The organism is Lentisalinibacter orientalis, from assembly GCF_040706535.1.
In the GTDB taxonomy this organism is placed as follows: Bacteria; Pseudomonadota; Gammaproteobacteria; order Steroidobacterales; family Woeseiaceae; genus Lentisalinibacter; species Lentisalinibacter orientalis.
Genome location: NZ_JAPDRJ010000006.1, coordinates 115,344 through 173,014 on the forward strand (window position 1 = coordinate 115,344; position 57,671 = coordinate 173,014).

43 protein-coding genes (2 of these 43 cut by a window edge) are annotated in these 57,671 nt (G+C 67.5%); 20 read left to right on the top strand and 23 right to left on the bottom strand.

Annotation, left to right across the window (positions count from 1 at the left end; genetic code table 11):
* Positions 1 to 492, top strand: partial view of a tetratricopeptide repeat-containing sulfotransferase family protein gene (locus ACJMK0_RS18060; RefSeq protein ID WP_405240487.1) — the 3' end only. 1,527 nt of this gene lie to the left of the window's left edge; the window shows 492 of its 2,019 coding nt (coding positions 1,528–2,019); its start codon lies off the left edge, out of view; its stop codon occupies positions 490 to 492.
* A gap of 219 nt (positions 493 to 711) precedes the next feature.
* Positions 712 to 3,615: a TonB-dependent receptor plug domain-containing protein gene (locus tag ACJMK0_RS18065; protein ID WP_405240489.1), complete on the top strand. Its 2,904-nt coding sequence runs from the start codon at positions 712 to 714 to the stop codon at positions 3,613 to 3,615.
* A gap of 136 nt (positions 3,616 to 3,751) precedes the next feature.
* On the opposite strand, the gene ACJMK0_RS18070 is transcribed toward ACJMK0_RS18065, so the two are convergent.
* Entirely contained in the window at positions 3,752 to 5,698 is a 1,947-nt protein-coding gene (locus tag ACJMK0_RS18070) for a tetratricopeptide repeat-containing sulfotransferase family protein (protein ID WP_405240490.1), read from the bottom strand.
* Between the two features lie 790 nt (positions 5,699 to 6,488).
* Between ACJMK0_RS18070 and ACJMK0_RS18075 the strand changes: the two genes are divergently transcribed.
* The 3 genes from ACJMK0_RS18075 to ACJMK0_RS18085 all read left to right on the top strand — a co-directional run bounded on the left by ACJMK0_RS18075 (position 6,489) and on the right by ACJMK0_RS18085 (position 10,427).
* The gene (locus ACJMK0_RS18075; protein WP_405240736.1) at positions 6,489 to 6,821 is read left to right on the top strand and encodes a VOC family protein; all 333 of its coding nucleotides are present in this window, start codon (positions 6,489 to 6,491) and stop codon (positions 6,819 to 6,821) included.
* A 118-nt stretch (positions 6,822 to 6,939) separates the two neighbouring features.
* Positions 6,940 to 8,787 (top strand): tetratricopeptide repeat protein, encoded by a 1,848-nt coding sequence (locus tag ACJMK0_RS18080; RefSeq protein ID WP_405240492.1) that lies wholly within the window; start codon positions 6,940 to 6,942, stop codon positions 8,785 to 8,787.
* A complete protein-coding gene (locus tag ACJMK0_RS18085; RefSeq protein ID WP_405240494.1) occupies positions 8,787 to 10,427 on the top strand; it encodes a tetratricopeptide repeat-containing sulfotransferase family protein in 1,641 nt (546 codons plus the stop codon). The genes ACJMK0_RS18080 and ACJMK0_RS18085 overlap by 1 nt, the downstream gene beginning before the upstream one ends.
* Before the next feature lie 33 nt (positions 10,428 to 10,460).
* Here the strand turns inward: ACJMK0_RS18085 and ACJMK0_RS18090 are convergent, their stop codons facing one another.
* Entirely contained in the window at positions 10,461 to 11,459 is a 999-nt protein-coding gene (locus tag ACJMK0_RS18090) for a class I SAM-dependent methyltransferase (protein ID WP_405240496.1), read from the bottom strand.
* 101 nt (positions 11,460 to 11,560) lie between these two features.
* Here ACJMK0_RS18090 and ACJMK0_RS18095 point away from each other — a divergent pair, with 101 nt between their 5' ends.
* Positions 11,561 to 12,790 carry an MFS transporter gene (locus ACJMK0_RS18095; protein ID WP_405240498.1) on the top strand — a complete coding sequence of 410 codons (1,230 nt, stop codon included), beginning with the start codon at positions 11,561 to 11,563 and terminating at the stop codon, positions 12,788 to 12,790.
* Positions 12,791 to 12,799: 9 nt separating this feature from the next.
* Here ACJMK0_RS18095 and ACJMK0_RS18100 read toward each other — a convergent pair whose 3' ends face one another.
* Positions 12,800 to 13,564, bottom strand: a complete 765-nt coding sequence (locus ACJMK0_RS18100; RefSeq protein ID WP_405240500.1) for an RES family NAD+ phosphorylase — start codon at positions 13,562 to 13,564, stop codon at positions 12,800 to 12,802.
* The gene (locus ACJMK0_RS18105; RefSeq protein WP_405240502.1) at positions 13,542 to 13,913 is read right to left on the bottom strand and encodes an MbcA/ParS/Xre antitoxin family protein; all 372 of its coding nucleotides are present in this window, start codon (positions 13,911 to 13,913) and stop codon (positions 13,542 to 13,544) included. Before ACJMK0_RS18105 ends, ACJMK0_RS18100 begins: the two co-directional genes overlap by 23 nt.
* Before the next feature lie 144 nt (positions 13,914 to 14,057).
* Here ACJMK0_RS18105 and ACJMK0_RS18110 point away from each other — a divergent pair, with 144 nt between their 5' ends.
* From ACJMK0_RS18110 to ACJMK0_RS18120, 3 genes are read left to right on the top strand one after another with little or no spacing between them, the layout of a single operon-like run.
* Positions 14,058 to 14,519: a ZapG family protein gene (locus tag ACJMK0_RS18110; RefSeq protein WP_405240504.1), complete on the top strand. Its 462-nt coding sequence runs from the start codon at positions 14,058 to 14,060 to the stop codon at positions 14,517 to 14,519.
* Between the two features lie 15 nt (positions 14,520 to 14,534).
* Positions 14,535 to 15,119: a pyridoxamine 5'-phosphate oxidase gene (pdxH, locus tag ACJMK0_RS18115; RefSeq protein ID WP_405240505.1), complete on the top strand. Its 585-nt coding sequence runs from the start codon at positions 14,535 to 14,537 to the stop codon at positions 15,117 to 15,119.
* Complete coding sequence (locus ACJMK0_RS18120) at positions 15,119 to 17,083, top strand: tetratricopeptide repeat-containing sulfotransferase family protein (protein WP_405240506.1); 1,965 nt, start codon at positions 15,119 to 15,121, stop codon at positions 17,081 to 17,083. The genes pdxH and ACJMK0_RS18120 overlap by 1 nt, the downstream gene beginning before the upstream one ends.
* Positions 17,084 to 17,120: 37 nt before the next feature.
* Here the strand turns inward: ACJMK0_RS18120 and ACJMK0_RS18125 are convergent, their stop codons facing one another.
* From ACJMK0_RS18125 to ACJMK0_RS18155, 7 genes are all read right to left on the bottom strand, one after another.
* Complete coding sequence (locus tag ACJMK0_RS18125; RefSeq protein WP_405240508.1) at positions 17,121 to 17,597, bottom strand: hypothetical protein; 477 nt, start codon at positions 17,595 to 17,597, stop codon at positions 17,121 to 17,123.
* 42 nt (positions 17,598 to 17,639) lie between these two features.
* A complete protein-coding gene (locus tag ACJMK0_RS18130; RefSeq protein WP_405240510.1) occupies positions 17,640 to 17,876 on the bottom strand; it encodes an EF-hand domain-containing protein in 237 nt (78 codons plus the stop codon).
* A 442-nt stretch (positions 17,877 to 18,318) separates the two neighbouring features.
* A complete protein-coding gene (locus tag ACJMK0_RS18135) occupies positions 18,319 to 20,583 on the bottom strand; it encodes a copper-transporting P-type ATPase (RefSeq protein ID WP_405240512.1) in 2,265 nt (754 codons plus the stop codon).
* On the bottom strand, positions 20,580 to 21,806 hold the full coding sequence (locus ACJMK0_RS18140; RefSeq protein ID WP_405240513.1) for a permease: 1,227 nt from the start codon (positions 21,804 to 21,806) through the stop codon (positions 20,580 to 20,582). The genes ACJMK0_RS18135 and ACJMK0_RS18140 overlap by 4 nt, the downstream gene beginning before the upstream one ends.
* A gap of 31 nt (positions 21,807 to 21,837) precedes the next feature.
* Entirely contained in the window at positions 21,838 to 23,718 is a 1,881-nt protein-coding gene (locus tag ACJMK0_RS18145; protein WP_405240515.1) for a potassium transporter Kup, read from the bottom strand.
* A complete protein-coding gene (locus tag ACJMK0_RS18150; RefSeq protein WP_405240517.1) occupies positions 23,715 to 25,148 on the bottom strand; it encodes a Na+/H+ antiporter NhaC family protein in 1,434 nt (477 codons plus the stop codon). Before ACJMK0_RS18150 ends, ACJMK0_RS18145 begins: the two co-directional genes overlap by 4 nt.
* A 9-nt stretch (positions 25,149 to 25,157) precedes the next feature.
* On the bottom strand, positions 25,158 to 25,760 hold the full coding sequence (locus ACJMK0_RS18155) for a YceI family protein (RefSeq protein ID WP_405240519.1): 603 nt from the start codon (positions 25,758 to 25,760) through the stop codon (positions 25,158 to 25,160).
* A 195-nt stretch (positions 25,761 to 25,955) separates the two neighbouring features.
* Between ACJMK0_RS18155 and ACJMK0_RS18160 the strand changes: the two genes are divergently transcribed.
* Genes ACJMK0_RS18160 through ACJMK0_RS18170 form a run of 3 tightly spaced genes read left to right on the top strand, consistent with a single transcriptional unit; the run spans position 25,956 to position 35,057 of the window.
* Positions 25,956 to 30,137, top strand: a complete 4,182-nt coding sequence (locus ACJMK0_RS18160; RefSeq protein ID WP_405240520.1) for a pentapeptide repeat-containing protein — start codon at positions 25,956 to 25,958, stop codon at positions 30,135 to 30,137.
* Position 30,138: 1 nt separating this feature from the next.
* The gene (locus ACJMK0_RS18165) at positions 30,139 to 33,039 is read left to right on the top strand and encodes an AAA family ATPase (protein WP_405240521.1); all 2,901 of its coding nucleotides are present in this window, start codon (positions 30,139 to 30,141) and stop codon (positions 33,037 to 33,039) included.
* The gene (locus ACJMK0_RS18170; RefSeq protein ID WP_405240523.1) at positions 33,036 to 35,057 is read left to right on the top strand and encodes an AAA family ATPase; all 2,022 of its coding nucleotides are present in this window, start codon (positions 33,036 to 33,038) and stop codon (positions 35,055 to 35,057) included. Before ACJMK0_RS18165 ends, ACJMK0_RS18170 begins: the two co-directional genes overlap by 4 nt.
* 9 nt (positions 35,058 to 35,066) lie before the next feature.
* Here the strand turns inward: ACJMK0_RS18170 and ACJMK0_RS18175 are convergent, their stop codons facing one another.
* The 6 genes from ACJMK0_RS18175 to ACJMK0_RS18200 all read right to left on the bottom strand — a co-directional run bounded on the left by ACJMK0_RS18175 (position 35,067) and on the right by ACJMK0_RS18200 (position 41,541).
* The gene (locus tag ACJMK0_RS18175) at positions 35,067 to 35,306 is read right to left on the bottom strand and encodes a hypothetical protein (RefSeq protein WP_405240525.1); all 240 of its coding nucleotides are present in this window, start codon (positions 35,304 to 35,306) and stop codon (positions 35,067 to 35,069) included.
* Between the two features lie 144 nt (positions 35,307 to 35,450).
* Positions 35,451 to 36,623, bottom strand: a complete 1,173-nt coding sequence (locus ACJMK0_RS18180) for an NnrS family protein (RefSeq protein ID WP_405240527.1) — start codon at positions 36,621 to 36,623, stop codon at positions 35,451 to 35,453.
* Positions 36,624 to 36,631: 8 nt separating this feature from the next.
* Positions 36,632 to 37,033, bottom strand: coding sequence for a SirB2 family protein (locus ACJMK0_RS18185; RefSeq protein ID WP_405240529.1), 402 nt, complete (start codon positions 37,031 to 37,033; stop codon positions 36,632 to 36,634).
* Between the two features lie 4 nt (positions 37,034 to 37,037).
* Positions 37,038 to 39,323 carry a nitric-oxide reductase large subunit gene (locus ACJMK0_RS18190; protein ID WP_405240530.1) on the bottom strand — a complete coding sequence of 762 codons (2,286 nt, stop codon included), beginning with the start codon at positions 39,321 to 39,323 and terminating at the stop codon, positions 37,038 to 37,040.
* Positions 39,324 to 39,401: 78 nt separating this feature from the next.
* Positions 39,402 to 40,157, bottom strand: coding sequence for a helix-turn-helix domain-containing protein (locus ACJMK0_RS18195; protein ID WP_405240531.1), 756 nt, complete (start codon positions 40,155 to 40,157; stop codon positions 39,402 to 39,404).
* A 37-nt stretch (positions 40,158 to 40,194) separates the two neighbouring features.
* A complete protein-coding gene (locus ACJMK0_RS18200; protein WP_405240532.1) occupies positions 40,195 to 41,541 on the bottom strand; it encodes an oxygen-independent coproporphyrinogen III oxidase in 1,347 nt (448 codons plus the stop codon).
* Between the two features lie 61 nt (positions 41,542 to 41,602).
* Here ACJMK0_RS18200 and ACJMK0_RS18205 point away from each other — a divergent pair, with 61 nt between their 5' ends.
* On the top strand, positions 41,603 to 43,825 hold the full coding sequence (locus ACJMK0_RS18205; protein WP_405240534.1) for a TonB-dependent receptor domain-containing protein: 2,223 nt from the start codon (positions 41,603 to 41,605) through the stop codon (positions 43,823 to 43,825).
* Positions 43,826 to 43,986: 161 nt separating this feature from the next.
* Positions 43,987 to 46,065 carry a cytochrome D1 domain-containing protein gene (locus tag ACJMK0_RS18210; protein ID WP_405240738.1) on the top strand — a complete coding sequence of 693 codons (2,079 nt, stop codon included), beginning with the start codon at positions 43,987 to 43,989 and terminating at the stop codon, positions 46,063 to 46,065.
* Positions 46,066 to 46,113: 48 nt separating this feature from the next.
* Here the strand turns inward: ACJMK0_RS18210 and ACJMK0_RS18215 are convergent, their stop codons facing one another.
* The 3 genes from ACJMK0_RS18215 to hemP form a co-directional block, all read right to left on the bottom strand.
* Positions 46,114 to 47,160 carry a DUF6607 family protein gene (locus ACJMK0_RS18215; RefSeq protein ID WP_405240536.1) on the bottom strand — a complete coding sequence of 349 codons (1,047 nt, stop codon included), beginning with the start codon at positions 47,158 to 47,160 and terminating at the stop codon, positions 46,114 to 46,116.
* A gap of 18 nt (positions 47,161 to 47,178) precedes the next feature.
* Positions 47,179 to 49,377 carry a TonB-dependent hemoglobin/transferrin/lactoferrin family receptor gene (locus ACJMK0_RS18220; RefSeq protein ID WP_405240537.1) on the bottom strand — a complete coding sequence of 733 codons (2,199 nt, stop codon included), beginning with the start codon at positions 49,375 to 49,377 and terminating at the stop codon, positions 47,179 to 47,181.
* Positions 49,378 to 49,441: 64 nt separating this feature from the next.
* Entirely contained in the window at positions 49,442 to 49,702 is a 261-nt protein-coding gene (gene hemP, locus ACJMK0_RS18225; protein ID WP_405240539.1) for a hemin uptake protein HemP, read from the bottom strand.
* A 63-nt stretch (positions 49,703 to 49,765) separates the two neighbouring features.
* Here hemP and ACJMK0_RS18230 point away from each other — a divergent pair, with 63 nt between their 5' ends.
* From ACJMK0_RS18230 to ACJMK0_RS18240, 3 genes are read left to right on the top strand one after another with little or no spacing between them, the layout of a single operon-like run.
* A complete protein-coding gene (locus tag ACJMK0_RS18230; protein ID WP_405240540.1) occupies positions 49,766 to 51,013 on the top strand; it encodes an alginate export family protein in 1,248 nt (415 codons plus the stop codon).
* A 46-nt stretch (positions 51,014 to 51,059) separates the two neighbouring features.
* Positions 51,060 to 51,545 (top strand): cytochrome c nitrite reductase small subunit, encoded by a 486-nt coding sequence (gene nrfH / locus ACJMK0_RS18235; protein WP_405240542.1) that lies wholly within the window; start codon positions 51,060 to 51,062, stop codon positions 51,543 to 51,545.
* A 52-nt stretch (positions 51,546 to 51,597) separates the two neighbouring features.
* A complete protein-coding gene (locus ACJMK0_RS18240; protein ID WP_405240544.1) occupies positions 51,598 to 53,283 on the top strand; it encodes an ammonia-forming cytochrome c nitrite reductase subunit c552 in 1,686 nt (561 codons plus the stop codon).
* A 103-nt stretch (positions 53,284 to 53,386) separates the two neighbouring features.
* Here ACJMK0_RS18240 and ACJMK0_RS18245 read toward each other — a convergent pair whose 3' ends face one another.
* On the bottom strand, positions 53,387 to 54,781 hold the full coding sequence (locus ACJMK0_RS18245; RefSeq protein WP_405240546.1) for an L-serine ammonia-lyase: 1,395 nt from the start codon (positions 54,779 to 54,781) through the stop codon (positions 53,387 to 53,389).
* A gap of 67 nt (positions 54,782 to 54,848) precedes the next feature.
* Positions 54,849 to 55,460: a cation transporter gene (locus ACJMK0_RS18250; protein WP_405240548.1), complete on the bottom strand. Its 612-nt coding sequence runs from the start codon at positions 55,458 to 55,460 to the stop codon at positions 54,849 to 54,851.
* Between the two features lie 54 nt (positions 55,461 to 55,514).
* Here ACJMK0_RS18250 and ACJMK0_RS18255 point away from each other — a divergent pair, with 54 nt between their 5' ends.
* The 3 genes from ACJMK0_RS18255 (at position 55,515) to ACJMK0_RS18265 (ending at position 56,959) form a co-directional block, all read left to right on the top strand.
* Positions 55,515 to 56,075, top strand: coding sequence for a TMEM165/GDT1 family protein (locus tag ACJMK0_RS18255; RefSeq protein WP_405240550.1), 561 nt, complete (start codon positions 55,515 to 55,517; stop codon positions 56,073 to 56,075).
* A 73-nt stretch (positions 56,076 to 56,148) separates the two neighbouring features.
* Entirely contained in the window at positions 56,149 to 56,421 is a 273-nt protein-coding gene (locus ACJMK0_RS18260) for a PepSY domain-containing protein (protein ID WP_405240740.1), read from the top strand.
* Positions 56,422 to 56,446: 25 nt separating this feature from the next.
* Complete coding sequence (locus ACJMK0_RS18265; protein WP_405240552.1) at positions 56,447 to 56,959, top strand: cytochrome b/b6 domain-containing protein; 513 nt, start codon at positions 56,447 to 56,449, stop codon at positions 56,957 to 56,959.
* 381 nt (positions 56,960 to 57,340) lie between these two features.
* Here the strand turns inward: ACJMK0_RS18265 and ACJMK0_RS18270 are convergent, their stop codons facing one another.
* A protein-coding gene (locus ACJMK0_RS18270) for an EamA family transporter (RefSeq protein ID WP_405240555.1) crosses the window boundary here: on the bottom strand, positions 57,341 to 57,671 show its 3' portion. The gene runs 560 nt beyond the window's last position; 331 of the gene's 891 nt are visible here — the last part of the coding sequence; its start codon lies off the right edge, out of view; its stop codon occupies positions 57,341 to 57,343.

Here is a 57,671-nt window from a genome sequence, read left to right on the forward strand (position 1 = left end):
GACAAGATGCCGAATAATTTCGCCCACATCGGCCTGATCCACCTGATCCTGCCGAACGCCCGCATCATCGACGTGCGACGCCACCCGATGGCCTGCGGCCTGTCGCTGTTCAAGGAACACTTCGCCCGGGCGCAGCAGTTCAGCTACGACCTCGCGACCATCGGCCGCTATTACCGGCTGTATGCAGACCTGATGGCTCATTTCGATGCCGTCCTGCCCGGGCGCGTGCACCGGGTCGTCTACGAGCATCTCGTCGACGATACCGAGTCCGAGGTCCGCCGCCTGCTGGAATACTGCGGCCTGCCGTTCGAGGAAGGCTGTCTCGCATTCCACGAGAACCGCCGCGCGGTGAGCACGGCGAGCTCCGAGCAGGTCCGCCGGCCCATCTTCCGCTCCGGTCTGGACTATTGGCGGCACTATGAACCCTGGCTGGGGCCCCTGGAGGCCGAACTTGGCGATCTCGTCGACGATTGGGCGACTTTCGCCCGCTAGTGGCGGGCCCGCCCTGCTTTCGGCCCGCCGCTGTTGCAGTCGCACAACAGCGAAGATTCCCCGGAAAATCTGTTGCTTGAAAGTTACACCTTTTCTGTAACAGGCTATTGAAATGGTTCATTGCTGTGGCATACTCGCCTGCCATGGTCGTGGTTGTATCGAAAAGACAACGTCAGACACGACCAGCTCTTATCAATCAAACGGTCTGGGGAGAGTTCAATGTTGACTAAGAAACCTCTGACCTGTGCTGTACAGCGAGCGTTGTACGGGGCGGCCGCGGTTACCGCGGCGGCAACCGGTGCACCGATCGCTGCCCAGGCACAGGACGATGCCGAAGGCGTTCTCGAAGAGATCGTCGTCACCGGTTCGCGTATTGCGACCGATGCGAACCTGATCACGGCGAGCCCGGTCACGACCGTGCGGCCGGAGGATATCACCTCTCGCGGTATTACCCGCGTCGAGGACCTGCTGAACGACATGCCGCAGATCACGCCGGAGCTGACTTCCGGTGAAGCCAACGGCGCGACCGGTACGGCTACCCTCGACCTTCGCGGTCTGGGTTCCGACCGAACCCTGGTGCTGGTCAACGGCCATCGCATGGGCTTCGGCGATCCCTTCGCTCTTGCGCCCGACGTGAACCAGATCCCCGCCTCCATGATCGAGCGCGTCGAGCTTCTCACCGGCGGTGCGGCATCGGTATACGGTTCGGATGCCGTCGCGGGCGTGGTCAACTTCATCATGAAGGACGACTTCGAAGGCGTTCAGATCGACTACCAGTTCTCCGGTTACTCGCACAACAACGACAACAGTGCGGTCCGCGCGCAGCTGGCAGCCTCCGGTTTCGAGGTTCCGGAGGATGATGTACGCGACGGTTATCAGCGCAACCTGAACATCCTCATGGGCGTGAACTCACCGGATGGCAAGGGTAACGTCACCGGTTACCTCGGCTGGCGCGAAGTCGATTCGCTGACCCATTCCAAGCGGGACTACAGTGCCTGCGCGCTGAGCTCCTCCAATGGCGAAACCTGTGCCGGATCGGCGACCATCCCGACCGGCCTGTTCACGCCGTTCGACGGTACGTATTTCACCGTGGCCGGCGACGAGTTCGTGCCGTGGGATTACACGTATTACAACTACGGTCCCCTGAACCACTTCCAGCGTCCCGACGAACGCTACACCGGCGGCGTGTTCGGCCACTACGAGTTCGATGAGAAGCTCGAGGTGTACACGGAAGTCATGTTCATGGACGATCGCAGCCTGGCGCAGATCGCGCCCTCCGGTGCGTTCTTCGTTACCAGCCAGATCCCCTGCGAGAACCCGCTGCTGTCGGCTCAGCAGTTCAATACGCTGGGGTGCACGAGCACGGCGGACATCGCGCCTTACTACATCGGGCGCCGTAACGTGGAAGGCGGGGCGCGCGTCAGCGACCTCAAGCACACCAGTCTCCGTATGCTCGGCGGTGTGCGCGGCGACATCAACGACCAGTGGAGCTACGATGCGTTCTTCAACTCGTCGCGGCTGCGCTATTCCAACGTCTACCTGAACGATCTCTCCATCACGCGCATTCAGCGGGCGCTGGACGTCGTCACGGATCCGGGGACCGGTCAGCCGGTCTGCCGCACGGTACTGTCCGGCGCTGATCCCGCCTGCGTGCCCTACAACGTCTTCGAGACCGGAGGCGTTACCGATGCAGCAGTCAACTACCTGACTCTGCCGCTGTTCGCGACAGGTGATCTCGAGCAGGATCAGTTCGTGGCGTACGTGCAGGGCGACCTGACCGACTATGGTATCCAGCTGCCGAGCGCCGAGGACGGCGTCAAAGTGATCTTCGGTGTCGAGTATCGCGACGAGCTGATCGACTACCGCCCGGACAATGGCTTCACCAGCGGCGACGGCGCCGGCCAGGGTGGTGCCACCGCGGCTGTCTCTGGTGCCGTGTTGGTCAAGGAGTGGTTTACGGAAGCGCGTGTTCCGCTCGTCCAGGGCAAGCCCTTCGCCGAGGAAATCGCTCTCGACCTGCGTTACCGCTCTTCGGACTACGATATCCCGGACGAGACCACTGACACCTGGAACATCGGCGGCGAGTGGCGGCCTGTTGAGAGCCTCATGATCCGCGGTGGAATCTCCCAGGCGGTGCGTGCGCCGAACATCCGCGAGCTGTTCGAGCCTTCGAGCTTCGGCCTCTGGGCCGGTACCGATCCCTGCGGCGGACCGACCCCCGAGTTGTCCCAGGCGGCCTGTGCTAATACCGGCGTGACGGCTGCTCAGTACGGCAACGTGCCGCTCAGCCCGGCTGGTCAGTACAACGCCATCTTCGGCGGCAACCTCGACCTGGAGCCGGAAGAGTCGGATTCCTTCACCTTCGGTGCGGTCTTCACTCCCACCGGCGATATGTTCGGCGGTCTCCTCGACGGCCTGACGTTGAGTGTCGACTACTGGAGCATTGAGGTGGAGGACGCCATCGAGGCGGGTATCGGTGAGGAATTCACGATTCGCCAGTGCGCAGCGACGGGTAGTCCGGCTGCCTGCTCACTGATCAGTCGTGGGCCGAACGGTAACCTCTGGGTTGGATCGGCGAACGTCATTTCGCAGAATATCAACATCGGTTTCTTCGAGATCGCCGGCTGGGATATCACCGGTACCTACGGGATGGAGCTCGGCGACTGGGGTAGCCTGGACATTTCTCTGCGCGGAACGCTGCTGGACAAATTCGACCAGCAGCCCGTTGCTGGTGCCCCGGTGCAGGAATGTGCCGGCAAGATCGGCGGTGACTGCGAGCGTCCGCGGCCGGAGTGGAAGCACGTCCTGAACGCGACGTGGATGACGCCCTGGGACGTGCAGGTGACCGGTGGCTGGCGGTATGTCGGTGAGGTGGATCAGTTCGAAGGCTCGGCGTTCAAGGTCGATCCCGAGAACTACTTCGACCTCTCGGCCAACTACGCTGTGAGCTGGTTCGGCGGCGAGACGGTGCTGAACGCAGGTATTTCCAATATCTTCGATAACGCACCGCCGGTGAACGGCTTCATCAACAACATCTCGACCTACAGTAACGGCAACACGGTCCCGGGAACCTGGGATCACCTCGGCCGCTACTTCTTCCTGGGCGTGACTCAGAACTTCTGATCCCACCCAAGGTCGTAGCCGTCAAGGATGGCGGGCCCCCGGAAACGGGGGTCCGCCATTTTTTTTTCGGGATCAAGATGCCCGGCTGTTCGCCGATAAGTGCATGGCCGCCCACATCAGATGAGCGGCTGGATTGCTAGGGTTCGCCCTTTTCGAGCAGCGAAATGAGCGGCAATAGCTGATCTTCGTAGTGCCGCCAGCGATCGATCGATCGGCTGTGGATCGGCTCCCGCACCTGCATGCTGCTGGCCGTCTTCACGGCCCGCCGGTTCTCGTGGAAATTCAGGCAGGCGGGATCCCACTCGAGGCCCAGGTAATCGATCAGCCTGCGGCTGACGGCCTCCTGGTCGCGGACCAGGTCCTGATAATCCACCTCCAGAAAACCGGCATTGAATGTCTCGCGCCAGTGGGTCATCAGCCGCTCGTAGCCCCGGTAGTAGTGACCGAGTTCCTCGAGATCGTAGGAGAACTCGTTGCCGACCACGAAATAGTGGAAGTAATTGGACAGGCAGGTGTCGAGGGGATTGCGGCGGCAATGCACGATCCTCGCCCGGGGAAACAGGACCCGGATGAGGCCGATCCGCAGGAAGTTGCTGGGCGCCTTGTCCGTGATGCGGGCGGGCGAATCCGAGCGGCCTCGCAGGACTGCCAGGTAACGGTCGGACCAGTCGGCAGCCACGGCAGGGCCGCGCCGGCGTATCGACTCCGGGTATCCCGCCAGCTCCATTTCGAAATTGGCGAGCACCGGCAGTTCGCCGGCGCCATGCACCCGGGGATGGCTGGCCACAATCTGCTCCACCAGCGTGGTGCCGGAGCGGGGCATGCCGACAATGAACACCGGCAATTCGGAATCCGAGCCCCAGTCGCGTGCCGCTTCACGGAGTTCCGGCGAAAACGTCTCGATCAGTCGATCGATCAGGAGGGCATGCTCGTCGGGATCGTACTGGATCGCCCTCCGTCTGATCCGGTTCGCGGTTCGATAGTGCCGGAATGCCTCCGCGAACTTTCTGTTATGCTCGGCTATTCTGGCCAGCGCATAGTGGAAGTGCATCGTGTCTTCGGACGACAGGTCGGGGCGTTCGAGTTGCTCTCGTATCGCCGCGACCATCTCCGGGTCCGGGCGCACATTGGTGAGATGGCGATAGGCCTCGGCGTAGGACGGCCGGATCGCGATCACCTTCCGGTACTCGGTCGCCGCCTCGTCCGAACGGCCGAGCTGGAACAGGACATTGCCCAGGTTGTTCCTGGCATCGGCATAATCAGGGTCGATGGCGATGGCCCGCTGGTAGCAGGCCATCGCATCATGCGGTCGGCCGGTCTCGTCATAGACGAGACCCAGATTGTTATGTGCCATCGCGAACCCCGGGCGGAGCGCCAGAGCCTTCTCGTACTCCGCCGCGGCGGCGTCGAGACGACCGTCAGCCTTCAGGGCCGTGCCGAGATTGTTGTGCGCCTCGGCGAATCGGGGATCGAGCGCGATGGCGCGCCGGTAATGACCGATCGCCTCATCCGTCCGGCCGAGGTCTCGCAGCGTATTGCCCAGATTGTTGTGAGCCCCCGGATAGTCCGGAGCAATAGAGAGGGCACGATCGAAATGCTGCAGTGCCTCTTCCGGCCGGCCGAGCGCCTTCAGGGCGAGCCCGAGATTGTCGTGCGACATCACGAACTCCGGAGCGAGGGATATCGCGCGCTCATACTCGGCCGCTGCCTCCGCGTACCGGCCGAGCTCCATATACACGTTGCCGAGATTGTTGATGGCGCCAGCGAACCGCGGGTTGAGGCGCAGTGCTTCACGGTAATGACCGATTGCCTCGTCCGGGCGCCCGAGCGCCCGACAGGTTTCGCCGCACATATTATGAGCGTCCGCGTTGCCCGGGCTGACCACGATGGCCTTGTTCAGCAGATCGTGTGCCTCCTCGTTCCGGCCGACCTGAAGCGCCATCACGCCGAGCAGGTACAGGGCGTTCGGGTCCTGCGGCCGTTCCGAGAGGATGGAGCGGTAGATCGCCTCCGCCTCGCGCAGACGGCCCGCCTGATGATGGGCTATAGCGACCTGCAGCTGCTGTGCGACACTCGATGACATAAAATGGTCGGATCCAAGGTGGCTGTCAGTAATCTTATCGTCAATCCCGACACGATGCCGGGAAGCGCGACGATCGGATCGCCATGGAAGACCGGTCACGGTCAGCGGCGATCCTGACCGGCGCCCGGGCCTTGAAGAAAAGTGGGTACGGTGTTTGGCTGGCGACGGTCTGCCTGCTTCTGGCGGGCATCGCCATCAGGAAAGAAGAGGGGGAACCATGAACACTCGGTTAGTGTCCGTCCTGTTGATCGCGTTCGCGACGGTCCAGGCGTCGGAGGGAGAGTCCACGCAGGAGCCCGTTGGGGTCTGCGCCGGGGATGCAGTGTATCAGGCGTTCGACTTCTGGCTGGGTGAGTGGGAAATTTACAGTCCGGATGGTCGCTACGGAGGGACCAATCGCATTGTGAAGAAAGAGGCAGGATGCCTGGTCACCGAGCACTGGACGGGCCCGCGTGGCGGTACCGGCCAGAGTATGAACTTCTACGATCCGGTCGAGGATCGCTGGCGGCAGGTCTGGGTCAGCGATGGCTTCACAATCGACTATTCAGGAGGCCCGGAGGAATCGGGGGCGATGGTTCTGCAGGGTCATATCACCTACCTGAAGGCGAAGGAACGCCTGCCCTTCCGCGGCACCTGGACGCCGCTTCCCGGCGGCGAGGTGCGCCAGCACCTCGAGCAGCAGGATCCCGAAACCGGTGAATGGCGTACCTGGTTTCTCGCGGACTATCGACCGGCGACGACAGAGAAAGCGAACGAGGATACGGCGCACGACGATCATACGCACCATGCCATCGACTATATCGAATTCTCGGTGACGGATGTTTCGGCCGCGAAGGCGTTCTACGGCCAGGCGTTCGGCTGGAAGTTCACCGACTACGGTCCGGACTACGCGGGGATACGCTCCGCCCGCGGTGAGACGGGAGGTCTGCGCCGTACTCCCGGGATCGAGAAGGGCGGTCCGCTGGTGATTCTCTACTCGGCTGACCTGGAAGCGACGCTGAAGGGAGTGCGTGAAGCCGGGGGCAAGATCGTGAGGGAGCCATTGCCGTTTCCCGGGGGACGCAGGTTTCACTTCCTCGATCCGAGCGGCAACGAGCTGGCCGTCTGGTCGGAGTCGTCGTAATGCTTTTTGCTGGACAGGTCGGCGCCAACGGGAGCAGGAATCGGGCCTGAAGGCCCTCCTGCATGGGGAGGGGCGGAACCCCTATAATCGGGGTTCTTTCCGCGATCACGGGTATCGAATGTCCACCGAGAACTCCATCCGGCAGCAGGAGGAATTCTCCCGGCTGCCGCAGAAGCTGCGCGAGGCCGTATCTGCCCACCAGTCCGGCAAGCTGCAGGAGGCGTATCCCCTGTACCGGGAGTTCCTGCGGGCGAATCCGGAACACCCGATGGGGCTGCAACTCCTCGGCTTGATGCTTTCCCAGCTCGGCGATTATCCGCGGGCCATCGCCTTCATGCAGGAGTCGTTGCGGCTGTTCCCGAAGCAACCGGAAGTCCTGAACAATCTGGGCAACGCGCTGTCACGGGCCGAGAGGCGCGACGAGGCCATCGCCGCCTACCAGGAGGCCATCCGGCTCGAACCCCGCTACGTCGACGCCCATCGGAACCTGGGCCGCTGCTATCTGCGGCTCGGCAGGCTGGACGACGCCGAGACGAGTTTCCGGCGCTGCGTGGAGCTCGATCCGAACGACGCTCCCGGCTGGCTCGGCCTCGGCAACGTGTATCAGCGCCGGGAGAACTACGAGACGGCGATCCCCTGCTATGAGAAGGCGCTGGCTGCGCGCCCGGGCTATGCCCAGGCGCACCACAACAAGGGACTGTGTCTGCGTATGATGATCCGCCCGCAGGAGGCGCTGGAAGAGTACCGGCGTGCGACGGATCTTGGCCTGGATCGGGCGGAGCTGCATCTCAACACCGGTAATGCCCTGATTGACCTGCACGACGTGGAGGGCGCCATTGCCGCGTACCGGCGGGCGCTGGAACGTAACCCGCTGGATGTCGAGAGCCACCGCAACCTGAATACGCTCCTCTGGCAGCAGGAGCAGCTGGACGACTACCTGGGTTCGTATCGCCGTGTGCTGGCCGACTTCCCGACCGCGGAGCCGCTGCGTCAGGCCTACGCGATGGCTCTGGCCCAGCAGGCCGATTTCGCCGGCGCGGAGCAGGTCCTGCGCGAGGGTCTGGCCGAGACGCCGGATTCGGCGGAGCTGAAGAGTCTGCTCGCCTACAGCCTGGAGGGACAGGATCGCTGGGAGGAAGCGCTGGCGATGCACGCCGAGGCCGTGATCACGACGGCATCGGTCCCTAACCACCGCATCAGCTACGCCCGCGCGCTGCTGGCGTGCCGACGGCCGGAGGAGGCTCTGGAACAGGCGAAGCAGGGCGCGGCCCTGATGCCGTTCAACCAGCGGGCGCTGGCCTATCTGGGACTTTGCTGGCGGATGCTCGGCGACAGGCGCGATGCCTATCTGAACGATTACGAGAACCTGGTGGGCGTGTACGAGCTGCCGGTGCCGCCGGGTTACGCGAATATCGGCGAATTCAACGATCGGCTCGCCGAAGTGCTGAATCCGTTGCACATCGGCAAGCGCCATCCCGCGGAGCAGACGCTCCGGGGCGGCAGCCAGACCATGGGCGACCTGTTCAGCCGCACGGAGCCGGAGATAAGGGAGTTGGTCGCCTCGCTCCGGCAGTGTATTGCGGATTACATCGCACGTTTCCCGGACAACCCGGAGCACCCGCTGTTCTCCCGCCGCAGCGAGGGCTTCGACTTCGCCGCTTCCTGGTCCGTGCGGCTGGCGCGCGGCGGCTTCCATACCATGCACATGCATCCGCTCGGCTGGATCAGCTCGGCCTACTACGTGCAGGTGCCCGACGAGGTGGCCGAATCCGATGCCCACGGCGGCGGCATCAAGTTCGGCGAGCCGGACATCGACATCGGCGAGTACGGGCAGGCGCGGCGCCGGATCCAGCCCCAGGTGGGCCGGCTGGTACTGTTCCCGTCCTACATGTGGCACGGCACCGTGCCGTTCGAATCCGACGCGCCCCGCATGACGGTGGCCTTCGACGTCGTACCGGAGAACTGATGGACGTTTCAGCAGAATTTCGCAGCGCTTTTGAGCAGGCGCGCCGGCTGCACGCGGCCGGGCGGGTGGCCGAGGCCGAGCAGGCCTATCGCCGGCTGGCCGAGCGCGGCGAGCAGCGGCCGGTCGTCCTGGAGGCCCTGACCGATCTGTACGTGGCCTCGGGCCGGGCGGACGAGGCCGTCTCCACCATGAACGAGCTGGTGCGCGCGGAGCCGGACAGCCCCTATTACCGGGCCCGGCTCGCCGGCGTGCTGGATGCGACGGGACAGACGGATGCCGCCATCCGGCTCTACGAGCACCTGCTGGAGAAGCAGCCGGAGCTCGCGCCCGTGCACTTCAACCTGGCGCTGCTGTACAAGAAGCAGAAGCGATACGAGGACGCACTTGCCGCCTATCAGCGGGCCGCGGAACTCGGCATCGACCGGGTGCAGGAGGTCTGGTCGAACATGGGCGTGCTGTACTCTGACATGCGGCGCCCGGACCATGCCCGGGAGATGTACGAGCGGGCACTTGCGGCCGACCCGGCCTACGTGCCGGCGCTGTTCAACCTGGCCGGGCTGTACGAGGAGTCCGGCCAGCGGGAGGAGGCCCTCAGGCTGTACGAGCGCATCCTCGGCATCGAGCCCGGCCACGGGGAGTCGCTGGCCCGTATTGTTCATGCCCAGCGCGTGGCGAGCACCGACGATCCGCTGGTGGGCCGGCTGCGCGAGGCGCTGCAAGCCGGCGACACGGACCCGATCGGCCGCGAGGCCCTGCTGTTCGCACTCGGCAAGGCACTGGACGACGCCGGCAGCTACGACGAGGCCTTCGCCGCCTATCGTGAGGCCAACGAACTCGGCAAGCGCCGCATGCCGCCGTACGATCCCCGGGCCGCGGAGGAGGCGGTGGAGCACCTGGTCGGACTGTTCGACCGGGACTGGCTCGAGAAAGCGCAGACCGACGTCGAGGCCGAGCCCGTGTTCATCGTCGGCCTGTTCCGATCGGGCTCCACGCTGACGGAGCAGATCCTGGGCGCTCATCCGGCGGTCAGTGCAGGCGGCGAGCTGGACCTGGTGCCCTGGCTGATCGGCCGGCGGCTGGCGCCCTATCCGGACCGGTTGCAGACGATCACGCCGGAGGAGCTGGCCTCGGTTGCGGCGGAATACCGGGAGAAGCAGCGCGAGCTCTTCCCGGAAGGGGAGCGCATGACCGACAAGCGGCCGGAGAACTTCCTGCACCTCGGCGTCATCCGGGCCATGTTCCCGCGGGCACGCATCATCCATACCCGCCGTCATGCGCCGGACAACTGCCTGTCCATCTACTTCCAGCAGCTCGGCGGTAACCTGGGCTACTCGACCGACCTCGGCGACATCGCCCATTACTACCGCCAGCACGAGCGCATCATGGCCCACTGGCAATCCGTCTTCGGCGACGACATGCTCACGGTCGACTACGACGAGCTGGTGAGCGAGCCGGAGCCCGTGGTGCGCCGCCTGCTCGAGTTCGCGGGACTCGACTGGGATGATCGGGTGCTCGACTTCCAGAACGCCGATACCCGGGTGAAGACGGCCAGTGTCTGGCAGGTGCGTGAGGGGCTGCAGACCCGCTCCAGCGGGCGCTGGAAGAATTACGAGCAGTATCTGAAAGACCTGCGCTTCTAGGCGATGGCTAGCCCCGGGTTCGGTCGGGTGCCGTTAGCGCTCGCCGCGCGCTGCGACCAGCGCCCAGGCCAGTGGCACGCCGGTCTCGGGGACGGTCAGCTCGTCGTCCCGCAGCAGGGTGAAGCCCGACTCGCGGGCGCGGTCGCAGAGTCCGCGAAAAGCCTCCTCGTCGATCGCCGCCTCGCACATCGAGGCCATGCGCCCGGCATAGGCCTGCACCTCGGCGTCCATCCGCTGCAGCCAGCCGAGCACGTCGGCCGGCTCGTAGCGGGCCATGCGCTCGTGCATTGTGCGCACGTCCCGGTACAGGCGGATCACCGTGCCGTCGGCCACGTGCTGGCCGTGGCGGCGCATGAGTTCCTCCACGGAGCGTAGCGCCGGCGCGAAGGCCCGGCCGGCCCGGCGGAGCCGCTCCCGGTCGCCGCCGCGCATCGCCGCGAATCCCGCCTCGAACAGCTCGTGGGCCAGCGGCAGGAAACGCGCCCGGACGATTGCCTCCATCGCATCCCGGCTGGCCGCGCACTGGCGATGGATGCCGCCGCCCTCCCGGTGGACGAGCAGCGCGGCGCGGCCGCCGTCGGCCACCAGCCGCAGCAGTTCCGGGAACGCGTCCGGCCCCGCGTACTCGATGCCGAACTGGCTCACGGCAAGGGTCGCGCTGCCGCTCGCGAGCGGCATGGCGCGGGCGTCGGCCACGACGCCGCGTACGGCCGGGTAGCGCTCGCCGATGGCGCGCACCGCGGCGGCGGAGACGTCCACGCAGACGTAGCGGCCTGCCTCGCCGAATTCCGCCCGGGCGGCGGCGGTGACGGCGCCGTTGCCGCTGGCCACGTCCACGACGAGGGGCGCTTCATAAAGCGCCGCGGCCTCGCGGAAGAAGGCCTCCCAGAAACCGGTCACGGCCGGGTGGCTGCTGCCGCCGCCGGTGTAGGCGGCCGCATCCCGCGCGCCACGCCAGTAGGCGTCCCAGCTCGAGGTGATGTCGGCGTCCTGTTCGCTCATGTCGGGAGTCGGGGTGTTCTGTTCGCTCACGTCGGCAGTCGGGGTTCCGGGCGCGTCGGCGGGGCAGTATAACAACCGGCGAGCGGCCGACGGACCGGGCGGCGCCCTGCCGTATCCGGCATAATCTGCGCGTGCGCCTCTTCGCCGAAGATCTCCGTCCCGATCTGCCCTGGCTGTCCGGCGGCTTCCTGCTGACCTTCTTCTCCGGCTTCGGCCAGACCTACTACGTGGCGCTGTTCGCCGGTCATCTGAAGACCGACCTCGTCCTCACCGAGGGCGAGTTCGGCACCCTGTACACGATCGGCACGCTGGCCAGCGCGGCGCTGCTCACCTGGGCGGGCAAGCTGGCCGATACGGTCTCCGTACGACTGCTCGGCGCCGGCGTGATCGCCGGCCTGGCGGCGACCTGCGTCGGCATGTCGGCGGTCTCCTCCGCGTGGACGCTGGCGCTCGCCTTCTTCGGCCTGCGCTTCTTCGGTCAGGGCATGCTCACCCACGTGGCGATGACCGCCATGGGCCGCTGGTTCAATCGCAAGCGGGGCAGGGCGGTGTCCATCGCCGCCCTCGGGCTGCCGGCCAGCGAGGGCGTCCTGCCATTGCTCGCCGTCGCCGCCATCGGCCTGTTCGGCTGGCGCGGCGCATGGATCGCAGGGGCGGCCCTGCTGGTGATGGTGGCGCTGCCGGTCTTCGGCATGCTGCTGCGCCACGAGCGCCACCCCACCCGCGGCCCGGCGGCAGCCACCCACCCGGAGGAGGAAAGCGCGCGTCGGCACTGGACCCGCGGCGAGGTGCTGCGCGACCCGCTGTTCTACGCCCTCATGCCCGTACTCCTGGCCATCCCGTTCATCATCACCGCGTTGTTCATCAACCAGGTGCCGCTGGTGGAGCTGAAAGGCTGGGAGCTCGCCTGGTTTGCCGCCAATTTTCCGGTGCTGGCCGCCGCTCACGTGGTGGGCGCGCTGGCTGCGGGACGGCTCGCGGACCGGTTCGGCGCACGGCGGCTGCTCACCGTGTACCTGCTGCCCATGGGCGCCGGCATATTGCTGCTGGTGTTTGCAGAGAGCCGGTTCGTCCTGCCCGGCGCCATGGTGCTGCTGGGGGCGAGCCTCGGGTTCGCGTCCACCGCCCATGGCGCCGTCTGGCCGGAACTCTACGGCGCTCGCCATCTCGGCGCCATCCGGGCGGTCACCACGGCGCTGGCGGTCTTCGCGACGGCTTTGTCGCCGGGCCTGGTGGGCATCCTGATGGACCGCGGCGTGGGGCTGGAGCTGCAGCTCGGCGTGATGGGCGTGTACTGCTTCGCCGCGTCCCTGTGGACGGTGCTGCTGCAGGGCCGGCTCGCGCGCATCGCCGCCGGCTGACCGCGGCCCTCAGGCGGGCTGCGGCAGGCGGCCGTCCACCAGGAACTGCTCCCGGGGGAACCAGGTGCGCCGTTGGCCGAAGCGGAACTGCACGCCGTCCGGCCGGGTCTCGCACAGCCCGCTGACAGGGTTGCGGTGGCGGCGCGAGCGCAGGGCCTCGGGCCGGAGCAGTGCGATGTTGCACTCGCGCCCCGGCGCGCGCGCCGATAAATAGGTGAACGCCGCCGTGCCCGCGCCGCGCAGGACGGTGCCCAGCGCCTGGCAGGGGCCGTATTCGGCCGGGTGGCGCAGCACTTGCTCGTGGCGCGCGAACGGCAGCGTCTCGAGACGACGGCCGTGATCGGTCTGGTAGCGCGCCTCGAAGCGCGTGTGCTGGCTGATCACCCGGTCGGCGAACGGCGTCTTCATGCCCTCCAGGAAGACCAGCCGGTAGTAGGCGACCTCTGCGAGCAGCGCCGTCTCGCTCAAAGAGCCGTAGAAGATGCCCGGCTCGTAGCGGCGCCCGAAGCGCGAACCCCAGGGCAGAGGCGGGTAGCGCCAGGGCGCGCGCAGCAGATAATCGAAGCGCCCGGTGCCGTCGGCGGGCGACGGCTTGGAATTCTCCAGCAGGCCCTCGAGCACCTCGTGCTCGTCGAAGTCGTCCACCAGCGGGACGGTGACCTTCTGCTCCTGGTTCTCGACGATGCGCAGCAGTGTCCCCATGAGTGCCGTCTCGGGCGCGCGGGCCACGACCCGGCGCCAGAACGGCTCGTCATAGCTTGCCGCGGATGGCATCCAGGTAGCCGGTAACGGTGACCAGGCCGGCGACGTCGCGCAATTGCTCGCGGGGGACGCCACCCGTGTGCGTGTTGGCCGCAGCCAGCCACTCGCGAATCTGCCCCTCGTCGTCGTCCACCAGTACCGCCAGCGAGCGGTAGCAACGCAGCAGCAGCAGCGCGAGTTCACCGGGTTTGCTGTCCGGATCGATGCCGGAACGGGAGATACTGGAACGGTCGCGGCCGATGACGGCAGAGAGTTCGTCCCGGGACAGGCCCATGCGGGCGGCGGCGCGCAGCGTGGCCTTGCCGAGGACGGCGGCCGGATCGGGAGAGGACTTCGCGTGCGGGGTCTTCACGGGTTCCATGGTAGGTTCATCCGGCGGGAAATGCAATTGCAAGGAATAGCAAAAAAACGTGCAAATGCCGTCTCTTGAGCGCCGGATGCATTCCACGATGGGGGCCGGTGCGCTGTCGTGGTATGGTCGGCGCAGGCTTTGCAGGAGGAATCCATGGAGGAATTTTCACTCGTATCGTTGCTGATCGGCGCGGCCATAGGCGTCGCGCTGGGCGCGGGCGGCCTGTTCGTCTGGTTCCGCTACGGCGGCGGGGCTTCCGGCACGTCTTCCGCCCGTCGCCGGGAAGAGGCCTACCGCGAGGAGGTGGCCGACCATTTCGTGAAGACCGCCGAGCTCGTCAATCAGTTGACGGACAGTTACAAGGAAGTGTTCGACCACCTGCGCGAGGGTGCCGGCCACCTGGTGGACGAGGAGATACTGCGCCAGCGTCTCGACCATCGGGATGACGAGAAGGTGACGCTGCAGCGCATCGGTTATGCGGGGAGCGGTGATGGCCGCAAGACCGGCGCGAAGCGGGAATCGGGCGCGACCGACCAGCCCGGCGAGGCCGGCGAGAGCCGCAATGGCGGTGCGAGTGGCGACGGCGGCGAGGTCGTCGACAAACGACGATCGTGAAGTGAAGCGCCCCTCATGAAGCGTTACGGGGATCCGTACCAGCATTTCCGGGACTGGTTCGCGCAGGCCGAAGACGCCGAACCGGCATTCCCCGAAGCATTCGCTCTTGCCACCGCCGACCGCAACGGCGTGCCGTCGGTGCGCATCATGCTGCTGAAGGGCTACGACGAGCGGGGCTTCGTCTTCTTCACCAATCTGGAGAGCCGCAAGGGCGGTGAGATCGCAGAGAATCCCGTGGTCTCGATGTGCTTCCACTGGAAGACCCTGGAGAAGCAGGTGCGCATCGAGGGGCCGGTGGACCCGGTGAGTGCTGAGGAGGCCGATGCCTACTTCGCCACCCGCCCGCGCACCAGTCAGCTCGGTGCCTGGGCGTCGCGGCAATCGCGGCCGCTCTCGGGCCGCTTCGAGCTGGAGGCGGAGGTGGCCCGCTACACCGCGAAGTTCAATGTCGGCGAGGTGCCGCGGCCGCCCCACTGGTCGGGTTTCCGGCTGCGTCCGGAACGGGTGGAGTTCTGGCGTCAGTACGCCTTCCGCCTGCACGACCGGCTGGAGTACCGGCGCGGTGACGGCGACTGGGAATCCCGGTACCTTTTTCCCTGATGTCCACCTCCAGTGCCATGGAATTGCTCCGGCAGGGGCTCGAGCATCACCGTGCCGGGCGCTTCGGTGAAGCGGCCGAGCTGTATCGATCGGCGCTGGAGGCGCAGCCCGAACATCCGGACGCGCTGTATCTGCTCGGGGTCATCAACCTGCAGACCGGCGATCCGGGCGCCGCTCTGGCGTTGCTCGAACGTGCCGTAGCGGCCAGTCCGGCACAGCCCGAGTTTCGCAATACCTGCGGCGAGGCCTATCGTGCGCTGGGACGCACGGAGGCGGCCATGGAACAGTACCGGGAAGCGATCAGGCTCAACCCCGGACATGCCGGCGCGGAGAACAACCTCGGCAACGCGTGGCGGGACCGCCGCCGTCCGGACGAGGCGCTTACACACTACCGGCGCGCCGTCGAACTCGCGCCGGATTTCGCGATGGCGCGGAACAACCTCGGCGTCGCCCTGAAGGGGCAGGGGGCGAAGGAAGAGGCCATCGAGCAACTGGCGCGGGCCATCGAGCTCGCGCCGGACTATGCGGAGGCGCACAGCAATCTGGGCAATGCGCTCCAAGAGGTGGGCCGCCCGGAGGAGGCGGCAGCGAGCCACCGACGGGCGGTAGATCTGCAGCCCGGCTATGCCGAGGCGCATCTCAATCTCGGTAACGCGTTGCGTGCACTGCACCGAAGCGCAGATGCGCTGGCGGCATACGAGCGGGCGGCATCACTGCGCCCGGACCTGCCCGTCGTGCACTACAACCGTGGGATCGCGCTCGACGAACTCAGCCGACCGGGAGAGGCGGCCAGGGCCTACGAGCAGGCGATAGAACTGGATCCGGGCTATGCCGAGGCGCATCACAACCTCGGCAATGCGTACGACCAGCTGGGACGAAATGCCGATGCTGTCGCCTGCTTCCGTCGGGCGATCGAACTCAGGCCCGACTATGCGGAGGCCTATCGCAACCTCAGTCGGCTCGATCCCGAGGCCGATCTTGCCGGGCCCGTTGCTGCCCTGCTGAGCGAGGGCCGGATCTCGGAGGCCGACGCCGTCCACTGCCACTTCGCGCTCGGCAACGTGCACCAGGCCGCGGGTGATTTCGATATTGCTTTCGAGCATTTCGCGGCGGGCAACCAGCTGCGGCGCAAGGCGGTGACCTACGACTCCCGGCAGTACGGCGAATATGTCGACCGCCTGATCGCCAGCTATTCCGAATCGCTGTTCCGCCATCCTCCCGTGCCCGGGTCAGGATCGGAACGGCCCGTGTTCATCGTCGGCATGCCGCGCTCGGGGACGACGCTGGTGGAGCAGATCGTCTCCAGCCATCCGCAGGTGCATGGCGCCGGCGAACTGAGGACGCTGGCCGAAATCGAGGCGGCTTTGTCGGCGTCGGGACAGGGCGGAGACCCGTATCCGGAGTGCATCCTGACGATGGATGCCGCGCTCGCGCGAGAGCATGCCTCGCGGTATCTGGCCGAACTGCACCGCCACTCAGCAGACGCCGCGCGCGTGACGGACAAGCTGCCTGGCAACTTCGTGCGCATAGGTCTGATCCGGTTGCTGTTCCCGCGTGCGCGCATCGTCCATTGCCAGAGGAACGCCCTCGATACCTGCGTCTCCAACTTCGTGCATTTCTTCGCAACCGGAAACCAGTACTCGTTCGATCTGCGGGAGCTGGGGCTCTATTACCGTGACTACGAACGGCTGATGCAGCACTGGCACCGGCTGTTCGGCGACGACCTGCATACCGTCGAGTACGAGGCATTGCTCGCCGATCAGGAAGGCGAGAGCCGGCGGCTGATCCGCTATCTCGGGCTGGATTGGGACCCGCGTTGTCTGGCTTTCCACGAGAACGCGCGTCCGGTGCACGTCCTTTCGGGTCACCAGGTACGGCAGCCGATCTATACCGGTTCCGCCGGACGCTGGAAGAGGTATGAGCGCCAACTGGTGCCGCTGATCGAAGTCCTCGAGACGACCTGAGTCCGCCGGCGGTCGGGACTTTCGGTTTGCCGATGCGCTATCGGGATGCCAGGGCGGATTCGCCGAGGCTGTCCAGCCGGTACCAGATCTCCCCGCGCACGAGTTCGCGGGCGGCGCGGGTCTCGACGATCACCTCCTCGGCTGAGCGCTCCGGGTGCACGTCGGGGAAGAGCAGGGCGGGGTCGCGCTCGGCGTCCTCGAACGAGTCGTAGACGTTCACCGTCGCGTAGTCGTACGGTTTTGCCGTGCCGAGCGGATAGCGCACCTCGTACAGCCCCCAGCCGCGCATCAGCCCGCGCTCGATGCGCTCGGCGTGCACGGCCTTCCAGGTCTCGCGCTCGATGCGCTCGTAGGCGGCCTTGTCCGCCGGCTCGACCTTCATGAAATCCACGACGTAGATGAGCGGGTCGTCCCGCTCGGCGACCGCGACCGAGGTGGTCACCCCCGCCGCGAAACCCGTGCCCAGGAGCACGAGCGCGATGAGCAGACGCCGGGGCAATCGCTGGGTTTGCATAGGTTCCTCCTGAGTGGGCCTCCTGAATAGGCAGGCGTGGCGCTAGCGTTGCAGCCACCAGTCGACGAACTCGTCGAACGCGATGGATCCGTCCTGACGAGTGTCGATCTCGCGGAAGCCTATGCGGGCTTCCTCCTCGCTGGCGCCGGCCTCGAGCTCCTCCAGCATCTTCACGAACTCGTCGAACTCGATGCGGCCGTCGCCGTCCCGGTCGTTGTAATCGAAGCTCTCGCGGAGTTCCCGGGCTTCCTCCTCTCGGAGCGACTGGGGTTTGTCCATGCTCGACTCCTCCTCTGTGACGGTTCCTGCCCCCGATTCTCGCATGGAATGTGTGGGAGGGCCTTCAGGCCCGATGCGCGGTTCTATGGGCGTTGGCCCGCCATCGGCCGGGGCGGGCTACGGGGGACGCTCACTCGGACGTCCTGTCCTCGCTCGCTTCGGCCGGGCCTCCTTCCCGCCGTCATGGCTCCAGTCGGCCCGGACGACCCCCGCAGCCCGCCCCGGCCGCTGACGGGCCCGTAGCCGAGAGGATTGGCACCAGTCAGCACGCGCCGCTGACTGGCGCTTCCTTCACGTTACCGCGAGCACGGCCGTCATGCGGGGGTATCCATCGCCGCGACCTTTTGTCGGGAGCAAGATGGATACCCCCGCAGGGCGGCCAGGAAAGAAGGGGATCGGGCCTGAAGGCCCTCCTACAGCCGGGTCGGGCCTGAAGGCCCTCCTACAGGTTCAGGCGGCGGAGGCGGAGGGAGTTGCCTATTACCGAGACGGAGCTCAGGCTCATCGCGGCCGCGGCGATCATCGGGCTCAGCAGCAGGCCGAACCAGGGATAGAGCACGCCGGCGGCCACCGGCACGCCCAGGCTGTTGTAGACGAAGGCGAAGAACAGGTTCTGGCGGATGTTGCGCATGGTGGCGCGGGAGAGCGTCAGGGCCTTGGCAATGCCGCGCAGGTCGCCCTTCACCAGCGTCACGCCCGCGCTCTCCATGGCGACGTCGGTGCCGGTGCCCATGGCGATGCCGACGTGGGCCTTCGCGAGCGCGGGGGCGTCGTTGATGCCGTCGCCGGCCATGGCCACCATCGCGCCGCGCTCCTGCAGTTCGGTCACGATGCGGTTCTTGTCCTCGGGCAGCACCTCGGCGTGGATCTCGTCGATGCCGAGTTCCCGGCCCACGGCCTCGGCCGTCGCCCGGCTGTCGCCGGTGAGCATGACCACGCTGATGCCTGCCTCGTGCAGGGAACGGAGCGCCTCCGGCGTGGTTTCCTTGATCGGGTCGGACACCGCGACGAGGCCGGCCGGTGCGCCGTCGACGGCAACGAACATCACCGTGCTGCCTTCGCTGCGCAGTTCGTCGGCGCGGCCGGCGAGCCCGTCGTCGCCGGCCCCGACCTCGTCCATCATGGCCCGGTTGCCCACCGCGACGCGTTGTCCGTCGACCGTGCCGGACACGCCCTTGCCGGTCACCGAGCCGAAATCGCTGACGTCGGCGAGGCTGATGCCCCGGTCGCGGGCACCCTCGACAATCGCGGCCGCCAGCGGATGCTCGCTGGCCCGTTCCAGGGATGCCGCCAGGCGGAGCAGTTCCTCCTCGGCCAGGTCTCCGTCGGTCTCCACGGCGGTGAGGCGGGGGCGGCCCTCGGTCAGGGTGCCGGTCTTGTCCACCACCAGTGTGTCGATTTTCTCCAGCGTCTCCAGGGCCTCGGCGTTCTTCACCAGGATGCCGCTCTGCGCGCCCTTGCCGGTGCCCACCATGATGGCCATGGGCGTGGCCAGCCCGAGCGCGCAGGGGCAGGCGATGATCAGCACGGCCACAGCATTCACCAGCGCATAGGCCATGGCGGGCTCGGGTCCCCAGACGGACCAGGCGATGAAGGCGATGACGGCGACGCCGACCACGGTCGGCACGAACCAGCCGGCCACCACGTCGGCCAGCCGCTGGATGGGCGCGCGGCTGCGCTGGGCCTCGGCCACCATGTGGACGATGCGGGAGAGCAGGGTGTCTTCGCCCACCCGGGTGACTCGCATGACGAACCCGCCGGTCTGATTCACGGTGCCGCCGGTGACGGGGTCTTCGGCGTTCTTCTCCACCGGCAGCGGCTCGCCGGTGATCATGGACTCGTCGATGGTGCTGCGTCCCTCTTCGATGACGCCGTCCACCGGCACCTTCTCGCCCGGGCGGACGCGCAGGCGGTCGTCGACGGCCAGCTCGTCCAGCGGCACGTCTTCCTCCGTGCCGTCCTCGCGGATCCGCCGTGCGTCCGCCGGAGCCAGTTCCAGCAGCGACCGGATGGCTCCGGAGGTGGCCCGGCGGGCGCGGAGTTCGAGCACCTGGCCCAGCAGCACCAGCGTCGTGATCACGGCGGCGGCCTCGTAGTAGACGCCCACCCGGCCGCTCGCATCCCGGAACGAGGCAGGGAACAGGCCGGGCGCGACGGTGGCGACCACGCTGAAGCCGTAAGCGACGCTGACGCCGAGTCCGATCAGCGTGAACATGTTCAGGTTCATGGTGCGGACCGACTGCACGCCGCGCACCAGGAACGGCCAGCCGCCCCAGAGCACCACCGGCGTGGCGAGCGCCAGCTGCAGCCACTGGGAGAGGCCGGCCGGCACGAGGCCGTGGAACGGCTGTCCGGGCAGCATCTCGCCCATGGCGTAGACGAACAGGGGCAGGGTGAAGGCGGCGCTGATCCAGAAGCGGCGGGTCATGTCCCGGAGTTCGCTCTGGTCCTCCTCGCCCGTCACCACGCCCTCGGGTTCGAGCGCCATGCCGCAGATCGGGCAGGAGCCCGGCTCGGTCTGACGGACCTGCGGGTCCATGGGGCAGGTATATACCGTGCCCTCGTAGCCGGCGGGGACCTTGTCGTAGCGGCCGTCGTCGGGCGCGCTGCTCCGGTCATGGTCGTGGCCGCAGTGGTGACCGTGTTTGTGCTCGCCCGACGAAGCGGCGGGCTCGTCACGGTCGTGGTGATGGCATTTGTCGTTCATGCGATGACTCCGCTAACGAACAGGGCGACGCCGCCGCCCAGCAACAGCAGGATAAAAAGACCGGTGACGACGTCCTGCACGCCGATGCCGCCGTCTCCGTGGTCGTGTTCGTGACCGTCGGCGCCGGCCATCTGCCGGTGCCGCCGCCGCAACCACAGCATCACCCCGGTCAGGGCCACGGCGGTCAGATTCATGTAGAACGTGTAGTCCAGCTTGAACTGTGCCACGTCGCCGGCCTCGCGGCTGCTCTCCGGCATCATGCCGAGCCAGAGGAAACCATAGTGCAGGATGATTGCCGTCACAATAATGCTCACGTACATAATGCCCGCGATGTAAAGGGCCACGCGCCAGCCGTAGTACTTGGCGTTCACCTTCACCAGCGGCGGCACCATGAGGTCGGAGTAGATGAAGCCCATGATGCCGGCGAACAGCACGCCGCCCGAGTTCAGCACCGTGGCGAGCGGGATGTTGCCCATGGAGCCGATGAACGTTGCCGCGGCCACGAACGGCGCCACCGCCGCGTTCTGCAGCACGATCCAGAAGTTGTCCGGGTTGGCTGCCGCCGCCTCGGCGAGGAACAGGGCCTGCCAGAAGCTGTCCGGCACGTAGACGGCGATGAAGCCGGCCAGCGTGAAGCCGACCAGGATTTCCTGCCACACCATGCCCCACTCGTTGGCGAAATTATTGCCCACGCGGCACCAGCCCTCGAAGCTGGTCATGCGCTGCTTCCAGTCGAAATCCTCTTCGTCGGTGTCGGTTTCCTCCTTCACCTTCTCCCGGGCGGCGTCCAGCCAGCGGCGCGGGTAGGTGAGCCGGATCAGCATCGAGCTGATCGCGATCAGCACGACGCCGCCCACGACCTCGGCGGCCAGGAACTGCCAGCCCAGGAAGATCAGGATCAGGATGCCGAGCTCGATGACGAGGTTGGTCGACGCGAACATGAAGGCCACGGCCGCGACGAAATGCGCGCCTTTCTGCACCAGCGCCCGGGCGGCCGAGAGGGCGGCGAACGAGCAGGAGCTCGAGATGGCGCCGAAGAGGGTCGCCAGGCTGACGCTGCCGGCATCCGCCGCGCCCATGTGGGCCGTCAGGCGCTTCTTCGGCACGAAGGCCTGAATGGCGGCGCTGATCGTGTAGCCGAGCACGAAGGCCCAGCCGGACTTCCAGAAGAAACCCGCGGCGGTCCTGGCCGCCTCGCCGTACGTGGCCCAGAAATCACCCATGCCCTCTACCCTATACCCCGATGCGGCGAGGTCAAATGCGCATGCGCACGCCCACCTCGAACACCTGGTCCGGTGGCAGGTCGAAATACAGCGTCGTGCGGCGCGTGTTACGCCGGATGAGCACGTACAGCCAGGACCGCCACCAGGCCATGCCGGTCGTGCCCACCGGGTACTCCGTCTCCTGTTCCAGGAAATAGGTGGCCCGCTCCGGATCCAGGCCGATGCCGTGCTCGTCGTTCGCCTGTTCCAGGTCTTCCCGGGGCCTCGGTTTTTCCATGTAGCCGTAGTAGGCGACGATACGGTGGATATCGTCGCGCAGCTTCGTCACCTTCAGCCGCTCGCGGCGCCCGATGCGGGGGCGGCGCAGGGTCTTGGCCGTGTAGATCACCACCAGATCGTGCAGCGCCCGGTTGTGGTGGAGATTGTGGATCAGCCCGTGGGGCGTGCCGCGCTCGTTGGCGGCGAGATAGACCGCGTGCCCCGGCACCCGGCGGTAGTAGCCGCCGCCCAGATGCGCCAGAAATTCCCGCACCGGCGTGGCTTCGTTGCGCATGTGCCGCTGTTCGGTGGCGCGGCCCCGGCGCCAGGTGGCCATCACCAGGTAGACGCCCGCCGCGACGCCCACGGGCAGCCAGCCGCCGTCCATGAACTTGCCGGCGTTGGCCGCGAAGTAGGCGATGTCGGGGATGATGAACAGGACGGTGACAGCGAGCGAGACCGGCAGGGCCCAGCGGAAGATCCGTCGCTCCGCGAAGTACAGCAGGATGGTGGTCACCAGCATGGTGGCGCTGATGGCGATGCCGTAGGCGGCGGCCAGGTTGCCCGAGCGCTGGAAGCCGGCCACCAGCGCGACGGCGGCCACGAGCAGCAGCCAGTTCACGGACGGCACGTAGATCCGGCCTCGCTGCCGCGACGAGGTGTGGACTATCTTCACCGTCGGCAGGTAGCCCAGGTTCTGGCCCTGGAAGGTGAGTGAGAACGCCCCCGAGATGATGGCCTGCGAGGCGATGATGGTGGCGAAAGTCGCAAGACCGACCATCGGATACAGCGCCCAGCCCGGCACGAGCTCGTAGAAGGGGTTCACCAGCGCGTCGCCCTCGCGCAGGATGAGCGCGCCCTGGCCGAAGTAGTTCAGCAGCAGCCCGGGGAGCACCACCAGGTACCAGCCGAGGCGTATCGGCGCCCGGCCGAAGTGGCCGAGATCCGCATACAGCGCCTCGCCGCCGGTGACGACGAGGAAGACGATGCCGAGGATGGCGAACGCATGCAGCCCGTCGTCGCCGAAGAAGGCGACGGCATACCCAGGGTTCACGGCGGTGAGCACAGAGGGGTTGGCGACGATGCCGGGCAGCCCGGCGAGCCCGATGCAGGCGAACCAGACCAGCATCACCGGGCCGAAGATGGTGCCGATCCCGCCGGTGCCCAGGCGCTGCACGGCGAACAGCCCGCACAGGATGGCGATCGTGATCGGCACGACATAGTGCTCGAATACCGGTGTGGCCACCTCCAGGCCTTCGATGGCGCTCAGCACCGAGATGGCCGGCGTGATCATGCCGTCGCCGTAGAGCAGGGCGGCGCCGAAGAGACCGAGCGCCATCACGGTCGTGCGGGACCGGCCCTTGAGCGGCCGGCGCACCAGTTCCATCAGTGCCAGGATGCCGCCCTCGCCGTAGTGATCGGCGCGCAGCACGAACACCAGATACTTCACGGAGATGACGAGGATGAGCGACCAGAACACCAGCGAGAGTACGCCGAGGACGTTGGCCGCGGTCGGGGCCACCCCGTAGTCGCTGTAGAAGCACTCGCGCACGGCGTACAGCGGGCTGGTGCCGATGTCGCCGTAGACGACACCGAGCGCCGCCAGGGTCAGCGGCGCGAGCCGCTTGCGGTTCTCGCCGTCCCCGGCATTCACGGCGGCGGATGCCGCGTCTCGGACCCGTCGTCGGCTTCGTACGTGCGACCGAAGCCGGTGATGGCCGCCATCAGCATCACGGCCGCCAGGAACCAGCCGTGCAGGACGTAGGCCCACACGTCGGTGGGCGCCACCGCCTCGACGAAGTCGTACTGCTCTTCCAGCGTGCGCAGGGTCTGGTAGCCGATCAGCACGCCGCCGCCCCAGGGGAAGATGTAGCCGATGGCAGACGTCACCGCGTCCAGCATGTTGGCGCGCCGGTAGGGATGCAGGCGGAAGCGCTTGCCCAGCCGGGAGATCACCGGGCCGGCGGCGATCTCGGCGGCCGTATTGATGGTGATGAACGCATTCAGCGAGAACACAATGGCCCACATGGCCGTCTCCGCCCGGGCGACGGAGTCCCGGGCGAAGCGGCGCAGCCGGTCGATCAGCGCCTCCAGCGCGCCGCCCAGGCGCATGATGTGGCCGCCGGCCACGATCAGCAGGATCAGGATGGCCAGGCCGACGTAGCCGGCGATCCCGTCCACGAGCGCTCCGCCGACCTGATCCCGGTCGGGATCGATGAACAGGACGTCGGCCGGCGCCGCCAGTCCCAGCGCCAATTCCAGCACGACGGCGCCGAGGATGCCCCAGGTGAGTGCCACCAGGATGTGGTGACCGCGCAGCGCGAGGAAGATCACCAGCGCGAACGGCGCGAGCAGCACGAGGCCCTGCGGCGAGGCGGTCTCCGCGAACAGGGCATTCGCCCGCGCCGCATTTACCGGATCGCCGTCGCCGCCGAGCAGCGTGAACAGCACCAGCGCCGGCAGCGCCGCGATCAGCGCGTACTTGACCCGCGAACGCACGACGCCCGGTATGTCCGTCTCCTGGGTGGTGGCCGAGACCACCGTGGTGTCCGACACCGGCGCCAGGTTATCGCCGAAGGCGGCACCGGACAGGATGGCGGCGAACAGCCACACCGGATCGGCGCCCAGTGTCACGCCGGCCGGGAACATGAGCGTGCAGAACGCGACGGCGGTGCCGTAGCCGGTGCCCACCGCGGTGCCGAAGGTGGCGGCCAGCAGGAAGGTCGCGCCGACGAACAGCCCGCCCGTGGCGCCGGACTGGGCGCCCACCCAGACGAGCCCGTCCACCAGCCCGCCGACCCGCAGCACCTGAGCGAACATGCCGGCCCAGAACCAGGCGACGATGGTGACCGCGGCCACCGGGTTGGCCATGCCCTCGAAGACCGCGTTGGCGTAATCCGCCCAGCGGCTGCGGCAGAGCAGCATGCCCAGCGTCAGGCCGCCGATCATGCCGAGGATGAGGCCCTGCTCGTCGGGGGCGCCGGCCACCGAGATGGCGACGGCCCAGACCACGAAGAAGAGCAGGGGGACGGCGGCGCTGAGGCGCCCGCCGCGGAAGACGAGTGAATCGGCGCCGTCGGTCATGCGGCCGGCCTATTGCGCGCCGTCGTGGACCAGCTCGACCTCGATGGTCAGCGTCACCTCGTCGCTCACCGCGGGCACGTACTGGTCCAGGCCCCAGGCGGAGCGCATGACCGTGCCGGTGGCCGAGATACCCACTGCCGGGACCTTCTTCAGCGGATGCTCGCCGGCGCCGTTGATCGTGGCGGCGAGCGTGACCGGTACCGTCTTGCCCTTGATCGTGAGTCCGCCGGATATGTCGTAGGTGTTCTCGCCCGTCTTCTCCACGCTCGCGGACTCGAAGGTGATGGCGGGATGGTTCTCCAGATCGAAGTACTCCGCGCCCATCAGGTGGCCGTCGAAGACCTCCACGCCACTGTCCACACTGGAGACGTCGATGCTGACGTCGATCTCGCTCGCCTCGGGGTCCTCGGTGTCGAGCTTCAGCGTGACGTCGAAGTCGTCGAAGCGCACCTTCGGGTTGGAGAAGCCGAGGTGCGTGTAGGAGAAGATCACGTAGGCGTGCTGGTCGTCTTCCTGGTAGGTACCGGAGGGCACGCCGGACAGGTCGGCGGCCGCGGCGGGTGTCTGGGTAAGCAGCAGGGCTGCGGCGGTGATGAAAGACGTACGTCGCATGGGAACCTCCGTGTTTGTGACTGTCCGCATGCTAGCACGGGGCTCGGCGGCGGAGCGCGGCGCCGACTCCACGCCCGCTGCGCTTCGGCCTCAGGGGGCGGACCTTGCCCGGCGCCGATTATGGGTTACCATCGACCGTGCGACCGGCGATAACAAGAACGAATAGCGGCTGCGGCCGAACCTTGCGGGCGTGTGATGGCGGGAACAGCGAGCGGGCGTCCGTCCGCGATCAGTGACTACGAGATCGACCTCGATCCGGGGGAGGCCGAGCGGTGGATTGCCCTGGCGGCTGAAGCCTCCGGATGCCGGCCGGAGGAGTTGGCCATCGAGTGCGCCGCCCGGCCCGCTTTCCTGGAGGGGGATGCCCTGCTGCTGTTGCTCCGTTATCGGGGCCATGGCCCGATTGTCGAACAGACTTGGTGGTGGACCGAAGGCGAGCAGCAGGAAGACCGCGATATCCTCCTCTGGTGTCTTGCAGGTCACGACGACCAGCCGCGGCGGCGGATTCTGCCACTGCGCGATACCAATGATTTCCTTGCGACTCTGAGCTGGACGGACGTCTACCGAATCGACGCCGATACGGCGCTCGACTACCTGCGCGTATTCGCGGATTTTGCGAGGACGGGAGATGCCGTCCTGGCCGGCGCCCGTGTGCTGTTTATCGAGCGGCTCGACGACGTCGAATTCTGGGTCGCGCTGAACGACTTCGAGCGCGAGCGAGTGGCTGCCGCCCTCGCGTCAGATCCGCTGACCGGTTCGGACAGCATCCGCCATGGCTACCGCGCGATGTGCCTCGCTCTCGTGGACGACGGACTCCGCCGCTTAATCTGCACGGTGTACGACCGGCCGGTGCCGGGTCTTGGGGAGGTGGCGGCCCTGCGCGGCGAGATTCGCGTCGAACTCGCGGAGGACGAGCCCCTGTTGACCGGACTGCCGGAGGGCTATCTGCGCTCGCTGCTCGCGCGTCCGGGCAGTATTTATGGGCGGAAGGGCTATCAGGAGAGTCCGGATGGCTGGCGGCGTCTGGCGAAAGTCGATGCGAACACGCTCATCGACGACGTCAACCGACGCGTCCTGCCGCTGGTTGCCGGCGACGGCCTGACCCGGGTCGCGCTCAAGCGCCTGCCGTTCTACCCGCTGGACCTGGTCCGGGTCAGCGACTGTATCCACAACGGCGACCGTACCGATCGTTTCCTACTCTGGCGGCCGGGTCTTGCCGTCTCCCTGGACACGCGCAGCGACTGGATCAACACCCTGAACGAGTACCTCGCCCGTCACGAGCAGTGGTCGCTGCTGACGGCGGACGACGTGGCCGCGTACCTCAAGTTCTTCGGCGGCTTCGTCTGGGGGGATGAAGGGCCATTCCACATCGTCACCGGTGCCGGCGACTTGGTCCCCGAAGATACCGATCCGGGCTCAGGGACGATCCTGCCGGGGGTCCGGGAGACGCTTGGCCTCGGTGAAGCGGCTTCCGTGGACGATGTCACCGCGTCGGTCGGAGACCCGGACGTCGGGGAGCCCGACGGGGAGGGCTGGTGGCCCGTGGTCGCCTTTGTCCGCTATGGCGCGGGCCTGTTCGCGGCGAAATTCCGGGTCAGTCCACATGGACTGGTGGAGATGCTCGACGATACACCGCTGGTCAGCTGGGAGCTCGCAGAGGAGCCCGACCAAATGCCCGAGTCGCCGGCGCGTGGCTTGCAGCCGCCCATCGCGTCGCAGACGGAACCGACCCTGAAGAGCGTGACCGGCGAGCACTTCGCGGCCGAGCTGCGCACCGCCCGGGATTCGGGCAGCCGCCGGCCGGCGGAGATCCGGGATCGCATTGTCTGCGGTCGCGTAGATCTGCGGGGAGAGTCAATCGGCTCCGTCGTGATCACGAACTGCCGCTTCCGCGGCACGGTCAACCTCGATCATTTGGAGTGCTCCAGGGATCTGGTGTTCCGGCATTGCGTCTTCGAGAACGGGTTGCGGCTGGCCGAGGCAACCATCCGTGGCCGTCTGCACCTGCGCGACGTCATCGTCAGGGGCCATGTCACCCTGACCGACCAGGAAGCAATCGTCCATAGCGGCGGCGTATCGCTGACCTGTCACGAGAGCAGAGCGGCCTATGTGACCCTGGTCCGGGTAAACGTGGGGGGCACCCTGCTGGCCGAGCGGCTGCGAGTCCAGGGCAACCTGGAGTTTCTGTCGGTGCAGACGCTGCGAAGTACGGACCTGATGTCCTCACAGATCGGCCAGGGCCTGATCATCGCCTCGGAATCGGCTGCATCTCCAACGTGCATTTACGGCGATCTCAACCTTGACCAGGTCGTCGCCCACAGCATCCTGCTGCGCGGCTTGTTCGTGCTCCTGGATCTCAATCTCCAGTATGCATTCGCCGAACAGTGGATATCCCTGGAAGGACTGAATCCGGGCGGGAGCGGAGCGCTGCCCCTGCGGGTGGGACATTATCCGTCGGGTGGCGGCGATTCCGGCCCTGCCGGGGGAATCAGCGTCTATGGGACGGTTGTCGAGAGGAATTTCCTGATACTCACGAACGTGGATGTTGCGGGCGGCGTAAAGGCCGCCTTCGTACGCGTAGGTACCGGCCTGTGGCTCGAGCCCGACAGGGATCATCCCGGACGCAACCGCATCGGGGCCGACGTCGAACTGGATGGCGCCGTCGTACCTCAGATACTGCGTATCCGGCGCACGGACATCGGCGGCGATCTTTCCGGCCGCGCGCTGCAGACAGGGGAACTGCGCTTGGTCGGCCGCATGAAGCCGGCTGTCACTGATGATGACGGGAACGAGATAGTGGCGCCGGAATACGAGCCGATCGCAGTCGCCGGCAAGGTCAACCTGCAGGACGCGATGCTCGAGGGTGAGGCGTACATCGTCGGCGTCCGCATCGGCGAATCGCTGAATCTCAGACATGCCTCCGTCGACGGCGATCTAACGCTGTCGATCGGCTGCGCGCAGGGCCGTGAGCGCGGCCTCACGGAAGAGCAGGATGCCGACGTCGGCTATCTTCTGGCGGAGACGGGTGGTGGCATCAATCTGCGCAAGGCGATGATCAGCGGCGACGTGGTGCTCTCCGGCGCGGATTGCGCCGCCGCGACGATCGACATGGGCGATGCGGAGATCAATCGCGACGTCGAGATCGTGCAGGGTCCCGGCCGTGCCCGCGCGAAGGCGCTGATCCTCGATGGGTTGCGCTGCGATGGCAACCTCGACCTCTCCGGCCTCAGCCTGTCCGCGGCATGCGCAGCGCAGTCGTGCCCCGGCCATGGATGCAATGCACCGGGGTGCGAGGAGCGACGGACCGGAGGCCATGTTCTGGCCCGCGGTGCCACGGTAGCCGGATTGTTGCGAACGGCCACGGAGAATGAAACGGCCGAGATCCCCGGCTGCCTGGATCTGTCCTTCAGTGATATCGGAACGCTGGAGATCTCTGTCGATACTTTCCCGTTGGCGCAGGAGACAGACCGGAGTAGTGACTGTGAACGGGCAACGGAGGCCTGCGGCGTAATCCTGCGCCGGGCGACAGTGGGTATGCTGTCACTGACCGTCGATGAGCGCGGCTATCCCCGTCCGGTGGACCTGGGGTACACGGAGATCAAGTGGTGGCAATTCAATCACCGCGTCGCCGGCGGTGACCGAGCGGGTCGAACTGGAGAATCGCCCGGTCCCGGTACGGAAGGCAGCGCAGATACGATCCGCATCCGCCAGGCGAGCGACGAAGCAGGCGACTACATCGACCTGTTGTTCGCGAACGAGAAAGACCTGCAGCGCCATACCTGGCGGTCCATTGAGAACAACCTCTTCAACTGGGGCCATGAGACCGCCGCGGACGACGTACACCGGGCCATGCGCCGTTGGCTGCGCGCGAAGATGCGACGGGAGGGGCCCCCACCGGGCATCTGGAATCGCCTGACCTGGCTGCCGAAACGGATAGGACGCCGCCTTTTCGATCTGCTCACCCGCGAGGTGACCGAGCCGGTCCCCGCCGTCCTCATCATGCTGGTGTGGACCCTGGTGAGCACCTGGCTGTTCTCGCTGCCGGTCAACATCGGGCTGTCGGAGCCCGGCTATCTCACGCTGCCCGAGGGGCAGCGCTATGAGACGGAGCACCCTGACCCCGAGAGCTGGGGTCTCGGGGCCGGCTTCTGGACGGCGCTGCATTTCCACGTGCCGGTCGCGCTGTTCACGGCGCGCGACGAGTGGGAGCCGGCCAGCGACCGGCCGCTGGCGGTGTACGGCAGGGACGGGCGCTACGTGATCCCCGGCGTGACGCCGGAGGACTACGCCAACATCGTGCTGATCGCGCACTGGTTCATGTGGCCGGTGGTCCTGGTTCTCTATTCCCGTCGCTATTTGCGGCGGGCGCAGCAGTAGCATGGCGGAGATGCGGCAGGGCGCCTTCTTCCCCCAGCCGTTGCGCGACGGCTGGCTGGATCCGGAGGAACTCCCGGCGAACGAACTCGCAGGTCTCTGGCATTACGGACCGGTGCTGGAGGTGGCGGAAGCGTGGGGTATCCGGCTGCGAGTGCGGGCGCTGACGAGCCTGCCGGGGGCCTGGCTGGTCCAGGGCCGGACCGAGGACGAATCCGCCGGTTTCGGATTCGGCCTGTGGACGGCGCGCAGCTTCACCGAACTCGACGGCACCGGCGTGTCACTCTACGAGGTTTGCGAAGAGCAGGGGCTGGAGCTGGCGGACGATACCATCCTGGAATACTCGGCGCTGTTCAGCCGCTTCGTACACGCCGAAGAGGGACCGTTCTGGCTGGTGTTTTCCGCCGCCGATCTGAATGCCGCAGTGTCGCCCGGGAGTAGCGATGGCCACCCCGAGTCGGAACAGCCGCCGCTGGCCTACGATGCGATCAGCGACGCGGATCTGCGCGGACTCATCGACCCACCGGTCATCGAATCGGGGGATGCCGGCTGGACCGTGGAATGCTGCCTGCAATACGGCGGCGACCTCGCCCGCGGCCGTTTCCGGGTGCAGGCGGACGGCGCCATGGAGATGCTGGAGGACCGGCCCCTCGTTACCGGCATCCCGGCCATCGCCGCCAATAATGCGCCGCCGCGCAGTCTCGGACTCGGCTCCCGCCGTGCGCGCGGTCTGAAGCCTCTGGTAGACAAGCCGCTGCCGGAGATGGACGAGACCACCCGCCGGATGCTGGAAGGGGTGGGGATCTCCACGACACCGCCCGGCCGGGCGCCCAACGAGCGGGGCCGCGAGCGCTCGATCCTGTGGGAATGCCTGCGCCTGCAGCTGCTCGATTCGCTGCGCCGTGGCGATGCCGCGCCGCTCTATGCCGTCGACGCCACGCTGGGCGACGACGAGCTGCTGGCCGATTTCGCGGGCTTCCTCGCGCGGAGCTGGCCGGCGCTGGTGCTGGAGACGCCCCACTACGGCGGCGAAGTCACCGTGGCGTCGATGCTGGCGGAGCTGATGGATCCCGCGCCGGGCAAACGCTATATCCAGCAGGAGGTGCCGGGCGAACCGGACGTCATCGGTATTCCGCCGGTGGACAGCGGCGATCTCCTGACACTGTCCTTTCACGACGTGCGCAAGATGGTGCGCCCGGAGGCCGCCGCGTTCCACCTGGCCGCTACCGAGAACCTCACCGTGATCGGCTGCCACAAGCTCGGGGATCTGCCGCCGGCATTGCAGCGCCTGGCCGACATCGTGCTGCCGCTGGGCTCGCCGGAGCCGGCGCTGCTGCGTGCGCTGTTCCGCCGGGTGTTCGGCTGCGACTGGCCGGAGGAGGGCGATGGGGACCCGATGTGGCTGCGCTATGTCGAGCCCCGCGACCTGGAGCGGCCGCTGCGCGACCGCCAGGACCGTGGCGAGGACTGGCGGCCCGAGGAAGCGGTGGCCTCGATCCGCGAGCGGGTGGAGCGCCGGCTGGCGAGCGTCGGCGCCGGCGAGGCGCCGGCACTGGAGGAGCTGCACGGCATGGACGCGGCCAGGGCGGTCGTCCGCGACGTCATCGAGGACTTCCGCGATGCCGTCGCCGGCGAACTCGACTGGGACCAGGTGGACCGGGGCATGCTGCTGGTCGGCGAGCCCGGCACCGGCAAGACGCTGCTCGCCCGTGCCGCCGCGAAGGCGGCCGGCGTGCATTTCATCAGCACCAGCGCCGGGCGCTGGGGCGCCGACGCTACGGAGTTCTATGACGTCATTCGCGCCATCCGCGATGTCTTCGACGAGGCGGAACGCTACGCACCGAGCATCCTGTTCATCGACGAGATCGATTCGCTCGGTCGCCGGGACCAGATGGTGGACCGTAACCGTCAGCTGGAGATGGAGGAGCTGAACACCGTCCTGCAGGAACTGCAGGGTTTCCGCGAACGCCAGGGGGTGTTCGTGATCGCCGCCACCAATCACCTGGACCGGATCGATCCGGCGCTCACCCGCGCGGGGCGCCTGGACCAGGTCGTGTCCATCCCGCGTCCGAACCGCGCGGCACTGGCGGCCATCCTGGACTTCCACCTCGGCCCCTACCGGCAACAGGGCCGGGTGGCACCGGACCTGGACCTGGACCCGCTGGCGGCGCTGGCCGTCGGCTGCACCGGCGCCGATATCGAGGCATTCGTTCGTGACGCTGCCCGCCGCGCCCGCAAGGCCGCAGGGGCGATCGATGCACAGCACCTGGCCGCGGCGATCACCCGGGCGCCGCGGGAAGGGCAGGGAACCCGGCCATTGTCCGTGGCCGAGCAGGAACGGGTGGCCTGGCACGAGGCCGGGCACGCACTGGCCGCACTGCTCGCCGGGCATTTCCCGATCGAGTTGACCCTGGTGTCCATCGTGCCGCGCAGCGACGGCTCGCTGGGCTTCGCCGGGTTCCACAGCGAGCGTCATCCCGGCCTGACCCGTGCCGCCCACTACGAGTACCTGGAGATCCTGCTCGCCGGCCGCGCCGCGGAGGAGATCCGCTATGGGGCGGACGGTGTCTCCTCCGGTGCCGGCGGCGAGTCCGGCGCGAGCGATCTGGCGCTGGCAACGGGCCACGTCCTGCGTCTCGTCACGTCGCTGGGGCTGCACGACGGCGATTCGCTGCGCCGGCGCGGCGTGCACGAACGGCGCGCCGACATCGCCCTGATAAACGATCTGCTGGACCAGGCCTATCGACGGGTGCGCGAGCGCCTTGCGGCCCACCGGGCCCTGCTCCAGGCCATCGCCGAACGATTGCTGGCGGACTCCGAGGTGCTGGCCGACGAACTCCGGGCTCTGGCCACCAGACACGGTATCGAGCCCCCTGCAACGGCTCGCGAGGCGCCCTCTCCGTGACCGGGCCACGGCACAACGTCGACTATCAGGTGAAGCTTGCCTGGACCCGCATCGCGCTCGCGCGGGCGCTGGAGGCGGCGGCCGCCGCCGGCGTCCTCCGGCTGCACGATGGCGAGAACGCGGCGGCCGCGTTCATCCGCTACGTCGAGCGGCAGCGGCCGGTGATCCTGATCGAGACGCCGATGCCGTTCGCGGAGGTGCTGGTCGCCGATATCGTCCACGAGTTGGGCAGCCTTCCCCGGGCGAGGCCGCTGATATCACTGCTGACAGGGCAGCCAGAGGCGGCGCCGGAGATTTTCGGCAACACCGAACCGGTGGTGGTCTCGCTGCACGAGGCGGGCGTCCAGATCGGCCAGTCGGAGCTGGCGCGGGAGCTGCCGGGTGCGCGGTGTCCGGTATTCCTCGGTTGCGCCAGCCGCCACGATGTCGCGGAAGGGCTGCGTCGGTCCGTCGACCTCACGATTACCCTGCCGACTGCGGACGAGGCCCACTTCCTGCGGGTGTTCGAGACCCTGTTCGGCGGCCCGTTCCCCGACGGGGCGCAGGACGAGATCTGGCGGGACTTCGTACTGCCCACCGATCTGCAGCAGCCGCTGAGGCTCGGCCACGACCGGAGCGCCGCCGCCGACTACATCCGCACGCGGGTCCGGGAACGGCTGGCGCGCCAGTCGCCGGAGTCGGGCCCGTCGCTGGCGGATCTGCACGGCCTCGGCGAGGCACGCGCGATTGCTACCGACCTGGTGGCCGACTTGCGCCTCGCCCTGGACGGCGAACTGGACTGGGACGAGGTGGACCGGGGTATGCTGATGAGCGGTCCGCCGGGCACGGGCAAAACGACGCTGGCCCGGGCCATCGCCCGGGACGCCGGCGTGAAGTTCGTGGTGGCGAGCGCCACGGACTGGCAGGCGGCGGGGCATCTGTACCTGCATCTCGACGCCATCCGGGCGAGCTTCGACGAGGCCCGGCGCTACCCGGCGGCCATCCTGTTCATCGACGAGATCGATGCCGTGGGCAGCCGGGAGCAGCTGGGCGCCCACGGCCGCGGCTACCAGACCCAGGTGATCAACTATCTGCTGGAGCTGCTGGACGGGTTCCAGCGCCGCAGCCGCCTGGTGGTGATCGGCGCGACCAATTACGAAGAGTCGGTGGACCCGGCGCTGCGTCGAGCCGGCCGCCTGGACCGCACCGTTCGCGTCTCCTACCCGACCATCGCCGCCCTCGGCCACATCTACGACTACCACCTTGGTGATCACCGCGCCGCGGGCCGCGTGCGCCGCGACGTGGACGTGGCCGAACTCGCGGGACTGTCCTTCGGGCTGACCGGAGCGGACGTCGAGCTGTTCGTCCGCGGCGCGGCCCGGCGCGCGCGCAAGCGGCGCGAGCCCATCGCCCAGCAGGACCTGGTGGCGGAGATCCTGCGCCGGCCCCGCAGCGGTGTGCCCCGACAGCCGATCCCGGCGACGCTGCTCCGACGCTATGCCGTACACGAGGCCGGTCACACGCTGGCGCGGCTGCGCAGCCGCACCGCTGGCGCCGACATCGCCTATGTCTCGGTGGCGCCGCGCAGTGACGGGCGCATCGGCTTCCTGGCCGCGATGCCGGATCAGCGAGCCTCACTGACCCGGGAGGACATCCTGGAACAACTCGGCATCATCCTGGCCGGCCGCGCGGCCGAGGAGATCGTCTACGGCGCGGACGGCGTCTCGGATCTCGCCGGCTGCTACGAGCCGTTCAGCGACCTGGCCCGCGCGACCCGACTCGCGACACTGCTGGTGGGCAGCACAGGACTGGGGGCCGGGCGCGGGCTGACCTGGTGGCCCGCCCTCGAAGGTGCCGACGACGAGACCCTGGATCGGGAAGTGGACGCGGAGCTGTCCCGGGTGTACGCGCAGTCAGTGCGACGACTGCGCGCCGAGGCCCGCCTGCTGCAGGCGATCGCCGATGCGCTCGCGCGCGAGCAGGAACTGACCGGAGACGAGCTGCGGCAGCTGATGCGCGCGGCCGCCGTCCGGGACTGATACTGCCGCTCAGGGATTGTCGGGATCGCCCGGCCCGGACGGTACCCAGATGCCGTAGTCGCAGCGCAGGTAGGTCGTGCCGCTCCTGACCTCGGTCCCGTGGGCGTAGGGCGTGCCGTTGAAGTAGCAGAAGTCCTCGCCGGGTATGCTCTCGCGCAGCGTCTCCGTATCCTCGTCGCTCTCGTCCGCGATGGGGGAGTTCCGGTGTTCCGGATCCTGTGCGCCTACGTCGATGACACCGTCGCTCATAGAGGGACCTCCTGTTGCTGTCGCCTGCATCGGTCGAGCCGGTCCCGGCCGACCGCTCGCATTTCCATGATACGCACGGACGCCGCCGTCAGGGGTAAGGGGTTGCGCGTACTTTTGGCCACGTCCGGGCGCCGCCGGGCGCCGTCAGCCCGGCTTGCCGTCGGCCCGGGGCTGCAGGAGTACGGGCGCATAGGCGACGGAATAGACCAGGAAGGCCAGGAGCCACAGGGCGCCAGCGATCGAGACGGTGGTGACGTAGCCGAATGGCAACCAGGCTGCACCGAAGACGCGCACTACGACCGCCGCGAGCAGCAGCAGATAGGCGGCCGTGACCGGCGGCGAGACTCGCAGTTCGCGGCCCGTGTGGCCGAGCGACGCTCGGGTCATGACCGCCAGGATCATGGTGGCGGCGGCACCGGCGCCGAGGGCGTGCAGCCAGTAGGCAGCCCATGGCAGGCCGCCGAGGAACCAGCCGGCCTTCAGCAGCAGGCCGATCGGCAGCCACAGATAGGCGGCATGCAGTACCCAGACGATTGGCTCGCCGAGGGTGCGCCAGCCCTGCCAGCCGGCCAGACGCACGGCCTGGCCGAGGCCGGCCGCGAGCGCGACCAGGCCTGCTGCGCTGCCGCCGGGCCAGACGATATCCGCCGGGATCGCGAGCACCATGGCGCCGATGACGAAGCGGTCCAGGTGGCGCGATGCGCGCAGCCCCGGCGTCTCCCCGCGGCCACGCAGCGCATTGGCGGTGAAGGCGGGCACGATGCGCCCGCCGATGACGGTGACCAGCAGCAGGACCAGGTTGAGCGCCGCGCGCACGGCGGTGTTGGCGAGGCCGGGGTCGCCCTGCGCCAGCGCATAGACGAAGACGGCGTCGGCCGACCAGAGGAACAGCAGCACGAACAGCAGCGGCGTGTTGCGGTTGGTGGCGCGTAGCAGCGGCGGGGCGAGCAGCAGTGCCAGCATCGGCAGGAAGGCGAGTTCGGCCAGCCCGAGGAGCCAGAACGGGATGGCATCGCCCGCGAACAGCGCGACGCGCCCGGCGAGCCAGAGCAGGGTCAGCGCGATCAAAGGCAGGCCCGCGAAGCCGCGGCTGCCCGTCCAGCTGGGCACCGCCGTCAGCATGAATCCCGCGATGGCGGCACCGACGAAGCCGAACAGCATCTCGTGGCCGTGCCAGAGCTGCGCGGGCAGGGTCGCGAACGGCCCCGGCGCCGCGGGGTAGAGCCACAGCCAGAGGCCGATGGCGATGACGGCGTACCAGCCCGCGAGCAGGAAGAAGGGGCGGAAGCCGTAGGCGAAGGGAACCAGCTTGCGCACGGATCGGGTCAGGTTAACACGGCGTGCAGTGCGCCGAGGGGATGGTGGGTACGGGCGATCGTGATCATCGCCGCATAGACGCACACGGCGGCGATCAGGAAGGCCAGGCGCTCGCGCCGGCTGTGGCCCCGCTTCAGCGCATAGCTGCCGAGCACGACGTAGGCGACCAGGAACGAGACCTTGGTCGTCAGCCAGCCATTGGCGAAGACCGCGCCCGGCAGGATGGTGAGCAGCATGAAGGCCGCGGTCAGCAGCACGGTGTCGATGGTGTAGCTCGCGTAGCGCAGCGGTGCCGCCATGGCCCAGCGGCTCCCGCCCTGCAACGCAACTCCGCGGAGCAGGAACAGGGAGCCGCTGGCGATCACCGCGGCCACGTGCAGCCATTTGATTTCGGCGTAGAACTCGATCATGGCTTCAACCGCGTGCAGCTCCGGAGCCCGCCGGCAGGCTCTCGCGCGCCTTGCGGGGCGCGATCCAGAGCCGGGCGACGAACCAGGCCAGCGTGATGCCGCCGATGCTGAAGATGATGTCACCGGGGACACGCATCCAGACCAGCATATCGACCACGGGCTGCTGCATGAACTCCGCGGAGCGCGCGTACCAGTAGCCGTTGTCGATGGCGGCCACCAGCTGCATCACGCCGAGCGGCAGCAGCGTCATCAGCGACATGCCGACCAGGCCGATGTTGAACGACCAGAACGCGGTCTTCAGCACCGACTCGTTCCACTGTGCCGCAGGCTTCATGCCGCGCAGGCAGAACAGCATCAGGCCGATGCCGAGCATGCCGTACACACCGAACAGCGCGGTGTGGCCGTGCAGAGGCGTGAGGTTCAGGCCCTGCATGAAGAACAGCGGCAGCGGCGGGTTGATCAGGAAGCCGAACAGCCCGGCGCCCACCACGTTCCAGAAGGCCACCGCCGTGAAGAACATGACCGGCCAGTGGTAGCGTGCCATCCACGGTGTCGCCTTGCCCAGCTTGTAGGTCTGATAGGCCTCGAAGCCGATGTAGGCCAGCGGCACGACCTCCAGCGCCGAGAAGGAGGCGCCGACGGCGATGACCGCCGTCGGGGTGCCCGCGAAGTACAGGTGATGGAGCGTGCCCAGCACGCCGCCGGCGAGGAAGACGATGGTGGCGAACAGGACGGCCACCGTCGCCGTGCTGACCTTCAGCAGGCCGAGGCGCGTGAACAGGAAAGCAATCACGGCAGTCGCGAAGACCTCGAAGAAGCCTTCCACCCACAGATGCACCACCCACCAGCGCCAGTACTCGACCATCGACAGGTGCGTGTGCTCGCCCCACATCAGGCCGGCGCCGTAGAACAGGCCGATGGCCACCGTGGAGAGGAACAGCAGCGTCACGATGGGCCGCGACTCGTTGCGCTGGCGGATGGCCGGCCACAGCGCGCGGCCGACCAGCGTCAGCCAGAGGCCGAGACCGATGAACAGGAACCACTGCCAGAAGCGGCCGAGGTCCACGTATTCCCAGCCCTGATGGCCGAACCAGAAGTTGTTCTCGAGGCCCAGGGTCTGCATGACGGCGAACCACTGGCCGGCGAAGGCACCGACCACGATCACCAGCAGGCACACCCACAGCAGGTTGACGCCCAGGCGCTGGAACTTCGGCTCGTGGCCCGAGATGGCCGGCGCGATGTACAGGCCGGTGCCGAGCCAGGCGGTGGCGATCCACAGCACGGCCAGCTGGGTGTGCCAGGTGCGGGTCAGGGAATAGGGCAGGATCTCGCTCAGAGCGAAACCATAGAACTCCTGGCCTTCCACCTGGTAGTGGGCGGTGATGCCGCCGAGTACGATCTGCACCAGGAACAGCGCGAGCACCACCCAGAAATATTTCGCCGTGGCCCGCATCGACGGGGTCACCTTCACCATCGCCAGCGGATCGGAATCCGGCAGCTTGTCGACCCGTTCCTCCTTGCCATGAGTGACGGCGTAGTACCAGCCGAGCAGTGCGATGCCGGCGATCAGGAAGAGCACGCTGAATACCGTCCAGATGTAGGCATTCGCCGGCGGCACGTTGCCCACCAGTTCCTCGGCGGGCCAGTTGCTGGTGTAGGTGATGTCCTTGCCGGGGCGCTCCGTCACGGCGGCCCAGGCGGTCCACCAGTAGAACGCCGACAGCGCACGCCGGTGGTCCGCATCCGGCACCGTGTCGTTCTTCATCGCGTAGGCTTCGCGCAGCCAGGCCGTCTCCGGCTCGTTCGCGAACAGGCTGTCGTAATGCGCCGAAACCGTGCCAATTGCAGCGGCGCGGTCGGCGTCGATGGTGATCGAGCCCCGCTCCGCGTTCCAGGTATTACGGCGGATGCGCTCCTCGAGGCGGGCCTGCAGTGCGGCCTGCTGGGGAGCGGGCAGATCCGCGTAGCCGTCCACGACGTAATCCCGCCGCGCCCAGATATCGAGCGTGGCGATGGCCTCGCGGTGCAGCCAGTCGGCCGTCCAGTCCGGCGCCACGTAGCCGCCGTGGCCCCAGATGGAGCCGAGCTGATGGCCGCCTATCGATTGCCAGACCTGTCGGCCCGTCTCGATGTCCGAGCGCGTGAAGACGAGCTCGCCGTCGACGGTGACGACGCGTTCCGGCATGGGAGGGGCCTGGCGGTGGATCTCGCCGCCCATCCACAACAAGACACCGAACGACACGGCGAGCAGCGCCGCCAGTCCGGTCCAGAGTTTCTGTGTGGTAGTCATTTCCAATCTCCTCCAGGGATCGGGGGAGATGGTGCGCCGGGCGCAGGGGCCGCGCCCTGATCCAGGTCAAGTGAGCGGTCAGTTTCTGAGGACGTTCTGCGCCAGCTCGTTCAGGCCGGGCATGTCCAGCAGTTCGACCTCGCGGCGATCCACGCGGATGAGGCCGTTCTCCTGGAAGCGCTTCAGGATGCGGCTCACGGTCTCGGCGGCCAGACGCAGGTAGTTGGCGATGTCCGTACGCGCCATCGTGAGGCGCATGCGGGTGGGGGACAGGCCGCGGGCGGCATAGCGGCGGGACAGCACCAGCAGGAACGCCGCCATGCGCTCCTCCGCGGTGAAATCGCCCGCCAGCAGCGTGGCCTTGCCGATGTCCTCGCTCAGCAGCCGGAAGAGCTGCTGCTGCAGCCCCGGCATGCGGGTGGCCAGCGTGGCCATGCGCGGGAAGGAGAAGCGGCAGAGCAGCACCGTGTCCAGTGCGACGGCGTTACAGGGGTAGCGCGACTGCGAGATGGCGTTCAGGCCGATGACCTCGCCGGGCAGGAAGAAGCCCTGGATCTGCTCGCGTCCGGCCAGGTCCGTCACGTAGGTCTTCACGGTGCCGGCACGCACGGCTGCAATCGCGTTGAATTCGTCGCCCTCGCGGAAGATGTGCTCGCCCTCCCGGTAGGGTCCGACGTGCTCGACCAGCACGTGGAGCTCCTGCAGCCGCGACTTGTCGTAGCCGCTCTCCAGGCAGGCGGAGGAGAAGGCGCAGGTGCTGCAGAAGTGCAGCTCGTCGCCGTCGTCCGCGAGGATGCCGGCGCTGCGTTCCAGCGCGCCCGCCTCACCGGTCATGGTGCGGCTCCACCGCGGCGCCGGACAGCAACCGGGGTCAGTGCCGGCCTGAAGGGACAGGATGTCGTCCGGCGGCGCCGGGCTCCTGGCCGGGTTTCTGGTAATCGGGCGTGAAGCACAGCGCGATTATACGGATAGCCTCGCCTTCCCGCGCAAGGATCCGCAGCTCGTCGCGCCCGGTCTCGAGCCAGCCCAGCTCCTCGTGGCGCCGCAGCCTCGCCAGCGCCCCGGCGAAGTGCTCGGCGAAGTCCACCTGCCAGCGGCGTTCGATGGCCCGGATGTCGAGGCGCCGGCGGCACAGCAGGTCGCGGACGATGTCGGCCCGCAGGCGTTCGTCCGCATCGAGAGCGTGGCCGCAGCACAGCGGCAGCCGCTCGGCGTCGATCGCGCTCTCCCAGGCGCCCACGTCCGAGAGATTGCGGCACCACACGTCGCCGATGCGGCTGAGTGCGCCCGCGCCGAAACCGAGCACGTCGCAGTCGCCCGCCGCGCAGTAGCCGCTTGGGCCGATGCCGAGCGTGCCCGCTGCGGCCGCGATGGCCAGAGCGTCGTCGGGCAGGGCGTACTCGTCCGGGCCGATCAGCCGGTAGCCGCAGTCGGTGAGCGTGCGGTGACCGGCTGCAGCGACGGCGGCCAGCGAGCGGCCGGTCAGCGCGATGCGTTCCGGCCGGTCGGCAACGAGTGTGGCGATGGCATCCGCCGCCGTTTGCTCGTCGTAGGCGGCGTAGTCGAAGCGCAGCGTGAGCGCGGTGCTGGAGAGGCCTGCTTCCCGGCACGCCGACACCGCCTGGAGCACCGGATCGATACTGCGGGAGCGTAACGCCGCAGAGCGCCGGCCCGGCACCGTCACCGAGAGCGAAGCCCGGTTCAGCCCTGCCGCGGCGAAGCGCCGGATCTCGGCGGCGCCCGGCGGCGCACCGCCGAATGCCACCCGGAACTCCCGGTCGGGGTCCGGCGAGAAATGGAACTGGCGGCCGAGGCTCTCGACCACCTGCAGCACGTGGCCGACGTCGAGCAGGCCGCTGAAGTGCTCCAGCACCAGTTGCACCACGTCCCGGTCCCGGTCGAACAGGGGCGCGATACGTTCGATCTGACGCAGCAGGCGCTCCACATACATCTCGCCGGCAGCTCTCGAATACGCCGCGGGCACGCCGTGGATCAGCCGCAGGCCGCGGGGCGCACAGACCTCCAGCGCCAGCGGGTGGGGGATGGGCACGGCGTTGCTGCGTCGGGCGGCGTCGACGAACTCGGCTTCCCCGAACGGCTTGCGGAACGTGGTCGGCGCGGGGAAGACGTGACACTCCTGCACGCCGGTGGACGGCCCGGGCCGGGGACAGCATTCGATGAGGGTCTCTCCGTGCATGGGCGCACTATGCGCGGTCATACGCACATCCGCCTTGACCTGGGTCAAGGAGGCGGCGGCGCAACGGGTCTAGTCTGCCGCCATGGACGATCGACGCACTGCACTGATACTCATCGCCGTTACCACGCGGCTGCTGTTGGCGATGGCATTCGCATCGACCGGCACGGCGATGGCTGCGGAACCCGCCGACGGCTCCGGCGCCGACACCACGGCGCTCGAGGAGATCGTGGTGGTTGCCACGAAGTACCGCACGCCGCTGCGGGACGTCGCGGCGGATGTCACGGCGCTGACCCGTGAGGACCTCGAGGAGACACTGACCGCCTCGCTGCCCGATCTGTTCCGTTTCGTGCCCGGCGTGAGCCACGAGGGCGCGGGGTCGCGCTTCGGTGCCGAAGGCGTAACGATACGCGGCATCGGCGGCAACCGGGTCGCGCTGGAGATCGACGGCGTGCCGGTGTCCGAGCAGTTCGCCATCGGCAACTTCTCGCACGCGACGCGGGACTTCATCGACCCGGCACTCATCGGGCGTGTGGAGATCCTGCGCGGCCCCGCCTCGGCGCTCTACGGCAGCTCCGCGCTGGGCGGCGTGGTGGCGGTGCGGACCCGCGGCGCGCTCGCGGCCGATCTCGACGCCGTCACGGCGGGTGATGCCGGCCTCGTACGCCACGGCCGCGACGACAGCTCCCATCTCACCGGCGGGATGCACTGGGCGCGCGCCGACGGCGGTCTCGCCCTGTCGGTGGCCGGAGCTCACCGCGAGGGCGGCGCGATGGAGTCGGCCGCGGCCGAGGGCTCCGCCGACGAGCGGGACTGGCGCCGCGATGCCGGGCTGATCGGCCTGGCCGGCAGCAACGATGACGGCCACGAATGGCGCGTGACGCTGCTCCGGCAGAGCGCGGACGTGGCCAGCGACATCCGCTCGGTGTTGGGTGGCGGACGCTTCGCCACGACGACCTCGCTCACGGGCGACGACCGTTCGGCGTTTTCCCTTGCGAGCGCGGAGTACCGCGTGCCACAGCCGCTGCCCTGGCTGGACGAGGCACTGCTGCGGGTGTTCCACGCGGCGGCCGACGTGCATCAGGAGACCGTCGACGAACGGGCCGCCGCCGCTGCGCCGGTGCAGCTGACGCGCGAGTTCGACTATGAGCAGAAGCTCCTCGGCGGCGAACTCAATCTGTGGCGAGAGCTGGACGCGGGCGGCTGGTCTCATCGCCTCGGTTTCGGCGCGGAGTGGACCGAGCGCGAGACGGCCGAGATGCGCGACGGCGTCTCGCAGAGCCTGCTGGACGGATCGATCAGCCGACGCATACTCGGCGAGGAATTCCCGCTGCGGGACTTCCCGGTGACCGTCACCCGGGAGCTGGGGCTGTGGCTGTCGGATCAGTTCACGAAGGGCCCGCTCACGCTGTCCGCCGCCCTGCGCTACGACGAGAACCGGCTCGATCCGGAGCCGGATGCCGTCTACCGGGAAGACAATCCCGCGGTCGAGCCGGTGGCCGTCTCGGTCTCCGACGTCTCGCCGAAGATCGGCGTGGTTTATCGCGCCGGGGCCGGCACCGACCTGTTTCTGCAGTACGCACGGGGCTTCCGCGCGCCGCCCTTCGAGGATGCGAACATCGGCCTCGACATCCCGCTGTTCAACATCCGCGCGCTGCCGAACCCGGACCTGCGATCCGAGACCTCCGACGGCTGGGAGGCAGGGCTGCGCTGGGAAGGCCGGCGCGCCCGGCTGGCATTGGCCGCGTTCCAGACCGACTACGACGACTTCATCGAGACGAAGGCACGCATCGGCGTGGACCCCGAGAGCGGCCGGCTGCTGTTCCAGTCCCGCAATATCGACCGGGCCCGGATCCGCGGCGTCGAGGCGCGCGGATCGCTGCGCCCCGGCGGGCACCTGCATGGCGTGACCCTGGAGGCCGCGGCCTACCTTGCCGAGGGCGAGAACCGGATTACCGGTGAGCCTCTCGGCAGCGTGGGCCCGGCCCAGGCCGTGCTCGGGGCGCGCTGGCGCTCGCACGACGACCGCACCGGTCTGCGCGCGGTCCTCACGCTCACGGACGGCTGGTCCCGGCAGGAGGAGAGCGGTGGCGAGCGCTTCGAGCCCGCCGGCTACGGCGTGGTGGATGTGTACGCGACCCGCCTCGTCGGCGACCACCTCACGCTGACGCTCGGTATCGGCAACCTGACCGACCGGCGCTACTGGCGCTGGGCCGACGTGAGCGGACTCACCCCCGACGACCCCGCGTTGCCGATGCTCGCGCAACCGGGGAGGCATTACTCGATCGGTCTGCAGTGGGACTGGTAGTCAGCCCCCGACGACCGTCAAGGAGACGACAAATGACCAAGCAGGAGAGATTAAGACGCTCAGCCCCCTGGCTGCTGTCCGGTGCCGTCATGGCCCTCGGCCTGACGGCCGGCCTGTCCGCCGGTCTGTCGGTCGATCCGTCGGCCGATCCGTCGACCGATCTGTCGACCGATCTGTCGACCGATCCTTCGGGCCGGGATGCGGAGGTCCACCGCGCCGAGACGGCCACCGATACCGTCGCGGAGCTCATGAATGCGGGCAAGACGCTCTATGGCACCCACTGCGCCGGCTGCCACCAGCCGACGGGGCAGGGTCTGCCCGGCGCGTTCCCTCCGCTCGCGGGCTCCGACTACCTGATGGAGAACCGGGCCCGGGCGATCGAGACGGTGATCCTGGGGCTGACGGGACCGATCACGGTGAACGATCAGCAATTCAATGCCGTGATGCCGCCGATGGGCCACCTGGACAACGAGGAGGTGGCCGCCATCCTGACCTACGTGACCAACACGTGGGGTAACGAGGCCTCGGCCTTCGGCGCGGACGAGGTGGCCGCGGTCCGCACGGGCACCGTCGCCGAGGACCGGGCCACCGGCGAGCGCCACCCGGGCGCGAGCGAGGGCGAGATGCGCTACCGCGGCGCACCCACGCCAATGGACCCGGAGGATTTGCGCCAGCGCATGGAGCCCGAAGGGCCGGCGCTGAGCCAGGCCGAGTACAAGACCGCGACGCGGCTGTACTTCGAGCGCTGCGCCGGCTGCCACGGCGTGCTGCGCAAGGGCGCCACCGGCAAGCCTCTGACCCCGGACATCACCCGGGAGAAGGGCACGGAGTATCTCAAGGCGCTCATCACCTACGGCTCGCCCGCCGGCATGCCGAACTGGGGCACATCCGGTGAACTCACCGAGGCGGAGATCGACATGATGGCCCGCTTCCTGCAGCAGGAGCCGCCGGAGCCGCCCGAATTCGGGCTGGCCAAGATGAAGGAGACCTGGGAGGTGAAGGTGCCGCCGGAAGAGCGCCCGACCGAGCCCCAGCACGACCGCAACACGGCGAACTTCTTCGCCGTCACGCTGCGCGACGCGGGCCAGGTGGCCATCATCGACGGCGACACCAAGGAGGTGGTCTCGATCGTGCCCACGGGCTACGCGGTACACATCTCGCGGCCTTCGGCCTCCGGCCGCTATATCTACACCATCGGCCGGGATGCGCGCATCGATATGATCGACCTGTGGATGGACCCGCCCCAGGTGGTCTCCGAGATCAAGATCGGGCTCGAGGCCCGCTCGGTGGAGACGTCGAAGTACCCGGGCTACGAGGATCGGTACGCCATCGCCGGTGCCTACTGGCCGCCCCAGTACGTCATCATGAAGGGCGACACGCTGGAGCCGCTGAAGGTGGTCTCAACCCGGGGCATGACGGTGGACACCCAGGAGTACCATCCGGAGCCGCGGGTGGCGGCGATTGTGGCTTCCCACAAGCACCCGGAGTTCATCGTCAACGTGAAGGAGACCGGCCACATCCTGCTGGTCAACTACGCCGATATCGAGAACCTCACGGTGACCGACATCTCGGCGGCGCGCTTCCTGCACGACGGCGGCTGGGACAGCACGCGACGCTACTTCCTGACGGCGGCGAACCAGTCCGACAAGATCGCGGTGGTCGACTCGCAGGATCAGGAACTCGAGGCGCTGGTGGACGTCACCAAGATTCCTCACCCCGGCCGCGGCGCCAACCTGGTCGACCCGGAGTACGGTCCCGTGTGGGTGACGAGTGCGTTGGGCAACAGCAACATCACCTTCATCGGCACTGACCCGGAGGGCCATCCGGACCATGCCTGGAAGGCCGTGCGGGTGCTGGAGGGGCAGGGCGGCGGCTCGCTCTTCGTCAAGACCCATCCGGAATCCGACAACCTGTGGGTGGATACGCCGCTGAACCCGGAGGAAGCCGTCGCCCAGAGCGTGGCCGTCTTCGACATCAACAACCTGGATGCCGGCTACGAGGTGCTGCCGATCGCCGAATGGGCCGATCTCGGGCCCGGGCCGAAGCGCATCGTCCAGCCGGAGTACAACGTGGCCGGCGACGAGGTCTGGTTCTCGGTCTGGAGCGGCAAGGAGGAGGAATCCGCCATCGTGGTGGTGGACGACAAGACCCGCACGCTGAAGTCCGTCATCAAGGGGCCGGACATCGTGACCCCGACGGGCAAGTTCAACGTCCACAATACCGTGGAGGATGTCTACTGAGACTGCGGCGGGGACAGCCGGCTGGGTGGGGCCGGCTGTCCCCGGCCTTCAGTTGACGGCCAGACTCGCGTCGCTGCCGCTGCTGGTCCACTTCGCCAGCAGGTCCTCGATGGCGTTCACCTGCTCCTCGACGCTCATCTCGTCCGCCTTCGCTGCCTGTGCGAAGGTGCCCTGGATGATCGGCATGCCGTCGATCTCCGTCGTCAGCACCAGGGTGGCACCGCTCGCCAGACGCCGGTCCCATGCCGCGCGCACCCGCGCCCAGTAGTCCCCGGTCTTCTGCCAGTACTCTTGCGCCGGGTCGAAATCGAAGCCGGTGATGCTGCGATAGTCGTTGAAGCCGAATTCGCGCACCAGCGTCGCAGACGTCTCGCGGCCGTCGCGTACGGTCTTGGTGTTGTCCTGCTCGTGGGTCCAGCCGTGGGGAGTGACGGTGTGCCGATTCTCGGCGTTCAGGGCATTGTAGTCGTCGCGCTGGGTGTACTCGCGGCGGGGCAGCGGCCGCCAGCTGCGGTCGCTGGTCCAGGTGGAGACGCCGTAGCGGTGATTCCATTGGCCGGTGCCGCAGTAGCGGGGTGCGTCGGACACTTCGTAGACGCACTGGGTCCAGGCCCCGGCGGTCTTCTCCGGCTCGATCGCCCGCATCTGCCAGGTCTGGTCGGCGACGAACTCGAAGCGCTCTTCGGCCTCGTACACCCAGTCCTGGCGCCAGTGCTTGATGACGTGGCCGCCCGGCATCACGAGCAGGTGCTGCAGGACGATGCGCTCGTCGCTGTCCTCGACCACGAAGACCACCTCGAAGCCGCCGCTGTCCTTGTCGTCGCGGCGCTCGTAGCCGGGTGCGAGCGGCACGGTCTCTGCGAAGTGGAAGTCGACCACGTACTCGCCCTGCATCGCCAGGATGGCGAGGCGGTCACGCTCGGCTCTGGCCTCCGCCTCGCGGATGGCCGCGAACCGCGGGTTAGCGACCTCCCGGTACTCCGGCGATTCGGGCACGGTTGCCGGGGCCGTGTCGCCCGCGGTCTGCGTGCCGGTGCTGGCACAGGCCGAGGCGAGCAGCGTCAGCGGGATGAAAAACAGTCGTCCGGTTCTCATGGGATCCTCCCTTGGGCATCAGAAATTCCAGTCGAAAGCCACGCTGAAGTGGCGGCCGGGGCGCCGGAAGCGCTCCGGGTCGGCGACGTCGACGGGCACGCCCTGCACGTCGAGATAGCTGAAGTACTCGTGGTCGGTGAGGTTGTAGATGCCGGCCCGCAGACGCAGGGCGGGGCGGGGTCGCCAGTAGCCGAACGCGTCGTAGACGACGTAGCCCGCCGGGCTCAGCAAGGCCCCCGCGGATTCGTCAAGGTCGTCCTGGGCGGCGGCGGCGCGGGCGATGAAGCTCGCGCCCCAGGCGCCATCGGGCTCGGCGTACTCCAGACCGAGCACCGCGTTCAGCGGCGATACCGAGTTCACCGGTGCACCGGTCGTGCGGTCCTCGCCGTCCGCCCAGGCCGCCGCCACGTTCAGGCTCAGGCCTTCGGGCAGCAGGGCCGGGGCGAAGCGGCCCTGGAACTCGGCGCCCCGGATCTCGACCTCGTCCACGTTGACGGACTGGAAGACGATCACGGAGTTGATCGGGTCGAAGTCCACCACCTGGAATGATTCGATGAAGTCATCGTATCTCGTTGAAAAAACGGTAGCTTCCCAGCTCGTCGTTTCGCCGAAATAGCGCACGCCCGTCTCGTAGCCGCGGCTGGATTCGGCCTGCAGGTCCGGATTCGGAATGGTCGTGTAGCCGAACTGGAAATTGGTGAAGCCCACGTTGACGTCGTTGACGGGCGGCGCGCGGAAGCCCTCGGCGTACTGGGCGTACAGCTGCCAGTGCTCGCCGATGTCCCAGAGGGCGCCGAGCTTCGGCGAGAACTCGTCCTCCTTCAGGGACACGGGCCGGATGCCCGGGTTGTCCGCGAGGAATATCGCATCGGGCTCGGGTTCCAGTTCGTAGCGGTCCCAGCGCAGCCCCGGCACCAGCGAGACGGCGCCGAGGGTGATGCGGTTCTGCAGATAGATGCCGGTGCGGGTGGTCTGCGACAACGGGAAGTCGCGCAGCGGGAAGAGATCGGGCCCGACCTGGCTGGAGGTCTCACCGGTGGCGAGATCGGTCTCCGTGCCGTCGCGCAGCTGGGCGGTGTCCGTGACTTCGTATTCGAGCCCGTATGCCAGCTCCTGTGCCGTTCCGCCGAGTGAGTAGCGGTTCGCCGCGTTGACTTCCAGGCCGGTGAGTTCCTGTTCGAAGCGGAACGAGCGCCGGCGCTCGGCGGCGGATGGGCGGCCGGCGATGAAACTCTGCCTGGCCTCGAAGGTGTCCTGCCGCGTCTCGCTGTCCTGCCGGTACGCACGCCAGCGCAGGTAATCGGTGCCGAAGCGGCCGTCGACCCATTCCTGGCCCAGGCTCACGCGGTTGCGCTCGCGCTCGTCGTCGCCGGCGACGACCGAGGTGTCGATGACGAAGGGAAAGCCGAAGTCGGCCGTGAAATCCTGGACGCGTTCCAGTGAGTCCACATCCGTCTGGCTGGCGGCACGGAAGTGCTCGAGGGAGAACTCGATGCCGCCGGCGCCGGCTTCGCCGAAGCTGAATCGGGCGAGCGCGTTCAGGCTGTCCTCGTCGAGAGGATCGGCCCCCGGGATGTCGCGCTCGGCGCCGCCGCGGCGGGTGGCGCGCAGCATGGCGCCGACCTCACTGATGCGCCAGGCGAAGGTCCCGCCGGCCACGGTGCTCTCGTCCACGCTGTTGAAGCCACCGCTCACGTCGTAGTAGCTGTCACGGCCGCGCAGGTAATCGGCGGGGCCCCTGGTGACGAAGCTGACCACGCCGCCGAGGGCGTCGGAGCCGAACAGCGCGGAGGAGGGGCCGCGGATGATCTCCACCTGTTTGAGATTGGCGACGTCGACGAAGTCACGGCTGGCGTTGGAGAAACTGCCGATGGAGAAGGCGTCGGAGGTGGGCACGCCGTCCACCTCGATCTGCACCCGGTTGCCGCCGATACCGCGGATGCTGAAGCCGGAGAGGCCGAAGCGGCTGCCCTGATCGGCCACCTCCACGCCCGGCTCGTAGCGGACGAGATCGTCGATGTTCTGCGCGAGCTCCTGCTCGATGCGCCGTTCGTCGATCACGGTGACACGGCTCGCGATGTCCGCGGCGGGAGCAGGGAGCTTGGAAGCCTCGACGGTGATCACTTCGATGCCGGCGTCGGCATCCCGGGGAGAGTCGGTCGGCAGGTCGCCGACGGCAGCGGTTGCGGCCAGCAGCCACAGCATTTCAGACGACATCACGGTCCTCCTGATGTTTGTCGCTGGCGTGCTGGCGTCGAGCTGGCTGGCTGGCTGGCGCGGGTTACTTGGTCAGTATCAGTTTGTCGTTGCGCGTGATCCTCAGGCGATAGGTCTCGCCGCGGAATTCGATGACGATCTCCTGGCGGCCCCGGAACAGGTCGGAGGCCTGCAACGGCCGATTCGGTTCGGCCGGGCGCGGCTTTTGTTTGTCCGGTCCCCGCTCCATTTGACTCAAATGATAATGATTTCCATTTGCATTGCAAGCAGTAGTGTCATCCGTATCAACCACCGGCAGATCGTCAGTCCGCTTGACATAGATCAATGCGGCATCCGCCGGCCCCCCTGATCATTTGGGCGAGCATCGTGTGACAGGCGGAAGGACGAGATGAACGATTGCAGGCACGGCACCCATGGCAACCGAAAGCTGGCTCTGCTGGCAGGCTTCGCCCTCACGATCGCGAGTCTTGCGGCGGCGGCGGACGATTCAAGCCTGACCGAGGCCATCGCCGGCGGCGACGCCGGCGTGGAACTGCGTTACCGCTACGAGTTCGTGGACCAGGACGGCTTCGACGAGAACGCCAACGCCTCAACGCTGCGCCTGCGGCTGAACTACGAGACCGGGGAGTGGCGTGGCTTCAGCGCCTTCGCCGAGTTCGACCAGGTGATGGAAGTGATCCTGGACGACTTCAACAGCGGTTCCGGCACCTCGAGCGGAGAACGGGACCAGTATCCCGTCGTCGCCGACCCGAACGGCTCCGACCTGAACCAGTTGTATTTCCAGTATTCGGGAGGCGACTGGCTCGCCCGTCTCGGCCGCCAGCGGATACTGCTGGACGATCAGCGCTACGTCGGCGGCGTGGGCTGGCGCCAGAACGAGCAGACCTACGACGGGCTGTCCTTCACGTACGCCGGGTTCGAACGGACCCGGGTCTTCTATTCCTACGTGGCCAACGTCAACCGCATCTTCGGTTCCGACGTACCCGCGGGCGATCACGAGCAGGATACCCATCTGCTGAACGTGAAGACCGGTCTCACCGACGAGGTCGACCTGGTGGGCTACGCCTATCTCATCGACAACGACGATGCCCCGGCATTCTCGACGGATACGTTCGGCGTCCGCGGCACCGGCGCGCTGGATCTCGACTTCGGCCGGCTCGCGCTGCTCGGCGAGTACGCCGTCCAGTCCGACGCGGCGAACAACCCCGCCAGCTTCGACACGGATTACTTCCGTCTGCAGGCGTACTGGTCGCGCGATGCCTTCTCGGCCGGCATCGGCTTCGAGTCCCTCGGCAGCGACAACGGCGAGGGATTCCGCACGCCGCTGGCCACGCTGCACGCCTTCAACGGCTGGGCGGACCAGTTCCTGGCGACGCCGGGCGCAGGGCTCGAAGATCTTTACCTGAAAGGGGGCTACACCATCGGTGGCTGGAAGCTGCAGGCGGTCTACCACGACTTCTCCGCCGAGCGCGGCGGGCAGGATTACGGCAGCGAACTCGACTTTTCGGCGTCGACGACGCTGGGAGGACGCTACAAGTTGCTGCTCAAAGCCGCCCGGTTCAGCGCCGATGCCGCCCCGTTTGTAGATACGACCAAAATGTGGATCATGGTGACGACGAGTTTCGGCGACAATTGACTCGTGCCATCCAGGTCGACCGCCCCGGAATCACTCGAAGAGCGATATGGAACAACGAACCAAGACCCGCACGAGCCGCAGTGTCCGGGTACTCTCCTTCGCCGTCGCGATCGCGGTGGGCGTGCTCGGCGGGCTCGGTGCATTCACCATCGGGTACGGCAACGGTTTCTCCTACCTGACCAATAACCCGGAAGCCTGCGCGAACTGCCACATCATGCAGGGCCATTTCGACTCCTGGGTCACCTCCAGCCACCGCGATGTGGCGGCCTGCGGCGACTGTCACCTGCGCCACGATTTCGTCGGCAAGTGGCTGACCAAGGCGGATAACGGCTTCTTTCATGCCCTGGCCTTCACCACCGGCGACTTCCACGAGCCCATACAGATCAAGCCGCGGAACCGGCGCGTGACCCAGCAGGCCTGCCTGCACTGTCACGGCGATCTGGTGGATTCCATGCTGCCCGTCGAGCACGGCGGTGAAATGCAAAATTGCGTCCATTGTCACAGCGACGTCGGCCACTCGGGCCGGCGCTGATGCAGACCGGAGATTTTCAATGAGGAACGAGTCTCGAATGGGTAATCGAAGCATGCACAATCGGCCTGGATCGTCACGTCACAAGGGTGCCGCGGCGCTGCTGGCACTGGTGTTCGCGGTCGCCGTGATCGCAACGGCAGGCGTCACCTACGTGCTGATCACGATGTTTGCGCACAAGCAGGACGCCAGGCAGCCGTTCGTGCGCGTCGTGGAGGTCAGCGAGATCAGTACAGACCCCGAGCCATGGGGAAAGAACTGGCCGCGCCAGTTCGACGGCTGGAAGTCCACCGCCGGCGACGAGTTCTACGGCGGCAGCAGCGCCATGCCCGAGAGCAAGCTCGACACGCATCCGTGGCTGAAGCGCCTGTACGCCGGCTATGCATTCAGCATCGACTACCGCGAGGCCCGCGGCCACGCCTACATGCTCTACGACCAGGGGGTGACTGAACGGGTGACCCAGAAGCCCCAGGCAGGCGCGTGTCTGCACTGCCATGGTTCGACGACGGTCCTGTACCGGCGCGTCGGGCTCGAGGCGATGGGGGAAGAGGTCACGGAGGACAAACTCGCCGCCGAATTCAACATGCCGGCGGTGAGGCGAGGCTTCGAGGAACTGAGCACGCGGCCCTACCAGGAAGTGTTGAAGATGCTCTATGCCACGCCGGACGGCACGCCCGGCGAGAATGAGCCGGTGTTTCCTCAGGCGCCGCCGGGCGGCTTCTCAGGCGAATATGCGGGTGAGAAGCTGCCGGAGGATCACGGCATGATCGGCGAGGCCCACCCGGTGACCTGCATCGACTGCCACAGCCCGGACGACATGAGCATCCGCGTCACCCGGCCGGGCTTCATGCAGGGCATTGCCGATCTGGCGGCCAGCGATGCGCCGGTGCCGCACCTGCCCAGCATCGAGCAGTGGCGCAACGGCAATCGCAGCGAGCCCTACGATCCGAACAAGTACGCCACCCGCCAGGAGATGCGCTCGTTCACCTGCGGGCAGTGCCACGTGGAGTACTACTGCGCCAACAAGACGACGCTGACGTTCCCGTGGGGCAACGGCCTTACCGCCGACGATGCCGAGCGCTTCTGGGACGAGATGAAGTTCCCGGACGGCAGCGATTTCTACGACTACAAGCACGGCGAGACCGGCGCCGAAGTGTTCAAGGTGCAACACCCCGAGTTCGAGCTCTGGAGCCAGGGCATCCACGCGCGGAGCGGCGTCAGCTGCGCCGACTGCCACATGCCCTACGAGCGCGAAGGCGCCATGAAGGTGAGCAACCACAACGTGCAGAGCCCGATGGAGTTCGTGAACAGCGCTTGCCAGACCTGCCATAACGTCCCGGAGGACGAGCTGCGGGCGCGGGTGGAAGCGATCCAGTCCCGCACCGTGGCCATGACCGAGCGCGCAGGGCAGGCCATGACCGACATGCTCGATGCGATCATGGAGGCCAAGGCCGCGGGCGCGAGCGAGACCGACCTGCAGCCGGTCTACGACCTGCAGCGCAAGGCCATGTGGCGCCTCGATTACATCAGCAGCGAGAACTCCAAGGGCTTCCACGCCGACCAGGAGGCCGCGCGCATCCTGGCCGAATCCATGGACTACAGCCGTCAGGCCCAGGCCGCAGCACTGCGGATGCGAGCCCCCGAGGCACCGTCGACGAAGGATCTGCCCACGGAAGACGTGCAGGGCGTGACGCCGACGGACAAGGCACCGGTGCCGGAGGACTACGACCCGGAGATCTGATGTAGGAGGGCCTTCAGGCCCGATACGGGATTGGGGAATCGGGGCTAAAGCCCCTCCTGCGACGAAATGGATGTAGGAGGGCCTTCAGGCCCGATCCCGGATTTCAACATTCAATCACGTTGACCGGCACCTCGATCACGTTCACCGCGAGACCGCCCCGGGCGGTCTCCTTGTATTTGGTCTTCATGTCGCGGCCGGTGTCGCGCATGGTCTTGATGACCTTGTCGAGCGAGACGAAGTGCTGCCCGCTGCCTCTCAGCGCGAGCCGTGCCGCATTGATGGCCTTGATGGACGCCATGGCATTGCGCTCGATGCAGGGGATCTGAACCAGGCCCGCGATGGGATCGCAGGTAAGGCCGAGGTTGTGCTCCATGCCGATCTCGGCCGCGTTCTCCGCCTGTTCCGGCGTGCCGCCGAGGCCCTCGGCCAGCGCGCCGGCCGCCATGGAACAGGCGGAGCCCACTTCGCCCTGGCAGCCGACCTCGGCGCCGCTGATGGACGCGTTCTCCTTGAACAGCACGCCGATGGCACCGGCGGTCAGCAGGAAACGCACGATGTCGTCCTCATCCGCGCCGCGGAAGCGCACGAAATAGCGCAGCACCGCCGGGATGATGCCCGCCGCCCCGTTGGTGGGTGCGGTGACCACCCGGCCGCCGGCGGCGTTCTCCTCGTTCACGGCCAGCGCGTAGAGATCCACCCAGTCCATCACGGTGAGGGGGTCGCTGAGCGAGCGCTCCGCCTGGGACGACAGCTGGGCATGCAGCGCGGCGGCGCGCCGCTCCACCTTCAGGCCCGGCAGGGTGCCCTCGGTGGCACAGCCGCGATCGATGCACTCGTCCATCACCCGCCAGATCCTGAGCAGCCGCTCTCGGGTCTCGTCCGCCGTGCACCACGCCGTCTCGTTCTCCAGCATGATGTCGCTGATGGCGAGGCCGGTTCGTTTTGTGTGGCCGAGGAGTTCGACCGCGGTGGTGAAGGGGTAGGCGAGTTCGGTGTCGTCCTTCTTGATCGGCCCGTTCTCGGCATCTTCCTCGTCCACCACGAAGCCGCCACCGACCGAGTAGAATGCGGCCTCCAGCAGCGTCTCGCCGGCCTCGTCCAGCGCCGTGAAACGCATGCCGTTGGGATGGTGTGGCAGCTTCTGGCGCCGGTCGAAGACCAGGTCCTCGCGGTGGTCGAAGCCGATCTCGCGTTCGCCGCCGAGCCGCAGCCGGCCGCCCTCGCGCACGCGCTCCACCCGGTCGGGGATGGACTCGACGTTCACGTCTTCCGGGCTCTCGCCCTCGAGCCCGAGTATCACCGCCTTGTCGGAGCCGTGACCGCGGCCGGTGGCGCCGAGCGAGCCGTAGAGCTCCACGCGCACCCGGGCCGTGCGGTCGAATGCGCCCGCGTCGCGCAGGCGTGCGACGAACTGGCCGGCTGCCTTCATCGGACCCACGGTGTGGGAGCTGGAAGGGCCGATGCCGATCTTGAAGAGGTCGAATACGCTGATGGCCATGAGCGGTCACCGTCGAGGAGTGTGTCCGTATGATCGATCCCGGCGCGCCCCGATACAAGGGCCGGCGTCAGACGGAGGGCTGAGGGCCCGGCTGGCGGAGTTCGGCCAGCGCGTTGCGCACGACCCGCAGCGCCGAGCGCAGGAACAGCGCCAGCAGGGCCGCGGCGATCAGCAGGTCCGGCCAGCCGGACTGGAACACCCAGACGGCGCCCGCCGCGGCGATCACCGCCACGCCGTCGAAGATGTCGTTGCGCGAGCATTCCCAGACGGACGCCATGTTGATATCGGTGTCGCGCAGCGGTGTCAGGAGGGCGAGGCAGACCCCATTGGCGGCGAGATTGAGCACCGCGGCCAGGGTCATCGTCTCGACCACCGGGACGCCCGGATGGAACAGGCTCCAGCCGATCTGCCCGGCCACGGCCAGGGCGGCGGCGGTGATCAGCAGGCCCTTGAATAAGGCCACCTTCGCCTTCGCCCTCGCCGAGGCGCCCACCACCGCGAAACTGAGCGCGTAGGTGAGCGCGTCGCCCAGGTTGTCCAGCATGCCGGAGAGCAGGGCGGACGATCCGCTGAGGACGGCGGCCGCCACCATCATGACGAAGGTGGCGGCGTTGATCGCGAGCACGGCCGCCAGCACGCGGCGCTGCCGGCGGTCGACTCGGGCGGCGGCCCGGGCCATGGCCGAGTCTCCGCGCGGCCGCTAAGATACACGCCCGATTTCAGAGACGCCCGCGTGGAAGCACTCCTCATATCCACATTCTCGGTCGCGCTGGCGGAGATCGGCGACAGGACGCAACTCCTCGCGCTCGTCCTTGCCGCCCGATTCCGCAAGCCGGCCCCCATCATCGCCGGCATCCTGCTGGCGACGATCGCCAATCACTGGGTGGCCGCCGCCATCGGTGCAATGATCGCCGACTGGCTGCCGCCTGACGTCGGCCGCTGGCTGATCGCCGGCGCGTTCATCCTGATGGGGCTCTGGGTTCTCGTTCCCGACAGCGAGGACGATGCCGCCGCCCGCTACCCCTACGGCGCCTTCCTGACGACGCTGATCGCTTTCTTTCTGGTGGAGATCGGCGACAAGACCCAGATAGCCACCGTGGTGCTCGCGGCTCAGTTCGAGGCGGTCTGGCTCGTCGTAATAGGCACGTCGATCGGCATGCTGGCGGCGAACGTGCCGGTGGTGCTGCTGGGACACTTCAGCGCCGACCGTCTGCCAATGCGTCTCATTAACGCGATCGCTGCCGCCGTATTCATCGCGATCGGTGTGGCGGTGCTGTTCGGCGGGCCGTCCTGAGCGCCCCGATCGGGGAGGAGCGTATGATAGGATTCTTTCCCCCTCACAACAGCCGCAGAGGACTGCAATGAGAATACGAAATTTGCTGCTGGCGTCCGCCGGTATGGCCGTGCTGACCGGTTGCGCCGGCGGGGAGACCACCCAGTGCACCACGGAGCCCCGCTCGGCCTGGCAGGATGCCGATGAGTTCCAGCAGAACCTCATCGACCAGGGCTACAAGATCAACGCCTTCAAGGTCACCGAAGGCAACTGTTACGAGATCTACGGGTTCGACCCGCAGGAGACCAAGGTTGAGATCTACTTCAACCCGGTCGACGGCAGCGTAGTCAAGCGGGAAGAAGGCTGATTCGGTGACCCGGCCGGCGTCGGTCGTGATCTGGGATCCGGTCGTGCGGATCTTCCACTGGACGCTGGCCGCTGTCGTCCTCGCCAATTACTGGCTGACGGAGCCGGGTGAGGACGTTCATACCTGGCTCGGCTATACCGCCGCGGCGGCGGTGCTGGTCCGGGTCGTCTGGGGCTTCGCGGGCACGAGGCATGCCCGCTTCGCCGACTTCCCCGTCAGCCCGGCCCGCATACGCGAGCACTTTCGAGAGCTGGCCGCCCGCAGGCTCCCGGCGAATTCGGGCCACAACCCGCTCGGCGCGGTCATGATCTACCTGATGTTCTTCCTGGTGGCCGTGCTGGCGAGCACCGGCTGGCTGCACGAGGAAGTCGATGCGCTGTACGGCAACGACCTGCTGCAGCAGATTCATGCCTACACGGCCCATACCCTGTGGATAGGCGCTCTGGTCCACGTTGCTGCCGTCTTCGTCGTGCAGTACGTCGGGCGCATCGACCTGGTGCGGCCGATGATCAACGGGCGGCGCCGATTGAAGCCGTGAAATCCGGTGCGGCCTAATCCGATTGAGTAATCGCCCTTCGTACGGTGTCGAGGGACGGATAGGCCTGGCCGGGCGCCCGGTTGAATCGTTCCCGGAAAGCCCTGCGCTGAATCTGGTCTACGAGGTCGATCGGGGAGAGCGCCGCATCATAGGACTCGACCGATCCGGCTCCGTTTACGCTCTCTGTATTCTGATTCTTCATTGCCATCCCGCCGGTATTTCGGTCCGAGAATAGTCCACTTCTTCCGCCCCGAAAATGGGGGTAAACCGCGGGGGGTGGCAACCTCCTGTTTTTGGGGTTTTCTGCCTCTCCCGGGGCTGTCCCCGGTAACCCGTTCGTAACAGAAGAGCGGGGGATTCTCCGCAGACGGGTGCCAGAGCTCAGCGGCTCGCCCGCACGCTCAGAGCGGTCACGGTGAGGAGAATCAGCGCCATGCCGATCAGCTGCGTGGCCGTCAGGGCCTCACTGAGCACGAGCACCCCGAACAGCGATGCCGTGACCGGCTCGATCATGGCGACGATGGCGGCGACGGCCGGCGCCGTCTCGCTCAGGCCGACCACGTAGAGGATGAACGACAGCCCGGCTCCGAGCACGCCGAGGGCCACGAACAGCGGCAATTCCGGCGCAGCCAGGACGGCGGTGACCCGACCGGCGTCGCTCGGCCAGATCAGGACGGCGGCGAGGACGGCGAAGGCGATGGCGAGGATCGCC

Coding starts and splice junctions, on each gene's coding strand:
- ACJMK0_RS18250 (WP_405240548.1), bottom strand. CDS start 55,460: ATGGCCCGGGCCGCCGCCCGAGTCGACCGCCGGCAGCGCCGCGTGCTG.
- ACJMK0_RS18245 (WP_405240546.1), bottom strand. CDS start 54,781: ATGGCCATCAGCGTATTCGACCTCTTCAAGATCGGCATCGGCCCTTCC.
- ACJMK0_RS18220 (WP_405240537.1), bottom strand. CDS start 49,377: ATGTCGTCTGAAATGCTGTGGCTGCTGGCCGCAACCGCTGCCGTCGGC.
- ACJMK0_RS18070 (WP_405240490.1), bottom strand. CDS start 5,698: ATGTCATCGAGTGTCGCACAGCAGCTGCAGGTCGCTATAGCCCATCAT.
- ACJMK0_RS18080 (WP_405240492.1), top strand. CDS start 6,940: ATGTCCACCGAGAACTCCATCCGGCAGCAGGAGGAATTCTCCCGGCTG.
- ACJMK0_RS18200 (WP_405240532.1), bottom strand. CDS start 41,541: ATGACCGCGCATAGTGCGCCCATGCACGGAGAGACCCTCATCGAATGC.
- ACJMK0_RS18240 (WP_405240544.1), top strand. CDS start 51,598: ATGCACAATCGGCCTGGATCGTCACGTCACAAGGGTGCCGCGGCGCTG.
- ACJMK0_RS18230 (WP_405240540.1), top strand. CDS start 49,766: ATGAACGATTGCAGGCACGGCACCCATGGCAACCGAAAGCTGGCTCTG.
- ACJMK0_RS18215 (WP_405240536.1), bottom strand. CDS start 47,160: ATGAGAACCGGACGACTGTTTTTCATCCCGCTGACGCTGCTCGCCTCG.
- ACJMK0_RS18125 (WP_405240508.1), bottom strand. CDS start 17,597: ATGCAAACCCAGCGATTGCCCCGGCGTCTGCTCATCGCGCTCGTGCTC.
- nrfH (WP_405240542.1), top strand. CDS start 51,060: ATGGAACAACGAACCAAGACCCGCACGAGCCGCAGTGTCCGGGTACTC.
- ACJMK0_RS18165 (WP_405240521.1), top strand. CDS start 30,139: ATGGCGGAGATGCGGCAGGGCGCCTTCTTCCCCCAGCCGTTGCGCGAC.
- ACJMK0_RS18140 (WP_405240513.1), bottom strand. CDS start 21,806: ATGGGTGATTTCTGGGCCACGTACGGCGAGGCGGCCAGGACCGCCGCG.
- ACJMK0_RS18110 (WP_405240504.1), top strand. CDS start 14,058: ATGGAGGAATTTTCACTCGTATCGTTGCTGATCGGCGCGGCCATAGGC.
- ACJMK0_RS18190 (WP_405240530.1), bottom strand. CDS start 39,323: ATGACTACCACACAGAAACTCTGGACCGGACTGGCGGCGCTGCTCGCC.
- ACJMK0_RS18185 (WP_405240529.1), bottom strand. CDS start 37,033: ATGATCGAGTTCTACGCCGAAATCAAATGGCTGCACGTGGCCGCGGTG.
- ACJMK0_RS18120 (WP_405240506.1), top strand. CDS start 15,119: ATGTCCACCTCCAGTGCCATGGAATTGCTCCGGCAGGGGCTCGAGCAT.
- ACJMK0_RS18065 (WP_405240489.1), top strand. CDS start 712: ATGTTGACTAAGAAACCTCTGACCTGTGCTGTACAGCGAGCGTTGTAC.
- ACJMK0_RS18155 (WP_405240519.1), bottom strand. CDS start 25,760: ATGCGACGTACGTCTTTCATCACCGCCGCAGCCCTGCTGCTTACCCAG.
- ACJMK0_RS18205 (WP_405240534.1), top strand. CDS start 41,603: ATGGACGATCGACGCACTGCACTGATACTCATCGCCGTTACCACGCGG.
- ACJMK0_RS18135 (WP_405240512.1), bottom strand. CDS start 20,583: ATGAACGACAAATGCCATCACCACGACCGTGACGAGCCCGCCGCTTCG.
- ACJMK0_RS18150 (WP_405240517.1), bottom strand. CDS start 25,148: ATGACCGACGGCGCCGATTCACTCGTCTTCCGCGGCGGGCGCCTCAGC.
- ACJMK0_RS18160 (WP_405240520.1), top strand. CDS start 25,956: ATGGCGGGAACAGCGAGCGGGCGTCCGTCCGCGATCAGTGACTACGAG.
- ACJMK0_RS18130 (WP_405240510.1), bottom strand. CDS start 17,876: ATGGACAAACCCCAGTCGCTCCGAGAGGAGGAAGCCCGGGAACTCCGC.
- ACJMK0_RS18195 (WP_405240531.1), bottom strand. CDS start 40,157: ATGACCGGTGAGGCGGGCGCGCTGGAACGCAGCGCCGGCATCCTCGCG.
- ACJMK0_RS18175 (WP_405240525.1), bottom strand. CDS start 35,306: ATGAGCGACGGTGTCATCGACGTAGGCGCACAGGATCCGGAACACCGG.
- ACJMK0_RS18105 (WP_405240502.1), bottom strand. CDS start 13,913: ATGGAACCCGTGAAGACCCCGCACGCGAAGTCCTCTCCCGATCCGGCC.
- ACJMK0_RS18085 (WP_405240494.1), top strand. CDS start 8,787: ATGGACGTTTCAGCAGAATTTCGCAGCGCTTTTGAGCAGGCGCGCCGG.
- pdxH (WP_405240505.1), top strand. CDS start 14,535: ATGAAGCGTTACGGGGATCCGTACCAGCATTTCCGGGACTGGTTCGCG.
- ACJMK0_RS18100 (WP_405240500.1), bottom strand. CDS start 13,564: ATGCCATCCGCGGCAAGCTATGACGAGCCGTTCTGGCGCCGGGTCGTG.